General features: G+C 63.2%; 56 protein-coding genes and 4 pseudogenes (1 of these 60 only partly in view). 25 read left to right on the top strand and 35 right to left on the bottom strand.

From position 1 onward, the window contains the following. Window position 1: 1 nt before the first annotated feature. The 5 genes and pseudogenes from ACU4E7_RS22440 to ACU4E7_RS22460 form a co-directional block, all read left to right on the top strand. A pseudogene (locus tag ACU4E7_RS22440) lies at window positions 2-217 on the top strand (zincin-like metallopeptidase domain-containing protein); the annotation flags it as partial. A gap of 173 nt (window positions 218-390) precedes the next feature. Further along, the gene (locus ACU4E7_RS22445) at window positions 391-696 is read left to right on the top strand and encodes a type II toxin-antitoxin system RelB/DinJ family antitoxin (protein WP_447021775.1); all 306 of its coding nucleotides are present in this window, start codon (window positions 391-393) and stop codon (window positions 694-696) included. A 6-nt stretch (window positions 697-702) separates the two neighbouring features. Beyond that, a pseudogene (locus tag ACU4E7_RS22450) lies at window positions 703-998 on the top strand (type II toxin-antitoxin system RelE/ParE family toxin). Between the two features lie 94 nt (window positions 999-1,092). Further along, complete coding sequence (locus ACU4E7_RS22455) at window positions 1,093-1,248, top strand: hypothetical protein (RefSeq protein ID WP_447021731.1); 156 nt, start codon at window positions 1,093-1,095, stop codon at window positions 1,246-1,248. A gap of 318 nt (window positions 1,249-1,566) precedes the next feature. Further along, window positions 1,567-1,881: a DUF736 domain-containing protein gene (locus ACU4E7_RS22460; RefSeq protein ID WP_447021732.1), complete on the top strand. Its 315-nt coding sequence runs from the start codon at window positions 1,567-1,569 to the stop codon at window positions 1,879-1,881. A gap of 38 nt (window positions 1,882-1,919) precedes the next feature. Here the strand turns inward: ACU4E7_RS22460 and ACU4E7_RS22465 are convergent, their stop codons facing one another. From ACU4E7_RS22465 to traC, 4 genes are all read right to left on the bottom strand, one after another. Further along, window positions 1,920-2,201, bottom strand: a complete 282-nt coding sequence (locus ACU4E7_RS22465) for a WGR domain-containing protein (protein ID WP_447021733.1) — start codon at window positions 2,199-2,201, stop codon at window positions 1,920-1,922. Between the two features lie 108 nt (window positions 2,202-2,309). Then, window positions 2,310-4,196, bottom strand: coding sequence for a Ti-type conjugative transfer system protein TraG (gene traG / locus ACU4E7_RS22470; protein WP_447021734.1), 1,887 nt, complete (start codon window positions 4,194-4,196; stop codon window positions 2,310-2,312). After that, window positions 4,183-4,398, bottom strand: coding sequence for a type IV conjugative transfer system coupling protein TraD (traD, locus tag ACU4E7_RS22475; protein ID WP_447021735.1), 216 nt, complete (start codon window positions 4,396-4,398; stop codon window positions 4,183-4,185). Before traD ends, traG begins: the two co-directional genes overlap by 14 nt. Window positions 4,399-4,402: 4 nt before the next feature. Next, window positions 4,403-4,699 carry a conjugal transfer protein TraC gene (gene traC / locus ACU4E7_RS22480; RefSeq protein ID WP_447021736.1) on the bottom strand — a complete coding sequence of 99 codons (297 nt, stop codon included), beginning with the start codon at window positions 4,697-4,699 and terminating at the stop codon, window positions 4,403-4,405. Between the two features lie 255 nt (window positions 4,700-4,954). Here traC and traA point away from each other — a divergent pair, with 255 nt between their 5' ends. The 5 genes from traA (at window position 4,955) to traR (ending at window position 11,649) form a co-directional block, all read left to right on the top strand. Beyond that, window positions 4,955-8,263 carry a Ti-type conjugative transfer relaxase TraA gene (traA, locus tag ACU4E7_RS22485; RefSeq protein ID WP_447021737.1) on the top strand — a complete coding sequence of 1,103 codons (3,309 nt, stop codon included), beginning with the start codon at window positions 4,955-4,957 and terminating at the stop codon, window positions 8,261-8,263. Next, window positions 8,263-8,844 (top strand): conjugative transfer signal peptidase TraF, encoded by a 582-nt coding sequence (traF, locus tag ACU4E7_RS22490; RefSeq protein ID WP_447021770.1) that lies wholly within the window; start codon window positions 8,263-8,265, stop codon window positions 8,842-8,844. Before traA ends, traF begins: the two co-directional genes overlap by 1 nt. A gap of 28 nt (window positions 8,845-8,872) precedes the next feature. Continuing rightward, window positions 8,873-10,000: a conjugal transfer protein TraB gene (locus ACU4E7_RS22495; protein WP_447021738.1), complete on the top strand. Its 1,128-nt coding sequence runs from the start codon at window positions 8,873-8,875 to the stop codon at window positions 9,998-10,000. A gap of 18 nt (window positions 10,001-10,018) precedes the next feature. Then, the gene (locus ACU4E7_RS22500; protein ID WP_447021739.1) at window positions 10,019-10,621 is read left to right on the top strand and encodes a TraH family protein; all 603 of its coding nucleotides are present in this window, start codon (window positions 10,019-10,021) and stop codon (window positions 10,619-10,621) included. Between the two features lie 323 nt (window positions 10,622-10,944). After that, window positions 10,945-11,649, top strand: a complete 705-nt coding sequence (gene traR, locus ACU4E7_RS22505) for an autoinducer-binding transcriptional regulator TraR (protein WP_447021740.1) — start codon at window positions 10,945-10,947, stop codon at window positions 11,647-11,649. 3 nt (window positions 11,650-11,652) lie between these two features. Here traR and ACU4E7_RS22510 read toward each other — a convergent pair whose 3' ends face one another. The 13 genes from ACU4E7_RS22510 to traI form a co-directional block, all read right to left on the bottom strand. Continuing rightward, window positions 11,653-11,961, bottom strand: a complete 309-nt coding sequence (locus ACU4E7_RS22510; protein ID WP_447021741.1) for a transcriptional repressor TraM — start codon at window positions 11,959-11,961, stop codon at window positions 11,653-11,655. A gap of 339 nt (window positions 11,962-12,300) precedes the next feature. Continuing rightward, window positions 12,301-13,611: an IncP-type conjugal transfer protein TrbI gene (gene trbI, locus ACU4E7_RS22515; protein WP_447021742.1), complete on the bottom strand. Its 1,311-nt coding sequence runs from the start codon at window positions 13,609-13,611 to the stop codon at window positions 12,301-12,303. Between the two features lie 10 nt (window positions 13,612-13,621). Then, window positions 13,622-14,077, bottom strand: a complete 456-nt coding sequence (gene trbH / locus ACU4E7_RS22520; RefSeq protein WP_447021743.1) for a conjugal transfer protein TrbH — start codon at window positions 14,075-14,077, stop codon at window positions 13,622-13,624. Further along, window positions 14,077-14,862 (bottom strand): P-type conjugative transfer protein TrbG, encoded by a 786-nt coding sequence (trbG, locus tag ACU4E7_RS22525; RefSeq protein WP_447021771.1) that lies wholly within the window; start codon window positions 14,860-14,862, stop codon window positions 14,077-14,079. The genes trbH and trbG overlap by 1 nt, the downstream gene beginning before the upstream one ends. A gap of 77 nt (window positions 14,863-14,939) precedes the next feature. Continuing rightward, complete coding sequence (locus ACU4E7_RS22530; RefSeq protein ID WP_394094681.1) at window positions 14,940-15,602, bottom strand: conjugal transfer protein TrbF; 663 nt, start codon at window positions 15,600-15,602, stop codon at window positions 14,940-14,942. A 15-nt stretch (window positions 15,603-15,617) separates the two neighbouring features. Then, window positions 15,618-16,817: a P-type conjugative transfer protein TrbL gene (gene trbL, locus ACU4E7_RS22535; protein WP_394094682.1), complete on the bottom strand. Its 1,200-nt coding sequence runs from the start codon at window positions 16,815-16,817 to the stop codon at window positions 15,618-15,620. Continuing rightward, window positions 16,811-17,041: an entry exclusion protein TrbK gene (trbK, locus tag ACU4E7_RS22540; RefSeq protein WP_394094683.1), complete on the bottom strand. Its 231-nt coding sequence runs from the start codon at window positions 17,039-17,041 to the stop codon at window positions 16,811-16,813. Before trbK ends, trbL begins: the two co-directional genes overlap by 7 nt. Then, complete coding sequence (gene trbJ, locus ACU4E7_RS22545; protein WP_394094716.1) at window positions 17,038-17,790, bottom strand: P-type conjugative transfer protein TrbJ; 753 nt, start codon at window positions 17,788-17,790, stop codon at window positions 17,038-17,040. Before trbJ ends, trbK begins: the two co-directional genes overlap by 4 nt. A gap of 28 nt (window positions 17,791-17,818) precedes the next feature. After that, window positions 17,819-20,281: a conjugal transfer protein TrbE gene (locus ACU4E7_RS22550; RefSeq protein ID WP_394094684.1), complete on the bottom strand. Its 2,463-nt coding sequence runs from the start codon at window positions 20,279-20,281 to the stop codon at window positions 17,819-17,821. 8 nt (window positions 20,282-20,289) lie between these two features. Further along, entirely contained in the window at window positions 20,290-20,586 is a 297-nt protein-coding gene (locus ACU4E7_RS22555) for a conjugal transfer protein TrbD (protein WP_394094685.1), read from the bottom strand. After that, a complete protein-coding gene (locus ACU4E7_RS22560) occupies window positions 20,579-20,977 on the bottom strand; it encodes a TrbC/VirB2 family protein (RefSeq protein ID WP_394094686.1) in 399 nt (132 codons plus the stop codon). The genes ACU4E7_RS22555 and ACU4E7_RS22560 overlap by 8 nt, the downstream gene beginning before the upstream one ends. Next, entirely contained in the window at window positions 20,967-21,938 is a 972-nt protein-coding gene (gene trbB / locus ACU4E7_RS22565; RefSeq protein WP_447021744.1) for a P-type conjugative transfer ATPase TrbB, read from the bottom strand. Before trbB ends, ACU4E7_RS22560 begins: the two co-directional genes overlap by 11 nt. Further along, the gene (gene traI / locus ACU4E7_RS22570) at window positions 21,935-22,573 is read right to left on the bottom strand and encodes an acyl-homoserine-lactone synthase (protein ID WP_447021745.1); all 639 of its coding nucleotides are present in this window, start codon (window positions 22,571-22,573) and stop codon (window positions 21,935-21,937) included. The genes trbB and traI overlap by 4 nt, the downstream gene beginning before the upstream one ends. Before the next feature lie 336 nt (window positions 22,574-22,909). On the opposite strand from traI, the gene repA reads away from it, so the two are divergent. From repA to ACU4E7_RS22595, 5 genes are all read left to right on the top strand, one after another. Next, entirely contained in the window at window positions 22,910-24,148 is a 1,239-nt protein-coding gene (gene repA, locus ACU4E7_RS22575; RefSeq protein ID WP_447021746.1) for a plasmid partitioning protein RepA, read from the top strand. Between the two features lie 199 nt (window positions 24,149-24,347). After that, entirely contained in the window at window positions 24,348-25,361 is a 1,014-nt protein-coding gene (repB, locus tag ACU4E7_RS22580; RefSeq protein WP_447021747.1) for a plasmid partitioning protein RepB, read from the top strand. A 190-nt stretch (window positions 25,362-25,551) separates the two neighbouring features. Continuing rightward, window positions 25,552-26,868, top strand: coding sequence for a plasmid replication protein RepC (gene repC / locus ACU4E7_RS22585; RefSeq protein ID WP_447021748.1), 1,317 nt, complete (start codon window positions 25,552-25,554; stop codon window positions 26,866-26,868). A gap of 10 nt (window positions 26,869-26,878) precedes the next feature. Further along, complete coding sequence (locus ACU4E7_RS22590) at window positions 26,879-27,196, top strand: hypothetical protein (protein WP_447021749.1); 318 nt, start codon at window positions 26,879-26,881, stop codon at window positions 27,194-27,196. Beyond that, window positions 27,196-27,891, top strand: a complete 696-nt coding sequence (locus tag ACU4E7_RS22595) for a nucleotidyl transferase AbiEii/AbiGii toxin family protein (RefSeq protein WP_447021750.1) — start codon at window positions 27,196-27,198, stop codon at window positions 27,889-27,891. Before ACU4E7_RS22590 ends, ACU4E7_RS22595 begins: the two co-directional genes overlap by 1 nt. A gap of 88 nt (window positions 27,892-27,979) precedes the next feature. Here ACU4E7_RS22595 and ACU4E7_RS22600 read toward each other — a convergent pair whose 3' ends face one another. Genes ACU4E7_RS22600 through ACU4E7_RS22610 form a run of 3 tightly spaced genes read right to left on the bottom strand, consistent with a single transcriptional unit; the run spans window position 27,980 to window position 29,720 of the window. Then, window positions 27,980-29,062 (bottom strand): site-specific integrase, encoded by a 1,083-nt coding sequence (locus ACU4E7_RS22600; RefSeq protein WP_447021751.1) that lies wholly within the window; start codon window positions 29,060-29,062, stop codon window positions 27,980-27,982. Beyond that, window positions 29,059-29,466, bottom strand: coding sequence for a PIN domain-containing protein (locus ACU4E7_RS22605; RefSeq protein ID WP_447021752.1), 408 nt, complete (start codon window positions 29,464-29,466; stop codon window positions 29,059-29,061). Before ACU4E7_RS22605 ends, ACU4E7_RS22600 begins: the two co-directional genes overlap by 4 nt. After that, complete coding sequence (locus tag ACU4E7_RS22610) at window positions 29,466-29,720, bottom strand: type II toxin-antitoxin system Phd/YefM family antitoxin (protein WP_447021753.1); 255 nt, start codon at window positions 29,718-29,720, stop codon at window positions 29,466-29,468. Before ACU4E7_RS22610 ends, ACU4E7_RS22605 begins: the two co-directional genes overlap by 1 nt. Before the next feature lie 246 nt (window positions 29,721-29,966). Here ACU4E7_RS22610 and ACU4E7_RS22615 point away from each other — a divergent pair, with 246 nt between their 5' ends. From ACU4E7_RS22615 to scpB, 5 genes are all read left to right on the top strand, one after another. Continuing rightward, complete coding sequence (locus ACU4E7_RS22615) at window positions 29,967-31,565, top strand: Mu transposase C-terminal domain-containing protein (protein ID WP_394092599.1); 1,599 nt, start codon at window positions 29,967-29,969, stop codon at window positions 31,563-31,565. Beyond that, window positions 31,562-32,440, top strand: a complete 879-nt coding sequence (locus ACU4E7_RS22620; protein ID WP_394092600.1) for a TniB family NTP-binding protein — start codon at window positions 31,562-31,564, stop codon at window positions 32,438-32,440. Before ACU4E7_RS22615 ends, ACU4E7_RS22620 begins: the two co-directional genes overlap by 4 nt. Window positions 32,441-32,476: 36 nt before the next feature. After that, complete coding sequence (locus ACU4E7_RS22625) at window positions 32,477-33,421, top strand: TniQ family protein (RefSeq protein WP_394092601.1); 945 nt, start codon at window positions 32,477-32,479, stop codon at window positions 33,419-33,421. A 494-nt stretch (window positions 33,422-33,915) separates the two neighbouring features. Beyond that, entirely contained in the window at window positions 33,916-34,869 is a 954-nt protein-coding gene (locus tag ACU4E7_RS22630) for a DUF1403 family protein (protein ID WP_447021754.1), read from the top strand. Window position 34,870: 1 nt separating this feature from the next. Beyond that, entirely contained in the window at window positions 34,871-35,563 is a 693-nt protein-coding gene (gene scpB / locus ACU4E7_RS22635) for an SMC-Scp complex subunit ScpB (RefSeq protein WP_447021755.1), read from the top strand. A 26-nt stretch (window positions 35,564-35,589) separates the two neighbouring features. On the opposite strand, the gene ACU4E7_RS22640 is transcribed toward scpB, so the two are convergent. Beyond that, window positions 35,590-36,114: an RES family NAD+ phosphorylase gene (locus ACU4E7_RS22640; RefSeq protein ID WP_447021756.1), complete on the bottom strand. Its 525-nt coding sequence runs from the start codon at window positions 36,112-36,114 to the stop codon at window positions 35,590-35,592. Further along, window positions 36,111-36,497 (bottom strand): hypothetical protein, encoded by a 387-nt coding sequence (locus tag ACU4E7_RS22645; protein ID WP_447021757.1) that lies wholly within the window; start codon window positions 36,495-36,497, stop codon window positions 36,111-36,113. The genes ACU4E7_RS22640 and ACU4E7_RS22645 overlap by 4 nt, the downstream gene beginning before the upstream one ends. Window positions 36,498-36,840: 343 nt before the next feature. Here ACU4E7_RS22645 and ACU4E7_RS22650 point away from each other — a divergent pair, with 343 nt between their 5' ends. After that, on the top strand, window positions 36,841-39,216 hold the full coding sequence (locus ACU4E7_RS22650; protein ID WP_447021758.1) for a P-loop ATPase, Sll1717 family: 2,376 nt from the start codon (window positions 36,841-36,843) through the stop codon (window positions 39,214-39,216). A gap of 253 nt (window positions 39,217-39,469) precedes the next feature. Here the strand turns inward: ACU4E7_RS22650 and hxsA are convergent, their stop codons facing one another. From hxsA to ACU4E7_RS22715, 13 genes and pseudogenes are all read right to left on the bottom strand, one after another. Continuing rightward, window positions 39,470-40,123 (bottom strand): His-Xaa-Ser repeat protein HxsA, encoded by a 654-nt coding sequence (hxsA, locus tag ACU4E7_RS22655; RefSeq protein WP_447021759.1) that lies wholly within the window; start codon window positions 40,121-40,123, stop codon window positions 39,470-39,472. Beyond that, window positions 40,120-41,223, bottom strand: coding sequence for a His-Xaa-Ser system radical SAM maturase HxsC (hxsC, locus tag ACU4E7_RS22660; RefSeq protein ID WP_447021760.1), 1,104 nt, complete (start codon window positions 41,221-41,223; stop codon window positions 40,120-40,122). The genes hxsA and hxsC overlap by 4 nt, the downstream gene beginning before the upstream one ends. Further along, window positions 41,220-42,629, bottom strand: a complete 1,410-nt coding sequence (gene hxsB, locus ACU4E7_RS22665) for a His-Xaa-Ser system radical SAM maturase HxsB (protein WP_447021761.1) — start codon at window positions 42,627-42,629, stop codon at window positions 41,220-41,222. Before hxsB ends, hxsC begins: the two co-directional genes overlap by 4 nt. After that, window positions 42,626-42,865 (bottom strand): hypothetical protein, encoded by a 240-nt coding sequence (locus ACU4E7_RS22670; protein WP_247029126.1) that lies wholly within the window; start codon window positions 42,863-42,865, stop codon window positions 42,626-42,628. The genes hxsB and ACU4E7_RS22670 overlap by 4 nt, the downstream gene beginning before the upstream one ends. A 258-nt stretch (window positions 42,866-43,123) precedes the next feature. Further along, window positions 43,124-43,570: a hypothetical protein gene (locus ACU4E7_RS22675; protein ID WP_447021762.1), complete on the bottom strand. Its 447-nt coding sequence runs from the start codon at window positions 43,568-43,570 to the stop codon at window positions 43,124-43,126. A gap of 79 nt (window positions 43,571-43,649) precedes the next feature. Continuing rightward, a protein-coding gene (locus ACU4E7_RS22680; protein ID WP_447021763.1) for an IS3 family transposase occupies window positions 43,650-44,749 on the bottom strand; the annotation gives its coding sequence in 2 pieces (ribosomal slippage) (window positions 43,650-44,500 and window positions 44,500-44,749; 1,101 coding nt in all). Between the two features lie 61 nt (window positions 44,750-44,810). Next, window positions 44,811-45,494, bottom strand: a pseudogene (locus ACU4E7_RS22685) (Tn3 family transposase); the annotation flags it as partial. A 52-nt stretch (window positions 45,495-45,546) separates the two neighbouring features. After that, window positions 45,547-46,264, bottom strand: a pseudogene (locus tag ACU4E7_RS22690) (IS6 family transposase). Window positions 46,265-46,344: 80 nt separating this feature from the next. After that, a complete protein-coding gene (locus tag ACU4E7_RS22695; RefSeq protein WP_003603269.1) occupies window positions 46,345-46,938 on the bottom strand; it encodes a recombinase family protein in 594 nt (197 codons plus the stop codon). Between the two features lie 482 nt (window positions 46,939-47,420). After that, the gene (locus tag ACU4E7_RS22700; RefSeq protein ID WP_447021764.1) at window positions 47,421-47,912 is read right to left on the bottom strand and encodes a phosphate-starvation-inducible PsiE family protein; all 492 of its coding nucleotides are present in this window, start codon (window positions 47,910-47,912) and stop codon (window positions 47,421-47,423) included. A gap of 115 nt (window positions 47,913-48,027) precedes the next feature. Then, window positions 48,028-48,519 carry an Hsp20/alpha crystallin family protein gene (locus ACU4E7_RS22705; RefSeq protein WP_447021765.1) on the bottom strand — a complete coding sequence of 164 codons (492 nt, stop codon included), beginning with the start codon at window positions 48,517-48,519 and terminating at the stop codon, window positions 48,028-48,030. Window positions 48,520-48,539: 20 nt separating this feature from the next. Then, window positions 48,540-48,938, bottom strand: a complete 399-nt coding sequence (locus tag ACU4E7_RS22710) for an Hsp20/alpha crystallin family protein (protein ID WP_447021766.1) — start codon at window positions 48,936-48,938, stop codon at window positions 48,540-48,542. A 14-nt stretch (window positions 48,939-48,952) separates the two neighbouring features. Beyond that, the gene (locus ACU4E7_RS22715) at window positions 48,953-49,378 is read right to left on the bottom strand and encodes an Hsp20/alpha crystallin family protein (RefSeq protein WP_447021767.1); all 426 of its coding nucleotides are present in this window, start codon (window positions 49,376-49,378) and stop codon (window positions 48,953-48,955) included. 203 nt (window positions 49,379-49,581) lie between these two features. Between ACU4E7_RS22715 and ACU4E7_RS22720 the strand changes: the two genes are divergently transcribed. From ACU4E7_RS22720 to ACU4E7_RS22735, 4 genes are all read left to right on the top strand, one after another. After that, complete coding sequence (locus ACU4E7_RS22720) at window positions 49,582-50,019, top strand: MarR family winged helix-turn-helix transcriptional regulator (RefSeq protein ID WP_447021768.1); 438 nt, start codon at window positions 49,582-49,584, stop codon at window positions 50,017-50,019. Between the two features lie 5 nt (window positions 50,020-50,024). Then, entirely contained in the window at window positions 50,025-51,857 is a 1,833-nt protein-coding gene (gene ftsH / locus ACU4E7_RS22725) for an ATP-dependent zinc metalloprotease FtsH (protein ID WP_447021769.1), read from the top strand. 63 nt (window positions 51,858-51,920) lie between these two features. Next, on the top strand, window positions 51,921-54,827 hold the full coding sequence (locus tag ACU4E7_RS22730; protein ID WP_447021705.1) for an ATP-dependent Clp protease ATP-binding subunit: 2,907 nt from the start codon (window positions 51,921-51,923) through the stop codon (window positions 54,825-54,827). 77 nt (window positions 54,828-54,904) lie between these two features. Further along, window positions 54,905-55,566, top strand: the 5' portion of a protein-coding gene (locus ACU4E7_RS22735) for an RNA polymerase sigma factor (protein WP_447021706.1). The gene runs 511 nt beyond the window's last position; the window shows 662 of its 1,173 coding nt (coding positions 1-662); its start codon is at window positions 54,905-54,907; its stop codon lies off the right edge, out of view.

Below are 55,566 nucleotides of genomic sequence, written 5' to 3' on the forward strand. Positions count from 1 at the left end.
TATCGCCGAACTCGGGAGCTGCTTCCTCTGCGCCGATCTCGGCATCGTGCCGGAGCTCGAGCCGAGGCCGGACCATGCCAGCTATCTCGATTCCTGGCTCAAGGTGCTGGCCGAGGACAGGCGGGCGATCTTCTTGGCGGCGGCTCATGCGCAGCGCGCCGTCGCCTTCCTGCACGGGCTCCAGCCGGCGGCTTCCGAAGAGCGCAGGGTCGCCTGAGGCATCAGGCGGCGCATATCGTCGGGGCGGGCATCGCGCCCTCCCCGATCCGGATGGCCGCCATTCTGACGGCCGATCATCGCGTTCGCCGGCGCATGCAAGGGATGCGTGGCCAGGAGAAAGTTGGCAATCGTCATTCAATCGCATTACATTGGCCGACAGAGGAGGCGCCGATGGCCGCAAATGCTCTCGTTCAAACCCGCATCGATGCCGACATCCGGGACCGCGCGTCGGCCGTGCTCGAAAGCATGGGCCTGACGGTGTCCGATGCCGTGCGCATTTTGCTCACCCGGACCGCCAATGAGGGGGCGCTTCCGCTGGAACTGGTGGCGAACAGCGAGGCGCATGACGTCTGGTTTCGGGCCAAGGTGCTGGAAGCGCTGAACGATACCCGGCCCGATATTTCCGACGATGAGGCCGAGGGGCATTTCGCGGCCCGGCGGGCGACGGTACGGCGCCGCACGGCGCCGCGCGGGTAACGTCCAATCGGGAAGCTCGTCTGGTCAGCCTGGGCGCTCTCCGATCGCGACGGCATATTCTCTCATATCGAGGCGGTTAGCCCGTCCGCCGCTGTTTCCATCGATGAACGAATAGCCGGTGCGGCGCGCACCTGCGCGATTTTCCCGAAAGCGGCCGTCCCGGAAGGGTCGACGGGACGCGCGAACTGGTGATCCCCGGCACGCCTTATGTCGCGGCCTATGTCGTAACGGAAACGACGGTCCGTATTCTTCGCGTCCTGCATGGCGCGCAGCGATGGCCGGAGACATTGCCCGAGGGCTGACGTTCTCGCCACGGGCCTCGACGAGGCGGGACTGGCTCGGATGTCGGCGACGGGCCCCATCTGTGCGAACCTCGTGGGAGAAGGAGCCGCCGCCATGAGCGTGCTGTCCGCCCCAGGCGTCCATTCTCATGTGGCCGTGACGATGGTTCGTGATGCGCCGGCCTGGAGGGGTATTCGTCAGAACCCGCCGGTGCTCGAATTCGGTGAGGCGTCGCGGCCTGATCGATCTTCCGCGCGGTGGCGAGAATGAGAGTGCCGAGGTTCTGGTTCAGCCACGGCCTGTCCTTTCTCTCTTGTACCGGCCGACCCTCCTGCGGGCTCGATGGGGCATGTCTGACCGGAGACCGGCTTCGCCTCGATCGTCTTCCCGCAACGGCATCAGGCGATTTTCTGACCCCTGGCGGACCCTGCGGGCGCCGCCATTCCTCGCCGACTAACAAAATTGCCTGACGCCGCCCTCCACTTCGTTCCGGCCTCTGCGAGGTGCGGTCCGATCGTCCCCGGTCTTGTCGACAACCATCGAGGCCGCGGAGGGCGCGGCCCGAGAATCTGGAAAAGGATCAGCACCATGGCGACCATCGGCACCTTCACCTCCACCTCGAACGGCGTCACCGGCTCAGTCAGGACTCTCACCCTCAACGTCAAGGCCCGCTTCGAGCGGATAGAGAACCCTTCCGACAAGGGCCCGCACTTCCGCATCTTCGCGAGCGGCTCGGTTGAGATGGGTGCGGCGTGGCAGAAGCACTCCGAGCAGAGCGGCCGCGACTACCTCTCGGTCAAGCTGGACGACCCGAGCTTCCCGGCTCCGATCTACGCCACCCTGGTCGAGGTCGAAGGCGAGGACGGCCTCTCGCTGATCTGGTCCCGCCCCAATCGAGACTGACCCCGAGCCGGCCCCGCCGACGAGGCGGGGCCAACCTCTTACCCCTCATGAGTTGAGCTGTCGGACGAGATCGGTTTTCCCTTCGGCCGATAGCCGCGATTGCGCTTCTGCCGCAGCAGGTCGAGGAAAAGCTGCACGGCTTCGTCCTCGCGGTCGAAGGAATGCTGCATGGTCTGCCCATAGGCGCCGATGCGTCCCCAGCGCCGGATGAGGCAGGCCTGTCCGAACAGGGTCTGCTCGATCGACATGGCGTAGAACCGGGCCATGTTCCTGGAGGCATCCCGGCGTTCGACATAGAGCTGGTAGGGCTGAACGAGCATGACGCCAGAATCCCATTGGCGGGATTCGGCGTCCAACGACACTTATGAATCGGTCCGGCGTCATCGATTCATTTCCGTGAAGGGGTCGCATGGCCCGACATCGCGGGCTCAGCTTTTCTCCGGCTGGAACCTGTTCGCCTTCACGCAGGCCTTCATGTCCTCGCGCCGGAACCAGATGGCGCGGCCGCAGCGCAGCGGCGCGTTGCCGGCGGTGAAGACGATCTGCTCGTCGGCGCGCATGCGCAGGACCTCGTGCGGCTGGATCAGCGGGCGGGAGGCGAGCTGTTTCGATCGCGTCCGTGAGGATCCGGAGGATTGCGACGAGCGGCTGACCTGGTCGATCTCGACCGTGGTCATGCCGCAGCGACGGGATATGTAGTCCGCGGTCTCGGGATCGTTGACGGCGGCGAAGCTGATCCAGGATGCCGACTCGAACCATTTGCTCGCGGCGTCGCGGCCGCCCCAGGTCTCGCGCATCTGGCCGATGGATTGGAACAGCAGCAGCAGCGTGATGCCGTATTTGCGGCCGGCGTCGCGCGCGGTTTCGAGGATCCGCATGAAGCCGAGCCGCGCCACCTCGTCGAGCAGGAACAGCGCCCTCCCCGTCATCTCGCCGTTCCGGTTGTAGATCGCGTTCATGAACGCGCCGATGACGACGCGTGCGAGACCGGCATGGGTCTCCAGCGTCTTCAGGTCGAGATTGATGAAGACGTCAGTCTCGCCCCCGGCGAGATCGTCGGTGACGAAGGAGTTGCCCGATACGAGCGCGGCATAGCTCGGGTAGCTCAGCCAGTGGGTTTCCTTGACGGCGTTGGCGTAGACGCCCGAGAAGGTCTCGGGCGTCATGTTGACGAAGACGGCGACGTTCTCCTTCACGAATGGCGATTGCGAGCCGTCATAGATCTCCTGCAAACGCGACCGCAGCTTCGGTTCCGGCTCGGAGAGATTGGCGCGCACCTGGCGCAGCGTCTGGTCCTTCTCCTCTGTATGCCCGGACAGGCAGACATCGGCGATGAGCGCGGTGAGGAGCTGCAAGGCCGAGGCGCGGAAGAAGTCGTCGCGCACACCGCGTGTCCCGCCGCTGTCGCTCATGATCCAGGAGGCGACCGCCGCGATGTCTTCCTCCTTCGTGCCGCCGAAGCGTCCGATCCAGTCGAGGGCGTTGAAGCCGGTGGCGGGCGCCTTCGGGTCGAGAACATGGACGGTGCGTCCGGCCGCGCGGCGGTGGTCGATCACCATGGGCGCGACCTCGTTCGAGGGGTCGAGCACGACGAGCGTGCCGCCCCATTTGAGGGCGGTGGGGATCGTCACCGAGGTCGTCTTGTAGCCACCGGAGCCGGCGAAGACGACGCCGTGCGACGAGCCGAAGGAGGCGTCGAAGCAGAGCAGCGGTGAGCGTCCGCCCGCTCCCCAGCTCTGCCGATCCGTCGCACGAAACGCCGCCGCCGCCGAGCTGTCTTTGTCGACACGGTAGCGCTCGCCGATGACGATGCCGCCGGTATCGGGAAAGAGCTTCCCGGCCTCGGCCATCGTCATCCAGTCGGCATCGCCATGCAGGGCACGCCTGCCATGCACGCGCTTCGGCACCGGCGCGGCGAAGGCGGCGTTGCCTTTCACGGCGACGCGCAGGGCGAAGCAGCCGACGATCAGCAGGGCGCTTCCGCCTATCAGGTATGCCGGATCGATCTGGGCGAATGCCGGAGACTGTGACGTCGCGCGCAGCACGGCGATGGTGATCGCCATCGCGCATCCCGCGATGACGCCCCATCCGGCCGCGCGGATATTAGCGGCACCGGCGGCGGCGAAGAGGAAGATCACGCCGGTCGCAGCGGCGGCAAGGAACGGCAATGCAAGCCCGGCACGTCCGAACATAAGGCGCTGTGCGTCGGTCTTACCGAGCGTGGCAAGCGCTTGCTCGAAACGGGAGAGGCCAATCAGCGTTCCGATCATCAAGGCGATCGGCGCTATGCCAAGCAGGAGCCTATTCGCCGTCATGACCGAAGGCCTTCGCGCCGATCGCGGCGAGGCGCATTCGCTCGGCATCGTCGGCCTTCAGCCGCTGGCCGAGTTCGAGAAGCGCGCCGAGCAGGACGGCGCGCTTCTCGTAGCGCAGCCCCGACTTGGCGATCAGGCCGCCGAGCTCGATCTTCTCGCGCGCATCCTTCTTGCGGGCTTCGGATGATGAGGCCTGACGCATGCGCTCACACCTCGCCAGCGCCATCCGCAGCCGGGCCAGCCGCGACCTTCGTGGCCGAGGCCGTGGGCTCCTCCACGGCGCCGCCATCTCTTTTTCCGGTCGCCTTTCCGCACTTCCCACGAAACCGGCCGGCAATTTCCTCGAACGCGACCTGTAGTTCGCCTTCGTCGATCTCGATCTCACCGAGCCCGGCCTTCAGGGCCACGCGTCCGATCCGCTCGGCCTCGCGCGTTTCGGCGAGCTTGAGCTGGGCCTGGAGCTGGACGATTTCCTCGCGGATTTTCGACGATGGCTTCTTCATTCCGGTGGGACCTCCTGTTGCGCCCGGTGCGGATCGCATCGGGTAAGGCATCCTCCGGATGCCCCGTGATCGAAAGGTGCAGATTTGCACGTCGGCGCAGCCGACACTTTGGCGGATGATCCCGGCCGTTCCGAAGGAATGGTCCAAGGGCGCAGTAATACGTCGCTATCGCGACGCCCTGCTTCACCCCCAGTCAGCGGCCGCCGCTCCCGACGAACATGCCTGTCTTGTCGTCGTTTGGGAGCCCACACTGCCTTGGCCATCACGCATTTCACGCCCCAGCTCATCTCGCGCGGTTCCGGCCGCAGCGCCGTGCTGTCGGCGGCGTACCGTCACTGTGCGCGGATGGAGCACGAGGCGGAGGGCCGTACCGTCGACTATTCCGCCAAGCGCGGGCTCCGGCATGAGGAGTTCCTGCTGCCGGCCGGTGCGCCGGAATGGGCGCGAGCGCTGATTGCCGATCGTTCGGTCGCGGGGGCCGCGGAAGCGTTCTGGAATGCGGTCGAAGCCTTCGAGAAGCGCTCCGACGCGCAGCTCGCCAGGGAATTCATCATCGCGTTGCCGGTCGAGCTGTCGGTGGACCAGAACATCGCTTTGGTGCGAGAGTTCATCGAGACGCAGCTGCTCGCCCGCGGGCAGGTCGCCGACTGGGTGTTCCACGACGAACCGGGCAATCCGCATATCCACCTGATGACCACCTTGCGACCCCTCGTCGATGGCGGGTTCGGATCGAAGAAGGTCCAGGTTCTCGGCGACGACGGTGCGCCGCTGCGCAACGACGTCGGCAAGATCGTCTATCGGCTGTGGTCCGGTGAGAAGACCGAGTTCCTCGAGCAGCGCAAGGGCTGGCTCGATCTCCAGAACAAGCATCTGGCGCTTGCCGGCCTCGATATCCGCGTCGATGGCCGGTCCTACGCCGAGCGCGGCATCGACCTCATGCCGACCACGCATGTCGGCGTGGCGGCGAAGGCGATCGACCGGAAGGAAGGAGCGGCCGGGTGGTCGCCCAGGCTGGAGCGTGTTGCGCTCCATGAGGAGAGACGGGCGGAGAACCGCGAGCGTATCCTGCGCCGCCCGGAGATCGTGCTCGACCTCGTCACGCGCGAGATGAGCGTCTTCACCGAGCGCGACATCGCCAAGGTGCTGCATCGCTATGTCGACGATGTTGGCATGTTCCAGCAGCTTCTCGCGCGGATCATGCAGAATCCCGACGTGCTCCGTCTGGAAGGCGAGCGGATCGGCTTTGCGAGCGGCGTCCGCGAGCCCGCCAAGTACACGACGCGTGAGCTGATCACGCTCGAAGCCGAGATGGCCCATCGCGCGATCTGGCTCGCTGCGCGGTCCTCGCATGGTGTTCGCGAGACCGTGCTCGAGACGGTGTTCCAGCATCATGCCCGGCTCTCGGAAGAGCAGCGCGTGGCGATTGCCCATGTCGCCGGCGACGGACGGCTGGCCGCTGTCGTCGGGCGCGCTGGCGCCGGCAAGACCACGATGATGAAGGCCGCGCGGGAAGTCTGGGAAGCGGCCGGTTATCGCGTCGTCGGCGCCGCGCTCGCCGGTAAGGCGGCGGAGGGCCTTTCGAGCGAGGCCGGCATCGCCTCGCGCACGCTCGCCTCCTGGGAGCTCGCCTGGTCAAAGGGCCGTGACCCGATCGACGATAGATGCGTGTTTGTGCTCGACGAGGCCGGCATGGTGTCATCCCGGCAGATGGCGCTGTTCGTCGAGACGGTGGTGAAGGCCGGTGCCAAGCTGGTGCTGGTCGGTGATCCCGATCAGCTCCAGCCGATCGAGGCGGGGGCGGCGTTCCGCGCCATCGTCGAGCGCACCGGCTATGCCGAACTCGAGACCATCTATCGCCAGCGTGAACCATGGATGCGCGACGCCTCGCTCGATCTCGCGCGTGGCAATGTCGCCGCGGCACTGGAGAGCTATGAGGCGAACGGTAAGCTCCAGCCGCGCACATTCAAGGCCGAGGCGGTTGCAGCACTCATCGAGGATTGGAACTGCGACTATGATACGGCGAAATCGACGCTGATCCTCGCCCATCTCCGCCGCGACGTGCGCGTACTCAATGACATGGCGCGGAGCAAGCTGATCGAGCGCGGCCTCATTGAGGAAGGCCATGCCTTCCGCACTGAGGACGGACCCCGCCGCTTCGCTGCCGGCGACCAGATCGTGTTCCTGAAGAACGACGCGGCGCTCGGCGTGAAGAACGGCATGATCGCCCATGTCGTCGAGGCACGGCCGGGTGGGTTCAGGGCCATGGTCGGCGAGGGCGAACACCGTCGCCATGTCGACGTCGACCAGCGCTTCTACGCCAATCTCGATCATGGCTATGCGACGACGATCCACAAAAGCCAGGGCGCGACCGTCGACCGGGTCAAGGTGCTCGCCACGCTCTCGCTCGACCGTCACCTGTCCTATGTGGCGCTGACCCGCCATCGCGAGGATGTCGACCTCTATTACGGGGCGCTGTCCTTCCGGAAGGCTGGTGGCCTGACGAAGATCCTGTCGCAGCGGCGCGCCAAGGAAACCACGCTCGACTATGAGCGCGCCGGCTCCTATCGCGCCGCTCTGCGCTTCACTGAGGCGCGCGGCCTGCATCTTGTTCGCGTCGCCCGCACGCTCGTCGCTGACCGGCTGCGCTGGACTATCCGGCAGAAGGACAAGCTCGCCGATCTCGGCACGCGGCTTCTGGCCTTCGGTTTGAGGCTCGGCCTCGGGGTGGTCCCGAAACACACCGTTCCGGAAACGCAGAAGGAGGCCAGGCCGATGGTCGCCGGCATAACCGCATTCCCCAAATCCGTCGATCAGGCGGTCGAGGACAGGCTCGCCGCCGATCCCGTGCTATCGAGGCAATGGGCGGAGGTGTCGACCCGCTTCCGCTTCGTCTTCGCCGAGCCGGAGAGCACGTTCCGCAAGGTCGACGTCGACGGCATGATCAGAAACACCGACACCGCCAAATCCACCCTGTCGACGATCGCGGCAACGCCTGAGAGCTTCGGTGCGCTGAAGGGCAAGACCGGCCTACTCGCCAGCCGCGCCGACAGGGATGACCGCGAACGGGCTACGCTGAACGTGCCGGCGCTCGCCCGAGACCTGGAGCGTTATCTGCGACTACGCGCCGAGGCTGAGCATAAGTTTGAGGCCGAGGAACGCGCGGCCCGCGTCAAGGTCGCGGTCGATATCCCGGCCCTGTCGCCAGCAGCGAAGAATGTGCTCGAGCGTGTGCGTGACGCGATCGACCGAAACGACCTACCCGCCGCGCTCGCCTTCTCCCTTGAGGACAAGATGGTGAAGGCAGAGCTCGAGGGGGTCGCCCGGGCCGTCAATGAGCGGTTCGGCGAGCGGTCCATGCTTGCCAACAGCGCGAAGTCGCCGGACGGACCCACCTTCGAGAAACTCGCCGCCGGCATGAATGCCGGCCAACGCGATGAGCTGAAATCGGCCTGGCCAACGATGCGAACGGCGCAGCAGCTCGCCGCCCAGCAGTGCACCGCGGAAGGGTTGAAGCAGGTCGAGGCGATGCGCCAGTCGCAGCGGCAGGGATTGTCGCTCAAATGATGGTCGGAGCACGTGCGGATATCACTAAGGCAGCCGGAAGGAGGAAGTGCGAAACGCGGCGTCGTGTGCTCGCGATCCTGGTCGGCGGTGTGATCGCGATTGCCGCGATTGCCGGCCTTGGTTGGCTGGGCGGGCTCCGGATCAATCTCACGCCGAGCGAACCGCTGGGGCTATGGCGGATCGTGCCGCTCGATCGCCCTGTCGCGGTCGGGGATCTCGTTTTCGTCTGTCCGCCGCCGGGGTCGGTCTCGGCGTTCGGTCGCGAGCGTGGGTACTTCCGCTGGGGATCGTGCACCGGCGGCGCAGCGCCGCTCATCAAGACCGTCGCGGCGCTCGCCGGCAGCCGCATCGAGGTCGGCGCCAGCGTCACGATCGATGGTGCCGCCCTGCCCCGCTCCGAACTGATCGCTCGCGATGGCGCCGGCCGTCCGCTTACTCCCTGGGTCGGCGGCATCGTTCCGGCGGGCCAGATCTTCGTTCACTCTCCCTTCGCAGGTTCCTATGACTCCCGCTACTTCGGGCCGATCCCCGCCGCCGGCCTTCTCGGCCTTGCGCGGCCGGTCCTTACTGTCCATCCCTGATCGCTGGCGCCCTGCCCTGCTCATCACTGTGGCCGTCGCCATCGGCTGGGCGGGCTGGAGCGGCCATGCGCTCACCCTTCCGTTCGCCATGTTGTTCCCGGCGCTCTGGGCGTGGGCGCCGAACCGCGTCACGGCGGCGGCAGTCTCGATGGGGTATTTCCTCGCAGCCTCGCGGGGCCTGCCACAGGGTGTCGCCGCCTTCTACGCTGCCGATATCTGGCCCGGACTGGGGCTATGGATCGGCGCGTCGTGCCTCTTTGTCGGGGTGCACGCTGCGCTGTGGTTGAGACAACCGGGATGGACGCGCGCGGTGCGTTATCTGGTGGCTGCTGTCCTGATGGCGTTTCCCCCGTTTGGGATCACGGGGTGGGCGCATCCCGTGACGGCTGCCGGTGTTCTCTTCCCCGGTTGGGGCTGGTGGGGCCTCACGGCTGCCGTCGCGATGTTGCTTGTCATGACGACGCGCGCCTGGCCGGTCATGATGATCGTCCTCGCTGGGCTATGGCTATGGTCGGCGGCGAACACGGCTAAACAGGCGCCGCCCGCGGGATGGAGGGGCGTTGACCTCTCTCTCGGTCGGAGCCTCGGCCGCGAGCATTCCCTTGCCTATCAGGACGCGCTCGCCGCCCTGGTCCGCGAGCAGGTCATCAGCGGTGCCCGCGTCGTGATCTTGCCGGAAAGTGCGCTCGGGTTCTGGACCCCGACCGTTGAGGATTTCTGGATCAACGCGTTGCGCGACTCGAACGTCACGCTCCTCGTCGGCGCCACCGTGCTCGAACGGCATGGCTATGACAACGTGATGGTGGCGATTTCTGCCCGTAAGGCGAGTGTCCTCTACCGCGAGCGAATGCCGGTACCCGTGTCCATGTGGCAGCCCTGGGCAACATGGACCGGAGCGGGTGGCGGTGCCCGCGCCTACTTCTTTGCGAACCCGGTGGAGGAAGTCGCGGGCATCCGGGTCGCGCCGCTCATCTGCTACGAACAGCTCATCGTCTGGCCCATTCTTCAGTCGATGTGGTTTGGCGCGGAGACGATCGTCGCGACGGGCAATGGCTGGTGGACTCAAGGCTCCTCGATCATTGCCATCCAGAAGGCGAGCGTGACCGCGTGGGCACGGCTGTTCGCGGTTCCATTGGCGATGTCGTTCAACGCCTGAACCAACGGAGAGACGGGAATGGTGGATGCCGCCCTTATCCAGCAATGCGCCGACCCCAACCTGAAACCGGCGATCGTCGAGAAGTTCATCGAGCAGGTGGGAATGCGGGATCCTCTTGCCGTGACGGTCCGCGCGGGCGATCGGATAGTATTGGTACCGAAGCCGGGCTCGCCCGTCGAAGCGCTGGCTCTGATCCGCGAGCACGTTGGCCGCCACGTCGTGCGCGTCGGCGTTACCCAGTTCCCCGCAGGCCTTGGGGCGCAGGATGTTGCGGAACTCACATCCGACCTGGTCGATCCGTGCGCGAACATCCGCATGGGCAGCGCTCTGTTCCGAAAGGTCTACGCCATGGTGGTCAGGTGGTACGGTCGGGAGACGGACGAGGCGCTTGAGGATGCCATCCTCGCTTGGAAAAGCGGGTACTTCGAGGGTGATTTCGTGTTCACGGCGACGGAACTGCCGCCCGATGGCTCGATGCCGCACACGTCACCGGAAACCACGGCTGAGGAAGCAGACAGGGAGGGCAGCCCATCGGAGCCTCCGGCCGGAGATCCCAACGGTGCTGACATCCGGATCGATCTATCGAGGATTGGCGTGAAGCCGTCCACGGATCGGAAATAGAAAGACCATTCCGGGGGGCCGTGCGATTGCGTAAGGCGGTTTCTTGATCGCCCGGCAAGTGAGTGCAAAAGTCCTCGTGCGCTGTCCGCGGTGACCTGCGGCGGAACAGCGATAATCGCGGTGCTTCATGGATTGCATCGTGAGCGGATACGGGCGCCCGGAACGATCGAGGTGCCCGTAGCGGAGGAGGTGCTGGAGTGCGGAAACGCCCCACAGGATACCGCCGTCATGCAAGGTGTGTGGAGAAAGCGCAATTTTGAGTTGACCAATCCGAAGGTCAAAACTCAGCTGCATGAAACTGAAACGTTGAGCGGAGGAACCTGGTGAAGCATTGGGTTGACAGGCTTACCGACCTGGCGGCAGTTGGATTGGACGAAACCGGTCTCAAATCGGCTTTGACGGACCTTTCTGAATCCTTTGGCTTTGGTGGATACGCCTACCTGCATATGCAAATGAACAATACCTTCGCGATTTCAAATTATCGTCCTGAATGGCAACGTGTTTATTTCGATGAGTGCTACTCCGTGATCGATCCCGTCGTGGAGCGGGCAAGGAGACTCAGGCGGGCCTTTTCCTGGGATGGGGAGTCTGACCGCTCGCACCTGTCCAGAGAACAGCGATCCTTCTTCTCGCATGCTGCCGACTTCGCGATCCGGTCAGGCTTTACGATCCCGGTGAATACAGCGAACGGCTTCATGTCGATGTTCACGCTGGCATCCGACAAACGCAGGATCGATCCCGAAAAGGATATAGATGCCATCGCGGCCGCTGCTGCCGTGGGGCAGCTTCATGCGCGCATTGCGCATCTGCAGGCGACGCCGACGATCGAGGAACACGCATGGCTCGATGCGAAGGAGGCCGCTTATCTACGCTGGATTGCCCTGGGCAAGACGGTGGAGGAAGTCGCCGATCTCCACAACGTCAAATATAACAGCGTGCGGGTGAAACTCGCTGAAACAAAAAAGCGGTTTAACGTCTATACAATTACACAGCTTGTTGCCGTGGCGATCCGCCGGAAGCTGATCTGACGATTAGTTCACTGAAACACTCGGCGTATATCCGAGAAGCGCGATAAGAGTCGCAACGGCAGCCATTTGAGAGTGCATCTCGATGGCTGCCTCAATATATCGGACATGCTGTTCGCCTCCATGCGTCTTCCCGGCCTTGCAGGTGTCGGGAAGTTCGTGGAACAGCTCATCGGCGCGATCGACCAGCTGCCTGTGGATGCGGATCGCATTGACCGTGATGGCCTCGAGATCCGACTGAGGCAGCCCCCGCGTCAGTCCGATGAGGGGACGGAGCTCGAATTTGGTCTCCGCTGTGGACTCGTTGGTTTCCATCTCCTGCTCGCCTGAAGTTGTCCGCGGTACGCCCCCGCCGACGATAATCCCATGAGCCCTAAGCCGGGGGTTAGAATCCGAGATGAATCGGCCCTGAGACCTTTAGCACCGAAGCGCCTGGACATGCGTCACAGGCCCCCGGCCGTAAGGTCAGAGGATTCTGGTGCCATTCCGGTCGGCACCAACCGTTCATCAGGGGATTCTAAGCCCCAGGACAGCGCGTACTGCCCCAACCTCCTTATACGGAGCATGGGGCCGCCGCGCCAGTGGCGGGCCGCGGCAAGAAGGCCTGCATCCTAAGAAATCTGTCAGGGGAACAGTGCCTTGGGTGGCGACCCCCTATCCCCGATAGGCGCCGGGGAACACGATGTCCTGGTCCACCAGCACGTTGAACTGGTAGCCTGGACGGATCTCGAGCGTCGGCTGGACGTCCATGTTGCGCTGGATGGTCTGTTCCGCCGTCCGACCGAAGGTCTCGGCAAAATTGATCCGCGCGGCATCCTCGGGGCTGTTGGAATTGAACGGGTCATTGTTCTGGGGAATCGCCATGTCGATCCCGGTGCCGATCATGGCGATCAGTATGGCGGAGCCGAAGGTTTCCAGCCATTTGCGATCGACCTTGTCGCGGAAGCCGCCATAGCCCTCAGCGTCCGTTCCCGCCATGCCGCCGATCTGCAATGTCGAGCCGTTCGGGTAGATGATATCGGTCCAGACGACGAGGACACGGCTCTGCCCGAACGACACCTTGCTGTCGTAGCGACCGAGGAGCTTCGTGCCCTGCGGAATGAGCAGGCGATGGCCGGTCGCGCTGTCATAGACATTCTGGCTCACCTGCGCGGTGATGCGCCCCGGCAGGTCGGAGTTGATGCCGGTGATCAGGGTGGCGGGGATCACCGAGCCGCGCTTCAGCTCAAAGGGCGAGATCTGCGGCACCTCCCGGTTCGACAGGTAGCCGAGGCTTTTGAGATCGGCATTGAAGAAGTCTTCCTTGGCACGCTGACCGTTGGGATCCGGATTTATGCCGCCGGCTCCCGCGCGCAAGGCGGCGGCGAGAAGATCCGGGGCGCCGCTCGTCCCCGACCCGGCCGGCAGAGTCGGTTCGCCCGGACGGGACGTCGAGCTGACGCTTCGCCCATCGAGCTTGCTGCGATCGATCGCGATGGGAGCATCATAAGCCGCGTCACTTGCCTGCATCCGCGCCATGTCCTGACGATGACGCTCACGCAGATACTGTTCCTCCTGCTCGCGTTGTAGCCGCGCCCGCCAGACCCTGTCCGGCTCCAGCGCGGGTTCCGGTCGTCCGCCGGCTTGCGGCGTCGGCGGGGTCCTGAAGGGGTTGGCTGCCGGCTCCTCCCTGGTCGTGACCGGGACAGGCGGGAGCGGTGTCGCCTGTTGGGGTTCGCCAATGATCGCGTCGCCGACGCCGCGTTTGAGCTGGTCGGCAAAGGTGGATGCCGGGTTACCGGTACTCTCCCCGGGCCCGCCTGCTTCCCCCAAGCGCAGGCCGCGCGAGGCCAGGCCGTAGAAGATCACACCCAGGAAGGTGACGACCAGCACGATGACGATGATGACGGGCAGCCGGTTGATCCGGCGCATGCCGGCTTCGGTCCCGTCATTCGAAGCACCGCCGAGCTTGAGGGATTGCGTCATGATACCCTTCCTATCCGCGCCGCATGACGGAGACCGGGCTCACCGGTGTAGCGCCGGCTGCCGTGACGCTATAGGCCCGCCCGAGTTCAACATCGGCTGTCGAGAGCCGGGCCAGAACCTGGCCCTCGAAGGGAACGATCATGTAGGCAAGCGGGACAATGCTCGTTTCGCCATCGGTCTTCTGATCCGTGACGACGGCATAGCCCCAGCCCTTCAGGGCGGTTTCGAGAGCCTCTCCGAAAGGCGAACCGTCCTGCTTGAGTGCGATCGTGGCGGTTCCCGGCCCGACCTGTTCGGCCAGCCGGCTCACCATTTCACCGGCGATGGCGCTTGCGGCAGGACCGGACACGTCAGTGGGTGCGTCGCTGGCAATGAGGCTGCCCTGTCCGGCGGTCTGACATCCGGCAAGGACAAGCGCGAGCGCTGCCGCGCCGGCCAGGGAACGCAATCTGGGAGAAAGGAGCATCAGCCGCCCCTCCGGATCGTAACCTTCTCCCGATTCCAGCCGACGCCTGACACGAGCACGGCCCTGTCGACATGATAGTCGACGATCATCATGTCGCCCTTCATGCGGTAATTGACGATGCGGCTCTGTCCGCCCGAGGTCACGAAGAGGACCGGCGCATCCTGGCCGGTGATCGAGCGCGGAAACTGGATGTAGGTCTTCTGTCCGTCGCTATAGACCCGGCTCGGCCGCCAGCCGGCCCGACCGGAGACCGAATATTCGAACTGGAGCTGCTCGGCCGGCACGCCGGCGCCGGGGATGGTGCTGGCCTCGATCCGGGCATTGATGTCCGCCATTCTGGCGGAAACATCCTCGGGATAGGCGAAGCCGACGCGGGCCATGTACTGGCTCTGATGCGATTTCAGCTGGATGTGGTAGGTGCGGCGTGAGGTCGTTACCACCATCGAGGTGACGAGCCCCGGCTCCGACGGCTTGACGATCAGGTGGATCGCCTGGCCATCGGCTGCTCCCGACGTCGCCGGCTCGACCTTCCAGCGGACAGTGTCGCCGACGAGTACGTCGCGGACCACTTCGCCCGGCTGGAGTTCGATGTCGCAGACCTGCAGTGGGGAGCAGACGACGGAGGGCTGGATCTCGCCATAGAGAAAGACGACCTTCCCGTCGGGGCCTCGCGTGACTACGCCGGGGCTGCCCCGCCAGCGCCCCGAAATGCCGGTGCCCTTGGCCTCGTTGGCACTGAGGCCCTGCGCTTTCACGCAGGTGGTGGATGCCAGGAGGGAGGCCATGATGGCGAAGGCGATGGTGGTCGGCAAAAAAGGCCGGATTGCTGCGTGGTGTTCGTGCATGCGCGCGTGCGAGCCTTTCAAAGCTGGGCCGTCCAATCGAAGTCACGCAGATAGAGGCCGATCGGGTTGAGGCGGATGCTCGCCTCGTCCTGAGGCGGCGTCAGCGTGACGGTGGCGATCCCACGGAACCGGCGTGTCGCGGTCTCGTTGCCCTTGCGGTCACGCTCGAACTCGGTCCAGTCGATCTGGTAGCTCTGGTTCGACAGCGCGACGATGTTGTTCACCTCGATGGCAACCGTCGCGTTCCTCGCCTTGTCGAAGGGAGACGAGGAACGGAACCAGGCATTGACCTTTTCGGTCGCCGGATCGGAGGTGCGCAGATGCGCATAGGTGCGGTCGATATACTGCTTCTGCACCACGGCATCGGGCGTCACGCTGCGGAAGTTCGAGACGAAGCTTCCGAGTGTCGCGCGCACGACGCGCGGATCGGCATATTCGATCTGCTGCGGAAAGCCGGCGCTTGAGGCGGTGCCGAGCTTGTCGACTTCGACGACGTAGGGAATGAGCTTGACCTGCGTGCTCTGGAACAGGGCATAGGAGAAGCCGATCACCGCCATGACCATGCCGGTGATGCCGACGACGCGCCAGCCGGCGGCCGCTTTCACATAAGAGCCATAGCGCTCGTTCCATTCCTGTCGAGCGGCGATGTAGGGGTTCTCGGGTGGGGTGCCGGAGGCCATGGTCGGACCGTGTCCTTATTTGCTGTCGTCGATCGGCGGCGGGACGGGGCGGGACGAGCGTGTGCCGCCCGATTGGCGGCTCTGGTCGAGCTTGGCATTGGCGAGGCCGAGCAGTGAGCCGGCATAGGCGCCGGGTGCGGCGGTCGCTTTTTCCTTTGCTGCCGCGCCTGTCGCTCCCGCGGCGCTGCCAATGCCTGACGCCATGCCGCGCAGGGCGGCACCGGCCAATGAGGAGCCGCTGGCCCGGGCGTCGCTCGCAGTCTGCGCGCCCTTTCCGGCCGCGCTTGCACCAAGAAAGGCGCCGCCGGCCGCGAAGGTCGCGACCTGTGCGCCGTGCCGGATCGCCTCCATGCCGCCGGAGATCGAAGCACCTTGGACAACGCCCTGCATGATGGGCGGCACATACATGGCGATGACGAAGACGACGACCGAGATGCCGGCGATGGCCAGCGTGGTGATGAACTGGTCCGAGGTCGCTGTCGGGGCTTCGGCAAGGCCGAGCAGGATGTCCGAGCCGATCCTGGCGATCATCACCAGCGCCATCAGTTTCATGCCGACCGAGAAGGCATAGACGAGGTAGCGGACTGCGAAGTCTTTGGTGAAGGACGATCCACCGAGGCCGAGCATGATCATGCCGGCGAGCAGGCCGACATACATCTCCACCATCACCGCGACGAAGATCGCGGCGACCAGCGAGAAGGAGATGACGACCACCACCATGGCGAAGACGGCGGCAATCGCCAGTGCATTGTCCTCGAACAGGCCGAACTTGGCCTGTTCCGACATCTTGGACGCAACGCGGATACCGGCATCGAAGATGTCGGCGGGCGAAGCGCTTCCTCCGCTGCCGCCCATCTGGAAGAGGCTGTCGACGACGGCCTTCGCGAAGTCCGGTCCCTGGTCTAGAATGAAGGCGAACAGGCCGATGAACATGATGCGGCGCACGAGTTCGGCGAACCAGGCGTCGAGCGAGGCGGCATTGATCGCGAGCCACACGGCCGCGATGCCGATCTCGATCCCTGCGAGGATCCAGAACAACGACCGGGCGGCATCCATGACTGTGGTTTCCCAGCCGCGGGCCGCGGTCACGACGGAGTTCTCCAGCGTGGTGAGAACGGAACCCTCCTGCGCCAGCGCGGGAGCGCTCGCGAGCAGGACGACTGCTGTAACCACGATGACGAGTTCGAGCGGACGGCAAGGGCGCGGGATCACCATCGCGGCTTCATCTCCTGGCCGCTGCGAACATCCCTGTTCGGATCGCCACCGAAAAAGCGCTCAATATGTTCACGACGTGCAGCATTGGATGCCGGAGGTGGCGATGGCTCGATTGTCGCGTGGGCAGGTTCGGTGGACGATGGCCCGACCATCCGGATGGCGAGCGTCGCGCACAGGCCAAGGGCTCCGGCGAGCAGGATGAGAACGACAAGACGGGAGCTCACCAGCGCGGCTCCATGGTCTGCCCGCCGCGAATGTCGCGGGTGGGAGCGTTGAAGAACTGCTCGCGGCGGGCCTGCGCGAGATCCTTCTGCGCCTGGTCGGACTGATACCAGGTGCCCATCATGGTCACCTGCTGGGATACGAGGCCGCGCAGCTTCTGCATCTGCGCAACCTGCTGGGTCGCGATCTGGTGTCCGACCTGCAGCGCCTTCATCTGGCCATCGGCGCTTTCCGACATCGTGCGCAAGGACGACATGGTGGTCTCTTCGCTGCCGAACTGCTCCGCAGTCAGGTTGGCGGCCTTCAGCGTGCCGGCGATGGTGTCGCGATTGGTGGTCGACCAGCCCTGATAGGTGGAGGAAAAGGAAGCTCCATCGGGCAGGCTGCTCTTCATCTCGGCGAAGCTCTGGAAGCGTTGCCGCAGCACGTCATCGGCATTGCCCATGGAGAAGGCGATGCCCTGGCCCTGCGAGACCACGTTCTGCAGGCTCTTCAGGTCGCTCTCGACCTGGCCCCAGACATGGTTCGGCAGCTGCGCCGTGTTCTGCAGCATATTGTTGTAGATGTTCAGCTGGTTCTGGATCTGCTCGGCAAGCTGGGAGATCTGCTTGATCTGGTTGTTCACCTGTTCGGCGGACTGGCCGACAAGGCTCACCAGCTCGGCATTGTTGGCGAGCTGCGTCCACTCGGTCGCACCGCCCGTTGCACCGCCGGCGAATGCCCCCCGAGGCAGGCTCGCCATGAACAGCATGATTGCGCTCGTGAGCACGAACCGGGATCTATGGAGTGGCAAGGATGGTTTCGGCATGGGCGATCCCCCTCTGCTGGAGCCAGGAGAGGGGCCAGCCGGCCCCCTGTTCGCAGTGCAGCGCGCGAATGCGCTTGAGGTCCTCCTTGCCGGACGCCCCCACGAAGGAGAGGGCGAGCGGCCCGAGCGCCATGTCGAAGAGCCGCCGTCCGTCCGGGGAGGCGACGTAATATTCGCGTTTGGGCAGCGCGCTCGCGACGATCTCGATCTGGCGTTCGTTGAAGCCGAGGCGCTCGTAGAATTCGCGGGTGCCCGGCTCGCGTGCCGATCCGTTCGGCAGGCAGATCTTTGTCGGGCAGCTTTCCTTGAGCACGTCGATGATGCCGGAGCGCTCGGCGTCCGAGATCGATTGGGTGGCGAGGACGACCGCGCAATTGGCCTTGCGCAGAACCTTCAGCCATTCCCGGATTCTGGCGCGGAAGGTCGGGTGGCCGAGCATCAGCCAGGCCTCGTCGAGGATGATCAGGCTCGGCGCGCCGGTCAGGCGCTTTTCGATGCGACGGAAGAGGTAGGTGAGCACGGGGACGAGATTGCGCTCGCCCATGTTCATGAGCTCCTCGATCTCGAAGCATTGGAAGGTGCCGAGCGACAGACCGTCCTGTTCGGCATCGAGCAGCTGCCCCATCGGACCGTCGACGGTGTAGTGGTGGAGCGCGTCCTTGATCTCGCGCATCTGGACGCCCGACACGAAATCCGAGAGCGAGCGCCCACGCGAGCCGGCCATCAGGCTGATCTGCCGGGAGATGGCATTGCGATGGTCGGGCGAGATCGTCACGCCCTGCAGCGCGACGAGGGTCTCGATCCATTCGCTCGCAAAGGCCCTGTCGCCTTCCGTCGTCAGCTCGGCGAGAGGGCAGAAGGCGAGCGCAGCCCCCTCCCCTGCCCCGGTGCTCTCGCCGCCGATCTCGTAGTGCGAGCCGCCGATCGCCAGCGTTAGCGGCAGCATGGAGCGGCCTTTGTCGAAGGCGAAGACCTGGGCATCGGCGTAGCGGCGGAACTGCGCGGCGATGAGCGCCAGCAGGGTCGACTTGCCGGAGCCGGTCGGCCCGAAGACCAGCGTGTGGCCGACATCGTCGACATGGAGATTCAGGCGGAACGGCGTGCTGCCGCTCGCCACCTGCATCAGCGGCGGCGATCCGGGCGGATAGAACGGACACGGCGCATCGACGCTGCCCGACCAGACCGAGTTGAGCGGGATGAGGTCGGCGAGGTTGCGGGTGTTGATCAGCGGTTCGCGGATATTGGCGTAGGAGACGCCGGGCAGGCTGCCGATGAAGGCGTCGGTGGCGTTGAGCGTCTCGATCCGGGCCCCGAAACCCTCGGCCTGGATCAACCGGCGCACCGCTTCGCATTTTTCCCGCAGGCGGATCTGTTCCGTGTCGAACAGAACGATGACCGGCGTGTAATAGCCATAGGCGACGAGCTGCGAGGAGGCTTCGGCAATGGCATCCTCGGTTTCCGCCACCATCATCATGGCGTCCTGGTCGACCGATCGGCTCTGGGTCTGGAACAGCTGGTCGAAGAAGGGCCGCACCTTCTGCTGCCATTTCTTGCGCGTGCGCTCGAGCTTCTGACGGGCCTCCTGCTCGTCGAGGAAGACAAAACGCGACGACCAGCGATAGGTCAGCGGCATCAGGTCGAGCGCGTTGAGAATACCGGGCCAGCTCTCGGCCGGCAGCCCATCGATGGCGACGACGCCGAGATGGCGGTTTTCGACGAGAGGCGTGAGGCCGTGCCGGAGTTCGGCCGTGGCCAGCCAGTCGAGATACATCGGAACGTCCGGCAGCCGGACGGGATGGTTCTCGCCGGTGATGCAGAAGCGGATGAACTGAAACAGTTCGTCATACCGGGCTGTACGAAAGCCGCCGACCTCTTCCGTCTCGCGCGTCACCATCCGACGGATCGAGACGACATTGGCGAGATATTGCTCGATCTCCCGGATCGAGGTCCGGAAAGCATCGAGTGTCACTGATGCGTAGGAGGCGGTGCGGCTTGCCTCGTCGGAATAGATATAACGTGTGAGCCCGGAGCGCCGCGGCTCCGGCGCGCGCCAGGTGAGGATGAGCGCGTGGCGGCTTTCATAGTGGCCGCGCTCGCGCTGGAAATGTGACCGGCGCTCGGCGTCGATGGCGCGGGTCACCGGGTCGGGGAAATGGCAGTCCTGCTCGTCGGGATAATCCGAGGTCGGCACACGAACGGCCTCGACCTGGATCATCCAGCCGGAACCGAGCCGCGCCAGTATGGTGTTGATCTGGCGCGACACCTCGTTGCGCTCGGTCGGCGTCGAGCTCTCGCTGTCGGGCCCGGCGAAATACCAGCCGGCCATCAACGAGCCGTCCTTGAGCAGGAGCACGCCATTGTCGACGAGGCCGGCATAGGGCACGAGGTCGGCGAAGGACGGACCGGCATGACGAAAGGATCTGAGCGCGACCATGGGCGACCTCAGAACCGCCGCCAGGGCGTCGAGGTCGCCCGGTACTGCGACTGGTAGGTGATGTGGCGCACATAGACGCGCCGCATCAGCGGGTCGGATTTGGCCATCATGCGCAGTGTCGCCACCACGACCAGCCAGATCGCGACGCCGAACAGTGTCGCGTACCAGGTGAGCACGACGAAGATCAGGATCGCGGAGGCAAGGCCGGTCAGCAGCACCAGTTCCCGGTCGGCGCCCATCAGCAGGTTCGGGCGGGACAGGGCACGGTGGATGCGCGATCGTGCGAGGCTGGACGTGTCAGCCATCGGTCCCCTCCCCTGCCCCACCATGGGAGGACACGGGAGTCGCCGCCTGCGCAGGTGCGAGCGGCGTGCCGATGGAGGCGCCGGTCGATCCGAACAGGGCGACGATCTGGGTGGCCCCTAACAGGATGCCGCCAACGAGGGCCACATACGTCAGCCGCCGCGCGAAATCGTTCAGCTCGCCGCCGAAGATCAACATGCCGCCGGCGACCGCGACGGCCGCGAGTGCGATGAAGCCGGCTACTGGTCCGGTGATCGATTGCTGGATCTGCTCGAGTGGGCTTTCCCAGGGAAGGCTGCCGCCTGACGAGGCGAAGGCCGGCCCGATGAGCGCGGTTGCGGCGAGGGCTGCAAGGCCGGCGCCGGCGAGAGCAAGGTGAAGGCTACGCGACATGGCTGTCCCCGTCGGATTTCCCATAATGTTCGGTCTGATACCGGGAGGCGCTGAAACCCTCGACGTGAAGGATCTCGTGCACCCGCCTCCCCCGGCCCGAGCGCTCGATCGAGACGATGAGGTCGACCGCCTCCCCGATGACTTCCTGCATCGGCTGCTGGCTGACCTCGGCGGTGAGTTGTTCGAGGCGGCGCAAGGCCGACATCGCGGTGTTGGAATGGATCGTGGTGACGCCGCCGGGATGGCCGGTGTTCCAGGCCTTGAGCAGTGTCAGCGCCGCGCCGTCGCGGACTTCGCCGACGATAATGCGGTCGGGGCGCAGGCGCATCGTGCTCTTGAGCAGGCGCGCCATGTCGACGGTGTCGCTGGTGTGAAGGCAGACGGCGTTCTCCGCCGGACAGCGGATCTCGGCGGTGTCCTCGAGGATGAGAAGGCGATCGTCGGGAGCCTCCGCGACGATCTCGGCGATGACGGCATTGGCCAGCGTGGTCTTGCCGGAGCCGGTGCCGCCGGAGATGACGATGTTCATCCGCGAGGCGATCGCGCTACGCAGGACGGAGGCCTGCGCCTCGCTCATCACCTTCGCCTTCACATAGTCGTCGAGCGGGATCAGCCGGGAGGCGCGCCGCCGGATGGTGAAGGTGGGGGCGGCCACGACCGGGGGCAGCAGCCCCTCGAAACGGTGACCGCCGATCGGCAGCTCGCCGGAGATGATGGGCTGCTCGTCGTCGGCCTCCGATTGCAGGGCATGGGCGACACTGCCGATCACGACCTCGGCGGCGGCCGGGTTCATGGCTCCCACCTCGGCGACTCCCTGGCCGAGCCGTTCGATGAACAGCTTGCCATCGGGATTGAGCATGATCTCGACGACGGTCGCGTCGTCGAGAGCGACGCAGAGCTGGTCGCCCAAGGCCTCCTGGAGCTTGCGGACCAGCCGGGAATGGGAGCGGAGCTGGGTCACGCCGCGCTCCTCAGCGTTGCGAGGGCGTCTGCGCTGAGTTCCGAGCGATAGTGAGCCGGGCACACGTTCCGGAAGCTGGCCGCGTCGATGGGCAGCGTGCCCGCGATCGCCGTGGTGTTGCCGATCCGGACCGGTTCGCCCAGCCGCTGCATCGGCCAGCCCGCGCGCTTGAGGATCCGCTCGAAGCGCAGGTCGGTGGCGGTGACGAGTTCATTGTAGCCATTGGCCATCGACCATTCGATGATCCCGGCGAACATGGACAGCGTGGTCCCATGCAGAAGGCTCCCTGCCCTGTCGGAAGCCAGGGTCGTGTCGACGCAGAAGCGCGAACTCTCGATCATCGCCACGTGGGCTTGGAGCGAACCGCTCTCGAGCAGTTGTGGGAACGTCCGCTCCAGCATGGTCGGTCCGGACGCGGGGAGCAGACGACAACATCCGGCCACCTGTCCCGAGGCGGTCACCGCCAGGACGTAGGATGGCTGCAGGTCGTCATACTGATCCCGCTCCTCGCCGTTCTCGATGGTGACGTCCCATTCGAGACGTCCCGAGAAGATCGCGGCGCGCAGGCGTCGCATCTGGGCGAGAAGGTCGGCGTACGTCTCATATTGGGCGGGGACTACAACCTGAATCCGCATCTACGTCTCCACATGAACGGGCTGTGTGGAGACAGATCACCGGTGGCGCGGGCCGGCTATGTGCAGATTTGCAGCGGGTGATTCTGCGGCCGAGGTGGTCGAGGGACGACCCGGGAGGCACGCATCGACCTGCACGCGGGTGCAAATTTGCACTTCCCGTGAGGCATCCATTTTCGACCGACTCACAGTAAGCCTTGGAAAACATGGCGAAATGAGCTGCACACGAGGGACGTGTGGATTTGAGCGTTAAGGTCTCGTTAACCACTAAACGCTTGCTTCGAATCGTTATGTCATCAATGGTCACGGTTAAATCGCCGAACGGGCAAGAAAACCGTGATGAAGGCTTTCAACGTGAACTCCGCCGCTGAACACGCGCGAAAAGTGATGACTGGGGTCGACGAGACCATCGGGGCACAGGCCGAGCTGCTGAGTTCTCAGCTGCAGGCGATGAGCGAGGCTCTGTTCCCGCCGTCGTCGAAGAAAATTCTCCGCCGCTTTACCTCGGGAGAGGCGGCGCGCCTAATTGGGATTTCAGATTCGACTCTCAGGAAAATGACACTTGCCGGTGAAGGTCCGATGCCGGACATGGCAAGCAATGGGCGGCGTCTCTATACACTTGGCCAAATCAATGAGGTTCGCCGCCTTTTGGCTGGCTCTACGCGTGGCCGGGAGAGCGTTGAGTTCGTCCCACACCGCCGCGCGAGTGAACATCTTCAGGTCCTCGCGGTAACGAACTTCAAGGGCGGGTCGGGCAAAACCACGACGTCGGCGCACCTCGCGCAGTATCTGGCGCTGCAGGGGTATCGCGTGCTTGCCGTCGACCTCGATCCGCAGGCGAGCCTTTCAGCTCTTCTGGGCGTGCTGCCTGAGACCGATGTCGTGGCAAACGAGACGCTTTACGCCGCCATTCGATATGACGCGGCGCGCCGGCCGCTGCGGGAGGTGATCCGGACCACTTATTTCGAGGGCCTCGATCTGGTGCCGGGTAATCTCGAACTGATGGAGTTCGAGCATACGACGCCCAAGGCACTAGCGGCGAGCGACAGATCGCGAGGGGATCTCTTCTTCACCCGTGTAGCGTCGGCATTCGATGAGGTCGCTGACCGGTACGACGTCATCGTCATCGACTGTCCACCCCAGCTCGGCTTTCTTACCTTGAGCGGCCTGTGTGCGGCGACGGCGATGATCGTCACGGTGCATCCGCAGATGCTGGATATCGCCTCGATGAGCCAGTTCCTTCTCATGACACGTGATCTTCTCGGGGTGGTCAGGGAGGCGGGTGGCGAGCTGAAATATGATTTCATTCGCTATCTATTTACCCGCTTCGAGCCGCAGGACGCGCCGCAGACCAAGGTGGCGGCTCTACTGCGCAACCTGTTCGACGATTACGTCTTGACCAATCCGATGCTGAAGTCGGCTGCGGTTTCCGATGCCGGGTTGACCAAGCAGACCCTCTACGAAATCGGCCGCGAGAACCTCACGCGCTCTACTTACGACCGAGCCATGGAAGCCCTGGACGCGGTTAATGCTGAGATCGAAGGATTGATCAAGGCTTCATGGGGGCGGGGACTATGAGGGCGAGCCGCGCGGCGGCGCGCGTCTCGGCGAATGGCTATTTACCAATGTTGGGAGCTCCCAACACCTTTGATAAACATGCGGGTGCTCTGCTTGGTTGGGCGCTGCATTCCGTGCCCTTGATCTATCTGTTGGGAGCTCCCAACGGGCTCAAATGGCTGGGAGCGAATGGAGCGACTCTTGGACGAAGGGGCCAGTCATGAGCCGGAAGGATGCGATCAATTCACTTTTCTTGAAGAAACCTGACGCTGTGGCCCCCTCCCCTGCCCGCTCGGCTGATCGCGTACGTACGGGGGCCGTCGCGGCGATGGGGGCATCGTTACAGGAGCTCTCCGAGACCGCGAAAGTCGGTGAACGGTTGAAGCAACAGCTCGCGGCGAGCGATGTCGTCGTTTCACTAGACGCTGGGCAGATTGACGGTTCGACGATCGCGGACCGGATTTCGATCGAGATCGACCCTGGCTTCGAGCAGTTGGTAGCGAGTATCGCAGAGAATGGGCAGCAGGTGCCTATCCTCGTTCGGCCTCATCCGGAGACAGCCGGGCGCTTTCAGATTGCTTATGGCCGTCGTCGACTGCGCGCGGCCGAACGGCTGGGTCGCGAGGTGAAAGCGATCGTCAAGGCGCTGAGCGATGCTGAACTCGTCGTCGCGCAAGGACGTGAAAACCTTGATCGTCAGGATCTGTCCTTTATCGAGAAGGCCTTGTTCGCGAAGCGGCTCGAGGATGCAGGGTATGATCGGCAGACGATCATTGCGGCCCTCTCCACCGACAAAGCTGATCTCAGCCGTTACATCGCGGTTGCACGCCGCATTCCAGAGCCCCTTATTAGACGGATTGGACCTGCGTCGAAGTCAGGGCGAGCACGATGGCTCGGCTTGGCGGAGAAATTGGATGATCCCAAAGTGTTGTCGAACGTGGACGCGATGCTTGATGAGCCGGCGCTGCAAGAGATGGATAGCGATCATCGGTTTCAGGCCGTCCTGCTGAGGCTGGCAGACAAAGCAAGGTCGAACCCGCGAGCGGATGTATGGACGACACCGAACGGGCGTCGGGCTGGGCATGTCGAGCGTGGAAATGGGCGGACGGCGCTTGTCTTCAATGAGAAGGTCGTGCCCGCCTTCGCGGATTTCGTCGCGTCGCGGCTTCATACGCTGTTCGACGAGTTTTCCAAGACAGAGAAGGAGGAAGCCACCGACCGACTGATGGAATGAAGCCGGCACTATCGGTGCCGAATGGAGACCGGCAAAAAGAAAAAGGCCCCCGAAACGGATCCCGGAAGCCCTTCTCAACGTGTGACAGCCTGAGAATCGCACTTCCCGGAATCACAGTCAAGAGTCCCGAAAGGGATTGAGCGCCGTTTCGGCGAGCAGATTTCTTTTGCCTAGCAATAGGTGAAGGACAATGCAGACGCATGTTTCGACGACGCCCTTCGGGCGGCGGCCGATGACGCTCGGCCAGATTTCCAGCCAGATGGCGGCCAAGGCAATGAAGCCGGACGCTGTCGTGCATAAATGGCAGGTGTTCCAGGACATCCGCGAGGCGCGGGAACTTCTCGGCGCCACGGATCGCTCGCTGGCGATCCTCAACGCCCTGCTGACCTTCCACCCGGAGACGGCGCTGACCGGCGATGCCGAGCTCATCGTCTGGCCGTCCAACGAGCAGCTGGCGGCGCGGGCGAATGGCATGCCGGCGACGACGTTGCGCCGGCACATCGCCGTGCTGGTCGATTGCGGGCTGGTCATCCGGCGCGACAGTCCGAACGGCAAGCGCTTCGCCCGCAAGGGCAGGGGTGGAGAGATCGAGCAGGCCTATGGCTTCGATCTCTCGCCGCTGGTCGCGCGGGCGCACGAACTCCATGAGCTCGCCGAGGCCGTTCACGCGGAGAAAAAGGCGTTCCGCGTGGCGAAGGAGCGCCTTACGTTGCTGCGGCGAGATATCGTCAAACTGATCGACACGGGCATTGAGGAGGACGTCCCGGGCAATTGGGGGAAGGTGCTGCTGGACTATCAGGCGATCATTACCCGCCTGCCCCGTTCAGCACCGCGCCAGCTAGTGGAGGCGATTAGCGCCGAGCTGGCGGTTCTTTGCGCGGATATCCGAGAGGCTCTGGAAACGTTCATGAAAATGCAGAATCTGGATGCCAATGAGTCCCATTCTGGACGCCACATACAAAATTCAAATCCAGATCTTCATACTGAATCTGAATATAGCCTTCGAAATAGAAAAGAAGCGGGCGGTAGCGTCGCGGAAGCCGGCAACGTCCGGAGCCTGCCGAAGCGGGAGTTGCCCCTTGGGATCGTGCTCGACGCCTGCCCCGGCGTGCTTGAACTGGCGCAGGGTGGTGAAATCCGCCATTGGCGGGACTTCCTGGCCACGGCGGAACTGGTCCGGCCGATGCTGGGGATCAGTCCGAGCGCCTGGCGGGATGCGCAGGAGGCTTTGGGTGAGCAACATGCCGCGATCACGCTGGCTGCGATCTACCAGCGCGCCGATCAGATCGGATCGCCCGGCGGCTATCTGCGCAGCCTGACGGAGCGTGCAAGGGAGGGTAAGTTCTCGACCTGGCCGATGATCATGGCACTGCTGCGTGCCAAACTCGATGCGCAGAAGACGCAAGCTGGCGCGGATGGCGCAAAATCAGACGAGCCCATGCCCAGTGACGGCCTTCGGGCCTCGGAGGCGCTGCTGAAAAGTCTGACGAAGCCGAGGGGGCGGTAAAGGCAAAGGAGTGCGGTTTGATGACCTTGTCCGCAAGGAGCGAAACGATTATCTTTCAAGGGTTATGAGCACGCATCTGACCTTGATCCTGACGACGGTGAACGCACCCTATGGCGAGCAGCTTGACGGTGCGGAGCTGGCTCATTGCCTGTCGGATATCACATTGGCGAAGCAGCATCCCGGTCAGGTGAGCGCCTTTCTGGGAGAGGTGCCTGTCGCCAATCAGCTGAAGTTCGCGGACGCTTATCACATTCCGTTTGCGACGCTGAAGGCTCTGGCAAGTGATTTTGCGGCCTGGTCGGGCGAGAGCTACCCTCTCGCCGCCTGATGATCGAGCTTGCCAATCGTCGTCCTTCGGAATGGCAGCGGCTTTTTGCCATTGCTTCCGATCTCATCCGCCAGGTGAGGGTGGCGACCGGCGGATATGATTTCGAATGGTCGTTCGGCGGTGGCACGGCAATGATGATCCAGATCGGTCATCGTGAAAGCCATGACGTCGATCTGTTCATCAACGATCCGCAATTGCTCGGATTCCTGGATCCATCGAGAAGCGGGTTGAACTTCAGCGTCGTGCCTGCAGCCTATGAAGGGGATGGGGCGCGATTCCAGAAATTCGCCTTCGACCAGCTGGGCGAAATCGATTTCATCGTTGCAGGAGCGCTGACAGCTGTTCCCGTGGTGACGCAGGTAGTTGAGAGCCTGCCCGTCCAACTCGAAACCATCCCCGAGATCATTGCCAAGAAAATCGTCTACCGGGGCGCCGGTGCCAGGGCACGGGATATCTTCGATCTTGCTGCCGCGTCACGGGAGCATCGGTCGGAGGTGATCTCTGCCTTGCGGACGTTTCCCGAACAAGTAGCTGCGACACGACAGCGCCTTACTGCGTTGAACCCGGAATTCGTCGCGAAGACGATCTCGCAGCTGATGGTCAAGCCGGCCTATGAGGCTATGGCCCCAGACAGCCTTGCGATCGCTACCGATCTTCTCGACGAGGTCCTGCACGCTTCATCCGCTCCATCCTGACCAACGCTGGCGACTGCTACGGGCTGCATTTTCCTTCGCTGGCGTGGAGCTCATCGAAAGGAAGTCGATCGGGCAGGGGCCTTCCGACCTACAACCCCGCTGCCTTTGTGAGATTGACGCGGAATCTGTCGCGGCGGCGCTGATAGCGGCGGGTCATTTCGGCGGAGGCGTGACCGAGCTGTTTTTGCACATGGCGCTCGTCGACCTCGGCCGAGGAAGCAAGGCCAGCGCGCAGCGAATGGCCGGCGAATTTTTCCTCCCGTTCGCCCTCGTTAAGGTCGCCTCGCACCCCGGCGGCGAGCGCGGTGCGCTTGACGAGGCGGGCGACCTCGCGGTCGTTGAGCCGATCCGGGCCGACATCCTTGCCCCGGCCCGTCACCCGGCGGAACAGTGGGCCATGGCCGATCCTCGCCAGCGTGAGCCAGGTTTGCAGCGCCACCACCGGGCAGGTGGCGTCTGCCGAGCCCCGGCCGATCTCGACCTCGCGCCAGCCGGTTTTGCCACGCAGCGTGACCAATAGTCCCTTGTCGAGGATTTCCACCCAGCCGCGCCCGTCCTGGGTCTGGTCGCGCCCGACATCGAGCCCGACGATTTCCGAACGACGCAACCCGCCGGCGAAGCCGATGAGCAGCATGGCGCGATCCCGCAGGCCGCGCAGCGTGCCGCGCTCCAGCGTCTCGAGCATGGCGATCAGGTCATCGGGCAGCACCGCCTCCTTCTGGCGGGGCGGGGCGGCATGGGTGTTGCGGATGCCGGCGAGAACGGTGGCGATGTGCCGGTCTTTCCGGTCCAGCGGGGTACCGCGCTGGGCATAGTTCCAGGCGAGAGCCGAAAGCCGGCGCTCGATGGTGGAGACGGAGTTCGCCTTGCCGCCGGGAATGGCGGCGCCGGAGGCGCAGGCGGTGATGTAGAGGCCGACGACCTGTGGGGAGGGGGGCAGAAGTTCCAACCCCTGACGCCGGCACCAGCTTGAGAAATGCGCCCAGTCGCTGGCATAGGCGCGTCGGGTATTCGCGGAACTCGACGCCTCGACATAGTCGCGGGCGCGACCGGCGAGACGCGCGAGATGCGCCGGCACGGCAGACGATGCCGGATTTACCGGCTCCGGCAGGGTTGGGGAGGGGGGATTGACCGGGACCGTTTCGTGGGCCGGATCCGACTCGATCGTCATCCTTCAAGATCCCACGGATTGATCACCGATGCGCCGGTGTCCTCGAAATCCTTTACATTGCGGGTGATGAGGATCAGGTCGTGGACGATCGCGGTGGCGGCGATTAGCCCGTCGATGTCGCCGCGGGGGCGGATTGCGGCGATGCGGCCCCATTCGACCGAGATCTGGTCGGTCACCGGCAGGATGCGGTCGGCGTGATCGTGGCGGAGCCTGCGCAGCCACTCGGCGAGGTGGCCGGCGGCCTTCGGATCGGATTTCTGCTTCAGCGCGATGCCGCGCATGATCTCGCCGACAGTCAGGGTGCTGAGATGCACGCTGCCGGGATCGACCGCGCGAAGCCAGGCGAGGGCCTGCGCCGAGCCACGGCGGGCCTCGGAGATGACGTTGGTGTCGACGAGGTACATCAGAGCGCGACGTCGCGGCTCGGCGTCTTCGCCCGAGTGCTGACCACCTCGGCGAGTTCGTCGTCCCAGGCTGGGCCGGCGAGGAGGTCGTCGACCAGGCTCGGCCGGCCGGCGCGCATCGCGTCGTAGTCGGCTGCCGAGAGCACGACGGCGGCGCGCTCGCCGCGCAGGGTGACGATCTGTGGGCCCTCGCTCCGGGCTTTCTGGACGACCCGGGAGAACTGGTTCTTGGCGTCCTGTAGCGGCCATTCCATGTTTGGCAAGCTCCTGTCTAGACTGTCTAGCTATATAAGTGTGATAGCTGACACGTCAATGACACCAATTCCAACGATCTAGGGCGATTGTCAGCCGACCGTTTTTCATGAGACTGGCGATCGCTTATTTTCAATGGGTTAGCCGATTCAGAAATTTGTGAGACCGAGTCGTCTCTGCTGAGACGGAACCGTCACGCGATTCAGTTATGGTGAGACTAGATTGATCGACAATCCGCGTGAAGAGGCATGGAACGCGACCAGCTCGACGAACAGGAATGGCAAAGCGCGCTCAGGCATGCAGATGTTCTGCGACGGATGCCACAACGCCCGAGTGCAGCCGATGTCGCGGACGCTATGGCGGAGCTTGCCGTCAGTCGCGCGACCTTATTTCGGTGGCTGAAGCGGTATCGGGTGGAGGAGCGCGCCACTGCGCTCATTAGTCGAAAGCCAGGGCGCCGTGCCGGAATCGACGCCTTTGATCCTACCCTGAAGGCGATCGTCGACCGCAACATCACGACATTCTACGCCACACCCGAGAAGCCCACGTTGACGCGCCTGTGGAAGCGAATCTCGGCCGATTGCCGGGTGAGCGAGTTGGCGCCGCCCTCAATCAGACGCCTGAAAGGATACCTTGCGACGTTCGATACGGAAGCTATGACGCGCCGTCGCGAGGGAAAGGCTCGGGCCGACGCGCAGTTCCTGGCATTACCCGGCGAGCTTTCAGCGCAGCATCCGCTGCAGATCGTCCAGATCGATCATACGAAGGTCGACGTGACAGTCGTCGACCCGATCGAGAGGCAGCCGATCGGTCGACCGATCCTCACCATCGCGATCGATGTCTACACCCGGATGGTGCTGGGCTTTTACCTGTCTCTGGAGGCGCCGTCGGTGACGTCGGTGGCGCTTTGTTTGACGCACGCGATCGTCGACAAGACCCGCTGGCTGCAGGATCGGGGGATTTCGCTGGATTGGCCGACGAGCGGCCTGCCCGAGTGCATTCATGTCGATAATGGCGCCGAATTCCATGCGCGCGCCTTCAAACGCGGCTGCGATGATCACAATATCGCCGTCTCCTACCGTCCGCCGGGAACCCCCAGGTTCGGCGGGCATGTCGAGCGCTTGATCGGCACGATGATGGGGGCGGTCCATATGCTGCCCGGCACGCATTTTTCCAATGTGCTGGACAAGGGCGACTATGATCCCGAGGCGCGCGCCGTGATGACCATGCGCGAGCTTGAGGCCTGGCTGGCGCTGGAAATCATCGCCTACCATTCCGATCTGCACCGCGGTATCGGCCGGCCGCCCGGCGCGGCCTGGAACGAGGCCATATCCGGGCGCCCTCCGCGGCAGGTGCGCGAGCCGCTCGCCTTCCTGATCGATTTTCTGCCATTTGAGCCGCGTGTACTGCGGCGAACCGGCATCCACATCAACAACATCTGCTACTGGTCGGACGGCTTTGCGCCCTGGATCGGCCGGTGCAGCGACAAGGTTCTCGTCAAGTACGATCCGCGAGATTTGCATCGGGTCTTCGTTAAGCTGGGCGAGAACTACATCATGGTGCCCACGCGCAATTCCGGGCGCCCGGCCATCACGCTGTGGGAGCAGAAGGCGGCGTTGCGCGTGCAGCGGGCGCGCGGCCGCCGGGAGATCGATGAGGAAACGATCTTCCAGACGATCGCCGCTCAGCGTGCGCTGGTGGATCAGGCGATCCAGGAGACCACGCAAGCCCGCAGGCTGCGCGCGAGGCGCGCTCATCTGCAAGAAATACCAGCGCTTCCAGCCAGCGCGCCGGCGGACGAGCCGGTGATCGCCTTGCCGCATTTTCCGGTGGAGGTATGGGAATGACGGCTTATCCGCATCTCGATCCCGCCGTTCAGGCCTATGCCGATCTGCCCGCGCGGGAGCGCATCGAGCACATCCGGGTGGATCGATGGATCGACTATCCGCGTGCCCGCCAGGCGCTCGACAAGCTCGAAGAGCTGCTGTTGTTTCCCAAGCGCGCCCGCATGCCCAACCTGCTGATCTTCGGCGCCTCGGGCATGGGCAAGACGATGATTATCGAGAAGTTCGTGCGCGCTCATCCGCCTCGGTTCGATCAGCGCAGCGGAATCCATCACCGGCCTGTCATCGTCGTGCAGATGGTCCCCTCCCCGGATGAGGGGCGGTTTTATCATCGCCTTCTGTCGGTGATTGGCGCGCCGCCGCCAACCCGCGCCACACTCGGGCAGCTCGAAACGCAGGCGCTGCGGCTGCTTCAGGAGACCGCGCCACGCATGCTGATCATTGACGAGGTGCAGAACTTGATCGCTGGCACCTACCGGGAACAGCGCCGAATGCTCAATCTGCTGCGCTTCCTCGGTAACGAACTGCGGATTCCCCTGATCTGCCTTGGCTCGCACGAGGCGCGTGATGCGATCCGCGGCGATGCCCATCTCAACAGCCGCTTCGAGCCGTACGGCTTGCCGCCGTGGCGGCACGATGCCGACTTCCATGGCCTGATCGGAGGTCTCCTCTACTCCTTGCCTCTGCGCCTGCCGTCCGAGATGACGGACAGCGCGCTCAAGCGGCTTGTCGAGGCCAATGGCGGCATCACAGCATCGATCTTCCGGATGGTGATCGAGCTCGCCACGGATGCCATCCTCTCGGGAACCGAGCGGATCACGCCGACTGCGATCCTCGATCATCGTGTCGCCGCGCCGGCGACCTTCGCCGCGGCCTAAACCGTGACGGGGCAGGGAAGGGCGCCGCTGCCTATCGTGCCGCCGCCCTTTCGAGACGAGCGGCTGAGTTCCTGGCTGGAGCGGATCGCCGACGTCTATCTGGTGTCCCTGGACGAGCTGCAAGCGCATATTGGTTGCGTTCGTCCGGCATTGCAGCTTGAGTTCGAGCCTGTTCAGGCCGACATGGAGCGCATCGCAGTCGCGACGAACCGTTCGGCCGAACGTCTGTTCGCCATGACCTTCCGTGGCGCATCGCCGCGCTATCGCAGCCTGCTTCGACCCAGCTCCAGAGAGATTTGTCCGGCCTGCTCGCGCGGCATGCAACGACCGCAGCGTCTGAGAGGCTGGTCGTTTGCCTTTGCGTTCTGGTGTGATCGTCACCGTGAGCCACTCTTCGGCGGCGAAATGAGCGGCGTCAGCGCGCTCGGCGATGAAGCATCAGGCCGTCGGGGCGCGGAAATCCTGCTTCAATGGGCAATGGAGAGGGAGATTGCCGCGATTCCTGTCGGCTCGGTGCTGTCGCTGCTGCTTTTGCCGTCTCGGAAATTGTCGCCTCCGGCACCGTGGGAACTCGCGTACTTGCCGCTCCCGCGTCAGCACGATCCTTCCGTTCTGTCGCGACCCTGCCGGCGTCCGGTTCTGAGTGTCGTGGTGCCGGAATTCAGGGCTGCGGTGCCGACTAGCGATCCGCGTCTGTCTTCAACCATCGCCGATGTGCCGAATGCGCCACGGGCAGAGCGGTACGCGCTTGCCATCGGCGTTGCCCGGGTTCTGAAGAATCCGGTCGGCACGATCATTCGTGTCCTGGAGGCTTCCGACGAGTTCGGCCGAAAGAAGGTGATGGATCTGATCGAAGGATGGCCGGCGGCAATCCGCCACGCTGTCGGGCGTGCTGCTCCCTGCACCCGGCAAAGAGGGAATGCCGGAAGAGCGGTGACAGGTGCCCGTCTCAGCCATCAACGGGTTCGAGCGCTCTCCTGAGCCCCAAAAAAGCTGGAGGTCCGCCAAAGCCACTCAGAAGCCCGCAGGCGGCCACTAGCCGTTTTCCGACCTTTGCCTCGTCGAAATCATTCGATCGGCCTCAGCGGGCTCCTGACGAGGTCGATAAAGTGCGGATCTGCGTCTGCATCCGGCGATGTGCACCGAACAGCAGGCCCTCTTCACGATGCGCGAACCGCGATTGGCCGGGCTTCCGTGCTGACCGGGGCGGTATTCCCGAGACAATGTTCATCCAAGCCGGAAATCGTGAGACTGCGCCTGTCTCACGAAAACCGCTTCAAAAAGCGGCTCGACGGCGGCCGAGTCTCACTAATTCCGGTCTGCTGACAAATTCGCCCGGATTCGCCGGACTCTCTCTATAAAGGTGTAGAACGTCCGATAATGCAACATTATCGGACGTTATTAATCCATGACAGAACGTGCGGATTAGGCTGATAGTTGTAGCGTAAAGCGCACGGCTCGGATAGGCTTCGCGCATGGATCTCGCGCCGATTCCGCCCACTCCGATGCCAGTCACCGTGCCCGCGATCCCCGGCTGGGCGCTGTCGCGCGGCCCGGTGACCGACCCGGTGGAGGCGGCCTTCCTCGCCGGCGTCGCGTTGAATTCGCTCGATAATCTCGTGCGCTGCGACCCGCCCTGGGCCGGCGCCTGGCGCGCGCGGTTGGCGCTCAGCTGCGCCGCCGCGGCCGCCCGTCAGTCTGGGCGTCCGGAGGACGAAGCGGCGCTGCGCGATGCCTGGATGCTGCGTCCTCCCGATGGCGATCCCGGCCCCGCCGGCCGGCTGCTGGCCGCCTGGCGGCGCCTTGCCGCGCGCTCCCCGGGCGTCGATGCCACGACCCTTCAATCGACCTGCAGACTGCTCGGCCTCGGCTGGAGCCCCGAGCTGGCCGCTCTGCCGGACGAGAGCGACCGTCACCTCAGTGAGGGGCGTCCGGCACCGCTGGTTGCCGCGGCGGTGCTGCGTGCCGCCGAGACGGCGGCGCCGAGCGCCGGCCTGCTCGGCTGGTGGCTCGCCGACCAGGTGCTGGCGCAGCGCCTGCGCTGGCCGCTGCCGGTGCCGCTATTGATGGCCGAGGCGCATGGCGCCGCCTTCCGTGGCGCCGGTCGGGGAGGGCGGCTTCGTCCGGGTGACGACGGCTTCGAGGCCGCGCTTTGCCTCGCCGTGGCCCAGGGCGCGGCGCGGGCCCTGCGCTGTGCCGCCGAGATCGCGCCGCGCGCCGCCCGGCTGCAGGCGGTCGCGCCAAAACTGCGGGCCAAGGGGGCAGGGGAGGCGATCGCCCGGCTGTTTGAGGACGACGCGGTGCCGGGCACGCTGGCGACGGCAAAGCTGTCGCGCTGGGGCGCGCGGCGGCTGTTCGAGCGGCTCGAGACGCTGGGCGCGGTACGCGAGCTCACGGGCCGCTCCAGCTTCAAGCTGTACGGGCTGTAGGATGGCCCGGCGCCCCAAAACCCCGGTGAGCTTCGATGCCGAGCTCAGCGCGCTGCCGCCGGAGCTGCGCTGGCGCGAATGGATGGGCCGGGTCGAGGCGGTGATCTTCGCCTCAAGCGAGCCGGTGGGGCGCGACGTGCTGGCCAAGGTGGTCGGGCGCGAGTGCAATCTCGATCTGATCATCGACGACATCCGTGCCGAGCTCACCGGCCGGCCCTATGAGCTGGTTTCGGTCGCCGGCGGCTGGCAGCACCGCACCCGCAAAAACTTTGCCGAAGCGATCCAGGTGGCGATCGGGCTTGGGGGCGACGATCCCAAACCGCTCTCACAGTCCGAGCAGCTGGTGCTGCTATGCATTGGCTACTTCCAGCCGATCACCCGCGGCGAGCTCGGCCAGTTCTTCGGCCGGGAGATTAGCCGCGACACGATCGGTCATTTGCGGCGGCTCGGCTTCATCGCCGCCGGGCCACGCTCGCCGCAGCCCGGCGCGCCCTACACCTATGTGACGACCAGGGAGTTCCTGTCGCACTTCGGCTTCGACACGCTGCGCGACCTGCCGGACATGGAGGCGCTTGAGGATGCCGGCCTGCTCAGCAAGGACAGGCTGCTGGCGGGAGATATCCCGCTCGGGCTCATGGCGGGCGATATGGATGACGAAGAGGCGGAGGAGGTTGAGGTCGACGAGGAGAGCTGAGCGCTGCTGCTATTTCCCGAACAAGCCTACGACCACGACGATTGGTCCCGCGGCAGCCGATGATCGGGATCGTGGACCATGACCGTGTCGTCAGCCAGCAGATTGGCGGGAAAGATCACCAGATTGGTGCCGCCGGCATGGCGAAGTGAGGGAAACAGGATGCCGCGAAGCCCGGCGGTGATCACGCGATCGGCGAGCTTCCAGGATGGCGGGACTTTTTCGTCGATGCGGGCGATGCGGCGCCACGCACAATCCCAGTCTTTCCAGGCGTCATCCCAGATGCTCGGATCGAATCCCTGAGACAGGTCCGCGACCTCGCCGAGCGCCACCGTGTAGGCGGCAAGGGTTGCCGGCGGCGTGATGCTGGCGCCTTGCCGGTATTCTTCAAGCGCCGTCTGCGGCGCGCGGGAGAGATAAAGCGCCTCGACGCCCGGCCGGTTGAACCGGCCACCATCGATCGCGGCACCCGCACCGCTGGTCGGCACGAACGCCCATTTAGGTGTCAGATAGCGATGGAATATCTCGTCCGGACCAAGGCAGGTGATCTTCACCCACGGGCTCCGTTCTCGAGATCGCGGATGAAGGCCAGCACCGCCTCCACCTGGCCATCGGCCACAAGCTCAGCTGCCGTGCGATGCCCATAGTCGGCGATCGGCTCGTTGCGGTACCAATAGATGGCCTTGTCGATATCGCCGGTGAGCTCGGCGGCCGCCGAGATCACCTTCACCATCTCGCGCATCCGTCCTTGCAGCCGCTCGGAAGAGGGGTTGCGCAAGGTGTTGCGATGAACCCCGGTAAGCTGGGCCAGGTTGGCAACGTTGACGCCGAGTGCCTTGGACAGGCGCTTCGGCGAGATATAGGGAGTGCGTGGCTCCTGAAGGCTATCGACGAAGCCGGAAACCATGGCGGTGTGGGCAATCTGAGCCTGGGTCATAACGGCACCTCTATGATGTTACGCACAATATATGCACATCCAGAAGCACATCAAGCGCAGCGTGCGTCTGCCACATGGCGATCTTAAGCCGTCCATTCTCCTGGTCCCGCGTCTCGCCGACAGCCGAAGCTGACTTCTCGGACTCTCAACGGGTCCGGCTTCTGGCTGTACAACTTGTCTGTCCCACGGGACCGCCTCTCCCACCGCGCGAGACCCGGTCCGCCTCAGGCCTACCGACGATCAGGCGATGGTGCTGAGGTTGTTTCCTCATCATGTTCGCCTCATCTTACTGCCGATGTGGGGGCTATCTCCCTGCTATCTCACGCGGGAGGCGACGAGGGGAATGCTGGAACAAAAGGTTGCGTTCGTAGCGTATTCGTCGCGTGACCCGGCCGTCGCGTCTATCATCTTAGAGGGAGTGCGGCGTGCGAACGCGGTCGCCGCTCAACCCATCCGTTACGAACCCTGGGTCTTCAACGATATCCCCGGCAACCCACTGATCTCCCCGATCCTCGCGAAGATCGAAGAGGCGCCGTTCGTCGTTGCGGACATCAGCTACCTCAACCTGAACGTCATCTACGAGGTGGGATTCACGGTCGGCCGCGGGAAACGCGCCTTCCTGATCCGACATGCCGAAACGGCCGGCGATAAGAGCGTCGCCAAGGAGGCCGGGATCTTCGACACGCTCGGCTACCACGAGTACGCCACGGCCGAAGATATCAGGAACAGGTTGACAAGCCACGTTGACGAAACCTCGCTCCCATTCAACCTGACGCTTGATCGGAAGGCGCCGGTTTATCTCATTGAACCCCCGACCCGAACAGCCGCCGCGACGATGGTAGTGTCTCGTGTAAAGAAGGCGGGCTATCGATACCGCAGTTTCATGCCCACCGAGGACACCCGTCTGGCGGCAGCCGATGCCGTGCGGCAGGTGGCCGCCTCGGCTGGGGTCGTCCTTCTACTGCAGCAAACCGACGTCGAAGGCGCGGATGTGCACAATGTGCGAGCACTCTTCGTCGCGGGCTTGGCTCATGGAATGAACAAGCCGACTCTGATTCTGTCGCCGGCTGGTTATGAAGCACCCCTCGACATTCGCGATGCCGTGAGGACCTATCGCTTCCCTGACGACATCGTCGAACGGGTCGCAGATTACTGCCCTGGGATCAACGATCACCTGCAGCAAGCGGACCCGGCGCCGATCGAGACCGGTGGCCTGCTGCAAAGTATGTCCATCGGTGACCCGACCGCCGAGAACGAGATGACGACGCTGTCACAGTATTTCTTAAAGACGAGCCAATACGACCGGGCATTGCGAGGGGACGTAAATCTCGTGGTTGGTCGAAAAGGGTCAGGAAAGACGGCGCTATTCATTCGTGTGCGCGACAAAATCCGTATGGACAAACGCAATATCGTCGTGGACCTTAAGCCCGAGGGCTATCAGCTGCTCAAACTTAAGGATGACATCCTGTCCTACCTGACCGAGGGAGCACGGCAGCACCTTATCACAGCTTTCTGGGAGTACCTCATCCTGCTGGAGGTGACATACAAGCTTCTCGAGAAAGACCGCAATACCTACAAGTTCAACCACGAGATCAATGAGCTCTATCTGGAGCTGGACGCCGCATACAGGGTGGATAACTTCTCGGCGGAAGGGGATTTCTCGGAGCGCCTCCTCACACTCTCTCAAAGGATCAGCGAGCAATACTCCGCCCGATACGGCCGCGATGACGCGCGCAAGCTCACCACGCAACAGGTCACCGAACTCCTCTATACCCACGACCTTCGCAAGCTCCGCGACCGCGTCTCGCGCTATCTCGAGAAAAAGGAGAGCGTCTGGGTGCTCTTCGACAATCTCGACAAGGGATGGTCGACCCAGGGAGTCGACGTCATCGATGCCATCGCGCTGCGCTGCCTGATTGACGCCGGCCGCAAGGTCGAACGGGAGATGCAGCGAGCAGGGCATCTGTTCCGCTGCATCGTCTTTGTTCGGAACGACGTCTACGAGCACCTGATGGCCAACTCGGCTGACTACGGCAAGGAGATGCGTGCGACCCTGGACTGGACTGATCCGGACATGCTGCGAGAGATGTTACGCCTTCGCCTCGTCTCAGGTCTTGACGGCAAGGCGGCCGAAGTGTCTTTCGAGCAGATCTGGCCTACGATCTGCACCTCTCACTATCATGGCGAGGAAAGTTCGACGTTCATCATCGACCGCTCCCTCATGAGGCCCCGCAACGTACTGAAGATTTTTAATCACGCCCGCGGCTTCGCCAGTAATTTCAATCGGGCGCGGATCAGTGAAGGCGACATCGAGAAGGGGATGCGGGCCTATTCTCAGGATCTGCTGATTGAACTCGACCGGGAGCTCGGCGACGTTTTACCCTCGGCCAAGGACTTACTCTACCACTTCATCGACGCGCCAAGCGTCCTTGACACTGAGGCCCTGCGCAACATCATACGCGAGGCTGGCATTGAGCAAGAGGTTGCTGAAGGCGTGATCGACTTTCTTCTCTACTACGGCGTTCTCGGCGTGCGCACCGATAACAGCGACTTCTTCATCTTTAACGTCGCCTATGACTTAAAGGCATTGAAGATTCGAGCCAAGCGGGGAGGCACCGATACGCTTTATCTAATCAATCCGGCGTTCGGTCCCGCACTAGGTCTGAAGGAGTTCAAACAGGAAGTCGTCGATCTCGACGAGCCGGCGCTACCGCTCTGATCTTCGAGGTGAATGCCCGATTCAGCGATATCTGCCGAGACGAGCTCGTCAGGAACTTTCTCTTGGAGCTTCACCCCGGTGATAGGAGCGGACGGGCGAACGGTTGCTGCTGCTACCGATAGCCAACGACGCCACAACTAGCCGGTTTCGAACGAAGCTCCAACGTCAGCTCTGCCGCCACCTTGATTTCACTCGTCCTAATAAAATCGGCATTTCTGTCGACGACTCAGCGCTGGCTTCCGGATGAGCGATACTATTGAGCAATAATCCTCAGCGCATTCAATGTCTCTGGTGTAATTGTTCCTGTCGGCTTCAATCCATAATCTGACTGCAGACGCGTCAGTGCCTCGCGTGTCTGCGGGCCGACCTTGCCGTCAACAGGCCCGTTGAAATATCCGAAGGCAACCATCGCGGTCTGAACCTGACGAACGATAGCCGCAAACTTGTCGGTGTTTCCAGGAAGGGGGACCGGTCCGGTGCGCGTCGGCGGAACAGGGTTTGGTCCAATCTCCACAGGCGCGGACAGAGCCGGTGCCGGCGTCGTCGCGTAGTTTCCTGTTGTTGGCGAACCGCTGATGGCGGGGGCCGGCGCGGCCGGTCGTGTTGGTACAGTTGGCGGCGGCGAATAGAGAGGCGTCGCGTAAGAGGGCGACGGGCTATAGCTTGGACTATAGTAGCTACCGCCAGTCGACGAGCGGTGGCTCGTGTGGCTGCTATGGCTTCGGTGTGAGCTATGACTGCGATGTCCGGCCAACGTATAAGCGTGGTCTAGTTTGAAGATGTCGAAGAGCGATTTGCTCTTCTGGGGGTCAAGGCTTGGCGGCGCGCTGAGCGGAAGGGTCAGGCCTTTTGACGGGAGAAGGCCGGCCGCGAGCAGCGAGGGAATGGCAAAAAGCCTGAGTTTCATATGCGAGCGAGCCTCTGGAAGCCTCGATCCTCTGGATACCACTCAAAGAACCCACCGCAAATGTCCCGCTCCTGGCAGCCGCTGCACTCCCCCAGAAAGCGTCGTTTCCAGTCTGAGATCGTCGACGGCGCGCGATCGCGATAAGGCTGTGGGACCGTGCAGCGAGGAAAGTTGAAGAGTACGGCTTCGACGTTTCGCGCTTTTGCGATGTTCAGGGCATCTGCAATCGGCGTGAACTCGGTCGAATGGTCGAAGAAAAGCCGGTCCCAATTCTGCCGGCCGAAGCCGATGCTCTCCAGCTGCATGAGAGCCCAGCGGTTGATGAACGGCAAATGCGTGGTCACGAAGCTGGCGAGGTCCGCAAGTAAGACGGCGTTTTCGCGCATGATGACCGTGCGCAGTTCGATCAACGCGCCGGCCCGCGCGAAAATGGGAAGAGTCTCCATCAGCTGCCGGAAAGCACCCGACTTGCCGACGATGCGATCATGCATGGCAGCCTCGGCCGCATAAAGCGGAATGCCCCACAGCACGCGGTCGCGCATGCCAGCCAGAGGATCCAGATCGTCTTCGTCGATATGCTGGGCGTTGCTCAGTACGTGAAATCCGAGGTCCGGTCTGTGCGTGAGGACCCTCTGCATCATCGGCAGGAGCGCCGCCTTATAGAGCAGCGGCTCTCCCCCTGAGATGCCGATTGTCATGCCGGCGGGCGCGAGCAGCGCCGCCGCCTCGAAGAACGGCAGTAAATCCGCGTGATGACGCTTCGGTGGCTGAGAGCACATCAAGCATAGCTGGTCGCAGCGCTCGGTGATCAAAAACGTGTTGTGGGGTGATGTTGCCCGGATCAGTCGCTGGGCAGCCCGTCCGCCAGGCAACGCCAGCACTACGTCGCCGTCAACCTCTTCGGCGGTCGTACCGTCGATGACGAGTGTGCCCCGGGGGCTCGAAAAGGTCAGACGCTGACCTGCCACCTCAACCAGGTCTCCATCAAATTCCGTACGCAGGCCCGTTCTATCGAGTTCGTATGCCCGCACCTCGGCGTTAAGCCGCATGACGAAGGGTTCAGGCTGTGACGATCGAGCTGCGAACCGGAGCGGGATCATTGGTGCTCTCGCACGAGATGTTCGGGCCAGCTCTCCAGGTTCGCCCAACGGCTCAGAGAGAAGCGCGTCGCCTCATCACGGCGATACAAGAGCTCGAAAACCTTATCGAACAGGCTTGTGTGGCGGCGGCAAAACCATGTGGCTTGCTTGGGGAGGTCAATGCGGCCGTATCGCGAAATGTCGTCGACCAGATCAGAGCCGCAGAACGGCTGATAGGGACAATGGATGCAGTCCGGGTCGAAATTGTTGCACGAGGCCGCGTTGAGCGTAGCGACCTTCTCGGTGTCGATGCCATGGTGGACATGGCCGACTGACAGATCGATCCGACCGATGCGCGACTGCATGCGGGCCTCATCCGTTGGATACAGCACGCCATCGTGGTCAATGACGAGGTAGTCCGACGCGAAGAAATTGGGGTTGCGCAGATCGACATGCTCGTCGGCGCCAGCGCGCAGCACACGCTTGAGACACTGACTGAAATAATACTCCTCAAGGATAGTGCCTGTACGGAAGTTCCGCTCGATCAGATGCTCGATGAAGGCCGCATGCCAGGCATTCCAGCGATCAAGACCCACATCAGGGTCCCTGCCGCGACGGGCAAAGCCTTGATGATTGATCGGACGGAGATAAATCGATCGCAAGCCGCGGTCCACGAAACTGCTGATGATTTCGTCGACCGCAGGCGGGCGTTCAATGTCGATGGTTGGCAGAGCCGAGACCTTGCTCGAACCGAACTGCTCGATGGCTCGGTCAAGGTTGCCAAAGAATGCATTAGTAAGCTCGGTTGACCGGGTACGTTGGCGCTGGTGCGTCACTGCATCGCCGTCGAGCGAAGTGCTGATGAAGGTATCCGGTGCCGCCAAATAGTCCCATGCCTCCGCGCTCACCGCTTGCAAGTTCGTGCACACGACGAACTCGGCTTTGCCGAACCGTTGGCGGCAAAAATCCCGCACGCGCTCAAGGAGGTCGAGGCGTAGTAGCGGCTCACCTCCCTGGAATTCGATCTTGATTTCCGGGGCTGCCAGTCCCCCGATAAAGGCCAGCACGGCGTCGAGGGTGTCTTCGGTCCAGTCGAAGCCACGCGCACCTTCGGGCGCCCGCGACACTTGGCAATAGCTGCAGGTCAGATTGCAACGAAGCGTCGGGACGAGGATTACATATCCCAGTTGGCGGCGGGGTGCCTGGCGCGCGCACCAGCGATAGGCGAAACCGAGATAGGAGAGATCGAGTTCTCGCTGAAAGGTATGGCCGCCTTCGTGGAGAAACGCTTGGTCCTCGTCGGTGAGAGCATCAAAGGCATAGCGATGCAGAAAGTCTTCGGTTCCCTTGAAGAATCCCCCGGCGTCATCAGCGAAAAGCAGTGAGCCGCAGCCGAGGTCGCGAAAGCGAAGAGGCCAGATGTTCACCTGAGCACCACATTCAGCAAAGCCTCGCGCAGGGGCAGCGTTTCGGTATAGATTTTTTCACGGTAGATCGCATGTAGCACGACAGATCGAAGATGTTCCGGCGCTGATTGCTTTCCGGCACTTGCCCGAATGCCATCCTGCGTCCGCTCAAAAGCGATATCGGGAAACTGGCCTTGCAGGCGAATCAGAGCTGCATCGATGAAGTTGGCGAGCGGCGATGGAATATCGATTTGCATGACGGCGCGTGCACCAAATGACCAAGATCCACCGCGTCCATATAGAAACGGCCAAGCGATCCCAATCTACAATCTCGGCAAGAATCGGCCAGTCGTTATTTCTGATATTCTGAAGTGCCGATCGGCTTCCTGACGCAACCCTGCCCAGCTACGTTGACTGCAAAGCCGTCAATGACCCGATCGCATTGCCGGTCTCCAAATCTAAGTTGATGCTCGCGAACACGGGCGATGACAGACGCCCGCGTCAGTTGCGGTAGCCTAGCCCTTTAGGCGCTTGATGAAGCGCTTCAATACCACCCGATCTTCGTCAATCAGGAAGAAGGAATCGACGGCGAGACTGGTGCCGTGGTAGCGGCTCACCCGGTCGTTCGAGAGTTGCGACGCCACGTATTCTATGCTCGGATTGAAGCGGCGCAACGTCCAGCCTGTCGCCTTAAAAAGCGCCTCGACATCGACGCTGTACTCGCACGCCAGGGCCATTTCGGCCAATGTCCTCGCGTCGACGAGCGGATCGGTGCCGAACGCGATGCCATCAAAGGTTAGGTAGAGCTCGAGATTGGGTCGAAAGGACGTCACGTCGGAACCCATCGCAGATACCTCGACAAGGCTGTCCACGCTCAATTCGGCGATGGCTTCACCAAGTTCTTGCTCAGAACTCTCGCTGAAAGCGTCGCGCAAAGTATCGCCGTCGACGGAATCTCGCATACCCTCAGCGTCCTGCTCGATGACCTGAGACCCTTTTCTCCTCCGGCTTAGGAGAGAGTCCTTGGGTTGATTTTTGGCCTTAGGCGGCCTGGGTTTCCAATGGGATTGTTGCCGCGAACTCGGCGGGGGATCGATTGCCGAGAGCTGAATGAGGGCGGTTTACATTGTAGTCCTCCTTCCACGAGGCGATTGCGGCACGGGCTTGGCCCAGGCTCGAGAATAGGGTCTCGTTCAAGCACTCGTCCCGGAACCGGCCGTTGAAGCTCTCGACGAAGCCGTTCTGCATCGGCTTGCCGGGAGCGATGTAGTGCCATTCGACGCCGCTCTGCTGGCACCATTTGAGAACGGCCATCGAGGTCAGCTCGGTGCCGTTGTCGGAAACGATGGTCGCAGGCCTGCCCCGGATGGCGAGCAGCGCATCGAGTTCGCGTGTCACCCGAAGTCCCGAGAGCGAGGTGTCGGCGACCAGCGCCAGGCACTCCCGGCTGAAGTCGTCGACCACGGCCAGTACCCGGAAGCGCCGACCGTCGGTGAAGGCATCCGACACGAAATCGAGGCTCCAGCGGACATTGATCCGATCCGGCACCAGGATAGGGCGCCTCGTGCCGAGCGCTCGCTTGCGTCCTCCGCGCCGACGCACCTGAAGCTTCTCCTCCCGGTAGAGCCGGCGCAGCTTCTTCTGGTTCATGATGATGCCCTGGCGCTTCAGCATGATGTGGAGGCGCCTATAGCCGAAGCGGCGGCGTTCGCCGGCCACAGCCCGCATGGCCTCCCGCAGACTTGCATCGTCGGGGCGCACACTTCGGTAGCGCACGCTGGTGCGATCGACGCCCAGCGCCTGACACGCCCGACGCTGGCTCACCCCGTGCACGGCACAGGCATGAACCACGGCTTTGCGCCTTGCATCGGGCGTCACCATTTTTTTGAGCTGACATCCCTCAGAATCGCGTTGTCGAGCATCTGCTCGGCCAGCAGCTTCTTCAGCCGCGCGTTCTCCTCCTCGAGCGCCTTCAGCCGCCGGGCATCGGACACATCCATGCCCCCGTACTTGGCCTTGAACTTGTAAAAGGTCGCCGAGGAGATGCCGTGCTTGCGGCAGACGTCAGCGGTCTTCGCGCCCGCCTCCTGCTCCTTAAGCATCCCGATAATCTGTTCCTCTGAGAACCGTGAGGCTCGCATCGTCCGTCTCCATGATCGACGGACTCTACCTAAATCTGGAGGAGGATCAGGGTCTCAGGTCATAGATGCCTGTCAGATTGATATGCTCCCAGCTCAGCGGGGAGATGTGCTTGAGCAGATGATCCGGAATCTCGCGACGCACGCTGCGCAAGTGGGAGACGGCTCGTTCGATATAGACCGTATTCCAGTGTACGATCGCGCTGACGACGAGGTTGAGGCCGGACGCGCGGAAGGCTTGGCTTTCGAACGATCGGTCCCGGATCTCTCCGCGCTCGTGGAAGAAGACGGCGCGCTTCAGCTTATGCGCTGCCTCGCCCTTGTTGAGGCCGGCCTGGCAGCGCCGGCGCAGCGCTGGACTCAAATACCATTCGATCATGAACAGCGATCGCTCGATCCGGCCAAGTTCCCGCAGCGCCTTTGCGAGCTGGCTTCCCTTCGAGGATACTGACAGCTTCTTCAGGATCGTGGACGGCACCACGGCGCGCGTCGTGATCGACGCTGCCAGATGGAGCAGATCGTCCCAATGGTCGAGAATCAGAGTGGCGTCGATAGGTGCCCCGATGTGGTTCGACAGCGCCGAGTATGCATCGCCTTTCTCGAATGTGTGGAATTTCCGGTCCTTGAGGTTGCGCAGCCGAGGCGCAAAGCGTTTGCCGATTAGGGCGAACAGTCCGAAGACATGGTCGCTTGCACCGCCCGTATCGGTGAAGTGTTCCTGGATATCGAGGATCGTGTCCTGATCGAACGGCGTTGTCACGTTGTTCGATTGAGGCCGGACGAAGCGCTTTCAGTTAAACTCAGGCAGTTGCGCCGGTCACGGCCTTCCAGTGCGCCATGGCGCGGATCCGATGAATGTGGGTGGCGAGGGCGGAGTGTTTTTGATGCGACGGGACAAAATGATTTCTAACCGCTGAAAATACGGGGACAAATTGTTGCAGACTGCCGACGGATCGGAAGCCCTGCATCACTCGTTCTCGTTTTCGCAGCGGCAGATGGGAATTTTCCGCACGGTTGTTAAGGCCCTTGTGTGATCTATGTTCAATGGCCGGCATCACATCTCGCTTTGCCGCCCCGTATGAACACAGTTTATCGGTGACAATCCTCTTTGGCGCGAGGCCTTGCTTCTTCAGCAGCCTGATCAGCAATCGCTTGGCAGCCTTGGTGTCTCGACGGGTCTGCACGATCTCGTCGAGAACATATCCGTCCTGGTCGACGGCTCGCCAAAGCCAATGCTTTCGCCCGCCGATCGTTACGACCACTTCGTCCAGATGCCAGATATCCTCTCGCGACGGCGTCTTTCTGCGCAGTCGCTTTGCGTAGGCCGCACCGAATTTCCGGCCCCAGCGCCGGATCGTTTCGTAGGACACGACAATGCCGCGCTCCAGCAGCATTTCTTCCACCAGCCGCAGGCTTAACGGGAACCGGAAATACAGCCAGACGGCATGGGCGATGATATGCGGTGGGAAACGGTGGTTCTTGTAGCTGATGGTCGGCGTGCTCATCACGTCCGGTTATCCGTCAACCGTTAAGCCACGAACAACGTGACAACGCCCCTGCGTCTTGGGGTCGGAACAAGCTTTGTTCCCCCAGACACGCTAAGGTCGAACGGACCGTGAACCTTCGTCGCGAACCCGCATAATGGTCTGCCTGCTGGTCGCGAACTTCCGTGCGATCGCCGAAACGCTCATCCCCGTCGTGAGATCGCCGCGCACATCTTGCTTCTGTTTATCGCTCAGCGTCGAAGGACGGCCGAGGGCCTTGCCTTCCGACTTGGCGCGCTTGAGGCCGGATTGCGTCCGCTCGATCAGCAGATCCCTTTCGAACTGGGCGACGGCGTTGAGCACGTTCATGGTCATAGTACCGGCCGAACTGGTGAGATCGGCCCCGCCGAGCGCGAGGCAATAGACCCTTACGCCCATTTCGGCCAGCGTCCTGACGGTGGTGCTGACATCGATCGCATCACGGCCGAGGCGGTCGAGCTTGGTCACGATGAGAATGTCCCCGGACTCCAGCTTGTCCATGAGCCGGGAAAAGCCACGGCGCTGCACAATGGCCGTGCTGCCGGAAACCGTCTCGGTGACGATCCGTCGCGGCTCGACGTGAAAGCCGGCGGCCTCGATTTCCTGAATCTGGTTTTCGGTGGTCTGCCCGATCGTGGAGACGCGGACATAGGCAAAGGTGCGTGGCATGAGGTCAATTTCGTCCGAATAGGCTGTCCGAAATATCTTATTTGTTCGAAATCATGTCAAGATAATTTGTGAACAGGGAGTTTTACCCCTGTACGCAATCGCTCGTTTTTGGACACGAGATGACGCCGAGTTCGAGAGCGTGTTGGTTTCAATTAGAGAGCATATGAGTGGGCCGAAAAATTGATTAGAGTTCGTCCCAAATGAACCGCGAGCCGTTCCCACGCGGACCGTCATAGGCACTCCGGGTTTAGGGATCGACTATACGCTCGGTTGACGCGATGGAGACGCACTGTCTCGAGTGGCGTTGAAAACTGTGATGGTGCTTTGTTCGAACGCCGCCAAGTCTCCGCGGGAAGCGACGGCGCGCGGCTCGGCAAACCGACCCAGCGCAACGCTCGGCATGATAAAAAATTTCTGCTAAACAATTATGATGATGAGTGCGGCAGAGGTTAATGAAACAAGTCGAACGAAAACGCTTCGGCTCATTGATCGCCTTCGGCATTTTTAGCACCGGGCTCTTCGCGCCGGTCCTGATCGCGCACCAGCCAGTGGACTGCTCCGAGCGCAAGAGCCGCGCCCGCGAGGGCGGCAATCTTGGCTGGCTCCGTCTCGCCAAGGTCGAGGATGATAAATTTGCGCGCGATCGCGAGGAGCGCGATCAGCACGATCGTGCGGACCTGGAGAATGCCGAAGCTGCGTTCTGTCGCCACAAGAAGGGAGCGCTTGAACTCGAGCGCAATTACAACGGTGAAGATCATTCCGAACACCACCTGGAAGGTGGCGTAATCGAGCGTGTCGAACGCTCCCAAGACCAACCGGTTCACGACCTCGCGCATCAGCGCCCAAACCGACGCCACGACGATAACCGCAATGATGGCGCTGAGGACGAAAATGACGACCTGTTCGAACTTCTCGTAGAGCGTCATCGCCGACCATTGTTCACGGGTTAGCCCGGATCGTTGCAAGTCTTTCATGATTGCCTCTCGAAGGCCGCCCCGGAGAGACAAGCTCCCCGGGGCTTCTCCAGACGGTGCGATATCGCAAGGAGCGGAGGGGACGCCGCAAACCGGCGACACCCAATGTGGCAAATCAGCCGTTCTTGACCTCGATGCGCTTGACCTTCGCCTGCGCCTCGGGAGTCTGGGGCAGCTTGATCGTCAGAACCCCGTTCTTGAAGGATGCCTGCGCCTTTTCGCCATCCACACCGGGAGGGAGCGGAATTGTCCGGTAGATCGCGCCGTAGCTGCGCTCGGACAGGTAATACCCCTTCTTCTCCACCTGGCGCTCGATCTTCTTCTCCCCCTTCACAGTCAACATGTCATCGTTGACCGTCACCTCGATGTCCTTCATCTCCATGCCCGGCAGCTCGATCGATACTTCGATCGCCTTGTCGGTCTCGACCACGTCGGATTTCGCTTCGCCGCTGCCAAAGGGCCATTCGAAATGACCGACACGGTTCCAGAAGTTCTCGAACACATGGTTCATTTCGCGCTGGAGCGTCGCGATCGGGTTGTCTTGGCTGCTCTTGGCATCTGGCGCGCCGTCCTTGCGCGCCCAGGGGATGAGGTCTTTGATCTGCATGATATGGTCTCCTTCGGTTTTCAGGCGCCCTTGACGGCGATCTTTTTCGGCTGCGCTTCAGGGGCTCGGGGGAGCGTCAGGGTGAGGACACCTCCACGCATCTCGGCTTCGATCCTGTTGGGGTCGAAGTCCTCGGAAAGCGTGAAGGCACGCTCGAAATCGCCCTCGCCATATTCGGCATAGGCAAGTTCGAGGTTTTCCGGCCGCACCGGGTCAATCTTGCCGCGGATCGTCAACACACGATTTTCGAGCGTGATCTCGACCGCATCGGCGGCGACCCCAGGCATTTCAAGCATCATGGAGACACCCTGATCGGTCTCGACGATATCGGTCAACGGGCGGTAGATGCGTCCGCCGCCGGTGGTCTCGGGCGAGTCGGTCGGCGTCTTTTCGGCGGCTTGCGTGATGTCGGTGCTCATCGTTCCAGCTCCTCTCAGGCTGCCTTGATCTCGATTTTCTTCGGCTTTTCTTCCTCGGGCCGGGAGATGACGATCCGCAATACGCCGTTCGTCATCCTCGCCTCGACCTTGTCATCCGAGGCCGCGAACGGCAGGCGGATAGTGCGGGAAAACCTGCCGTAAACGCGTTCGTTGCGGTGCCAGCGCGCACCGTCGGGAACCTCGGGCGCCTTGCGTTCGCCCGAAAGCGTCAGGACGTTGTCCTCGACCGAAATTTCAATGTCGCCCGGTTCGATGCCGGGAAGTTCAGCGGTGACTGCAACGGCCTCAGGGCCTTGCCAGACATTTACCGCCGGGAACGCCGCGCGGGACGGCGGCCAGAAACCGCGGTCGAGATCGCGCATCATGGAGCGCATCAGCGCAAAGGGATCGCTGCGGCGCAGATATGTCGGGTAGAGCATTGCTGGCCTCCTGTTGCTGATCGATACCCCCCGAACCGTCGGCATGGAGGGACCGGGCAACGGTGCCGGCCGGATGTGGGTTCGGAGAACGCCTATCAAGATAGGCCGTTCCATTTATTATGCAAGCATGTATGATGGGTGCATTGCGTTTTGGATGGGGGGCGGTTTCTCCTGTATACCATGCAATCGGCGGAAGGATAACCATGATCTCTTCGGACATCGCGCTGATCGGGACGGCGATCCACCGGGTCGCGCAGCTCATCCAGCAGCGGATCGACCAAGACATCCGCGGCAGCGGCCTGACCCGCCTGTCCTGGATGGCGGCGGCGCATGTCGAGGATTCGCCCGGGCTGACCATCGGCGATCTGGCCGGGCGGCTGGAGGTAGGCCGAGCCACTACGGGCCAGCTCGTCGATCGCATGGTCAAGGGCGGTTGGGTCGAGCGGTCGCCGTCACCCGACGACAGGCGGTTACAGATCGTCACGGCAACCCCAAAGGCCAGGGCGATGCTGGATGAACTCGCGCCCCGGCAATCGGCGCTCGAAGATGAAATCCTGCAGGATTTGTCCCCGGACGAACGGCACGTCCTGCTTGTGCTGCTCGAGCGGATCCGGATGCGGCTGATGCAGAGGCAAGGCTGATCGGCATGGAGAAGAGAACCGAATACAACATCTGGTACTGGATCGTCGCCTTCTTTGCGATCCTCCTCATCCAGAACCTGATCGCCGGCTGGCAGTCGGTCGCCCCCATCACCTACAGCCAGTTCGAGACCTACCTAACCGATGGCAAGATCGCCTCGGTTGCGGTCGGATCAGACGCGATCACCGGCACGTTCAAAGAGCCGATTGGCGGCAAGCGACAGTTTATCACCACAATCGTAAATCCCGCGATCCTGGCGCGGATCGACCGCTCGGGGGTGGAGATCACCGGGGTTCCGCAGAATACGCTGATCGGCACGATTCTGTCCTGGGTGGCGCCCGCGCTCATCTTCTTCGGAGTCTGGATGCTGCTGTTCCGAAAGTTCGCCGAGCGGCAAGGCTTTGGCGGCTTCATGCAGGTCGGCCGCAGCAAGGCCAAGGTTTACATGGAAAAGGAAACCGGCGTCAGTTTCGCTCACGTGGCCGGCGTGGACGACGCCAAGGCCGAGCTGGAGGAGGTGGTGGAGTTCCTCAAGAACCCGGCCGAATACGGAAAGCTGGGCGCACATATCCCCAAAGGCATATTGCTCGTTGGGCCGCCGGGCACCGGCAAGACGCTGCTGGCGCGCGCGGTGGCGGGTGAGGCCGGCGTGACCTTCTTTTCGATCTCGGGCTCCGAGTTCGTGGAGATGTTCGTGGGCGTCGCCGCCGCGCGGGTGCGCGACCTCTTCGAGCAGGCTCGGAAATCCGCGCCGGCGATTATCTTCATCGACGAACTCGACGCTCTCGGGCGGGCGCGCTCCTCCGGCCAGGTCGCTGGCGGCCACGATGAGCGTGAGCAGACGCTGAACCAGCTTCTGACCGAGCTCGACGGCTTCGACCCATCAGTCGGCATCGTGCTGCTTGCGGCCACGAATCGCCCGGAGATTCTCGATCCGGCGCTGTTGCGGGCCGGACGCTTTGACCGGCAGGTGCTGGTGGACAAGCCCGACAAGAAGGGGCGCATCCAGATTCTCGGCGTGCACATGAAGAAGGTGAAGCTCGCCCCGGACGTGGACGCCGAGAAGGTCGCAGCGCTCACGCCCGGCTTCTCGGGCGCCGATCTTGCCAATCTCGTCAACGAGGCAGCATTGCTCGCCACGCGCCGCAAGGCCGATACGGTGACGATGGACGACTTCAACAATGCCGTGGAGCGCATCATCGCCGGGTTGGAGAAGAAGAACCGCGTTCTGAACCCGCGCGAGCGCGAGATCGTGGCGCACCACGAGATGGGGCACGCGCTGGTGGCGATGGCTCTGCCGGGGGTGGACCCGGTGCACAAGGTCTCGATCATCCCGCGCGGCATCGGCGCGCTCGGCTACACTATCCAGCGCCCGACCGAGGACCGCTTCCTGATGACGCGGGAGGAGCTGGAGAACAAGATCGCAGTCCTGCTTGGCGGGCGCGCGGCCGAGAAGATCATCTACAATCATGTCTCGACCGGGGCGGCCGACGATCTGGTCAAGGCCACCGATATCGCCCGCGCCATGGTCGCGCGGTACGGGATGGACGAAGACCTCGGGCATGTCAGCTACGACACCGATCGGCCCGGCTTTCTCGGCACCGGCGATCAGGCGTCCTGGCTCAACCGCCGCTACAGCGACGCCACTGCCGAGCGGATGGACGCGAAGGTGCGCGACATCGTGGATGGCGTGTTCAAGCGCACCCTCTCGCTTCTCGAAGCCAACCGGGCGCTGCTCGAGCAATCGGCGCAGGATCTCCTGCAACGCGAGACACTGGACGAGCCCGATCTGGTGGCAATTGGGTCCAAGGTGAAAAGAACGGAAGCGGTCGCTGCGTGACATCGTCACTGACGCAGATGATCGGCGGACAACCCTGACTGGATAAAGAAACGGAGAGGAAAAATGGCAAACGGAGCTTGCGATATTTGCGGTCGCCCGGCGACGGCGCGCGTGCGCGCCTCGGTGAACGGCAGAATTCAGAACATGGAGCTTTGCGACCAGCATTACCGCGAGATGGTGCGCCGGTCGGGCCGCAGCGCCTCGCCGCTGGAGTCCCTGTTCGGACGGCATTCCCTTCTTGACGAGTTCTTCGGCGACAGCGGTTTCGGCAGCCTCTTTGGCGACAGCCCGTTGCGGGGCGGCACGCTGGGCTCCATGGGCGACGGTGATGACGGGGTCGTCGACGCCACTTTCGGCGAGGGCGCGCCGCGGCGTGGATCGCGGCGCGGCGGCGGACGCACCATCGCCGACCGGCTGAGCGAACAGGGCAACAAGCTGCTGCAGGATGCCGCACAGAAGGCCGGGGAATTCGGGCGCAGCGAGGTCGATACCGAACATCTGCTTCTGGCATTGACCTCGTCTGACGTCGTCAAGACGATCCTGGAACAGTTCAAGGTCGATGTGGACGATCTGCGGCGCCAGGTCGAGAAGGAAGCGAAGCGTGGAGACGCCAAGACCGAAGGCGAAATCGGCGTAAGTCCGCGCCTGAAGGACGCGCTGAACCGGGCCTTCATCGCCTCGAACGAACTCGGCCATTCCTATGTCGGTCCCGAGCACCTTCTGATCGGCCTTGCCGAGGAAGGTGACGGCTTGGCCGCGTCGATCCTGCGCAAATACGGATTGACGCCGCAGGCGCTGCGTCAGCAGGTGACGAAGGTGGTCGGCAAGGGAGCCGAGGAAGGCCGCGTCGAGACTCCGTCGAACACCCCCGATCTCGACCAGTTCAGCCGTGACCTGACGAAGCTCGCCCGCGATGGCAAGCTCGATCCCGTCATCGGCCGCGCCCGCGAGATCGAGACGACGATCGAAGTGCTGGCCCGCCGGAAAAAGAACAACCCGGTGCTGATCGGCGAGCCCGGCGTGGGCAAGACCGCCATCGTCGAGGGACTTGCACAACGGATCGTCGCGGGCGAAGTGCCCGAGGCGCTGCGCGACAAGCGGCTGGTCGAGCTCAACATCAACTCGATGGTGGCCGGGTCGAAGTATCGCGGCGAGTTCGAGGAGCGAGTCCAGAAGATCCTCAAGGAGATCACCGAGGAGAAGGACAGCCTGATCCTGTTCATCGACGAGATCCACACCATCGTCGGCGCCGGCCAGGGCGGTGGCGAAGGTGGTCTCGACATCGCCAACACCTTCAAGCCGGCGCTGGCGCGGGGCGAGCTGAACCTGATCGGCGCGACGACGCTCAACGAGTACCAGAAATACATCGAGAAGGACGCGGCGCTCGAGCGACGCTTCCAGCCGGTTTATGTGGACGAGCCCACGGTCGCACAGACCATCATGATTCTGCGCGGGCTGCGCGACACGCTCGAAAGCCACCACAAGGTGACGATCACCGACGAGGCGATCATCGCCGCCGCGGAGCTTTCGGATCGCTATATCACCGGTCGCTTCATGCCCGACAAGGCGATCGACCTGATCGACCAGGCCGCGGCGCGGGTGAAGATCTCGGCCACTGCGCGGCCCGTGGACGTGCAGGAGCTCGAAGCCGAGGTCGCGCAGATCAAGCGCGAACAGGACTATGCCGCAGCCCGCAAGCAATTCGACCGGGCAGCGGAATTGAAGAAGGAACTCGAGCGGAAGCAGAAGGAGCTGGACGAGCTTCTGGAAATCTGGAAGCGCGACCAGGCCTCCGCCACCGCCGAGGTGCGCGCCGATCACGTCGCGCAGATCGTCTCCAAGATCACCGGCGTTCCGGTCACCGAGCTGACCACCGAGGAGAAGGACAAGCTCCTCAAGCTCGAGGAGAAGCTGCACGAGCGCGTCATCGGCCAGGAAGAGGCGATCCGCGCGGTGGCCGATGCCGTGCGGCTGGCGCGTGCGGGCCTGCGCGAGGGACGCGGCCCCACAGCGACCTTCCTCTTCCTCGGGCCCACGGGCGTAGGCAAGACGGAACTGGCCAAGACGCTCGCCGAGGTGATCTTCGGCGACCAGGATGCGATGATCCGTATCGACATGTCGGAGTATGGCGAGCGCCACTCGGTTGCCCGGTTGGTTGGCGCACCTCCCGGCTACGTCGGATACGACGAAGGCGGGCAGCTGACGGAGAAGGTGCGCCGTCGGCCCTACTCGGTCGTGCTCCTCGACGAGATCGAAAAGGCGCATCCGGATGTCTACAACATCCTGCTTCAGGTGTTCGACGATGGCCGGCTGACCGACGGCAAGGGCCGCGTCGTTGACTTCACCAACACCATCATCATCGCCACATCGAACCTCGGTTCGGACATCATCCAGCGCAACCTCAAGAAGCGCGGCACCAAGGAGTTCGACGAGGCAAAGCAGAAGTCCGAGCTGATGGAAGTGTTGCGCGGTCATTTCCGGCCAGAGTTCATCAACCGGATCGACGAAATCATCGTCTTCCACTCGCTGAACCAGTCGGAAATCCGCCAGATCGTCGAGTTGCAGCTGAACCGGGTGAAACGGACCGCCCTCGGCCACGGCGTCGAACTCGAATTCGACGTGAGCGTCGTGGATCACTTCGGCGCGGTCGGCTTCCGCCCCGAATTCGGCGCCCGCGAGCTGCGCCGGCTGATCCGGTCGGAGTTGGAGACCGAGTTGGCCCGCGAGATGCTCTCCGGGCGGATCGAGGATGGTGACAAGGTCCGCGTCGCCTGGTCGGAAGACGAACAGAGGGTCGTGTTCGAAAAGATCGCAAAAAACACCGGTGACGACAACCCGGACAATCAGGCCAAGGCAGGGATCGACGAGTCCAGCAAAGTTGCCGAAGACAAGGCGGACGCTCCGACGCCCGACGTCCCGGTCAAGGCCAAGGATGAGGTGCAGTCCAAGGACGATAAATCCGCCGGGTGACGTTGCGAGGGACTGGCCCGGCGCGATGACGGTCGCGCCGGACCATCTCTTCGGAGAGTTATAGGAAGGTCCACGGCATGAACGTCATTAGATCATTCCGCAATCTCGACCGGCACGGCCAACAGCGCGCGCCTGAGGTCATCGAGGAAGAGGTGCGGCAACTTGAACCGCACCTTGCGCGCTTTCGCGAGGATCTGGTCCGGCTCGAAGTCGTTGCCTCGCAGACGAGGGGCAAGACGCGCATCAAAGTCAGCCTGCGCCTGCAACTGCCGTCGGGCGTGATCGCGGCGCGGGAAGATGGATTCGAGATCGAGCCTGTCCTGCGCAAGGCCTTTACCGACCTGCGCCACCAGGTCGATCGGCATGTGGCGCGCCTCAAGCACGAGCCTGAATACAAGCGTCCCGCCCGCCGGCGCCGGATCGGCGCCCCGCTGCCGCCCGCGCGGGATGCGGCGGAAGCGGACCGGCGCCAGCTCTTCTTTGACCTGATCGAGGATCATCTCGATACGATCTATGACACCGTCAGGCGCGAGTTGACCTATCTCGAATGCAGCGGATCGGTACCGGAGGGATATCTGAGCGTTCGCGGTCTCTTCGATGCGACGATCCTCAAGGGGCTGGCCCGCTTCGAGGATCGGCCTTCGGAGTTTTCCGTCGGCGACTGGCTGAAACGGCTGGCTTTTGAGACCATCGAGGAAGAATCCCGCGCCGCCCGCCGCGCCGTGCCTGAGGATGCCGC

The organism is Xanthobacter sp. ZOL 2024 (genome assembly GCF_052932325.1).

Coding starts and splice junctions, on each gene's coding strand:
- ACU4E7_RS22445 (WP_447021775.1), top strand. CDS start 391: ATGGCCGCAAATGCTCTCGTTCAAACCCGCATCGATGCCGACATCCGG.
- ACU4E7_RS22455 (WP_447021731.1), top strand. CDS start 1,093: ATGAGCGTGCTGTCCGCCCCAGGCGTCCATTCTCATGTGGCCGTGACG.
- ACU4E7_RS22460 (WP_447021732.1), top strand. CDS start 1,567: ATGGCGACCATCGGCACCTTCACCTCCACCTCGAACGGCGTCACCGGC.
- ACU4E7_RS22465 (WP_447021733.1), bottom strand. CDS start 2,201: ATGCTCGTTCAGCCCTACCAGCTCTATGTCGAACGCCGGGATGCCTCC.
- traG (WP_447021734.1), bottom strand. CDS start 4,196: ATGACGGCGAATAGGCTCCTGCTTGGCATAGCGCCGATCGCCTTGATG.
- traD (WP_447021735.1), bottom strand. CDS start 4,398: ATGCGTCAGGCCTCATCATCCGAAGCCCGCAAGAAGGATGCGCGCGAG.
- traC (WP_447021736.1), bottom strand. CDS start 4,699: ATGAAGAAGCCATCGTCGAAAATCCGCGAGGAAATCGTCCAGCTCCAG.
- traF (WP_447021770.1), top strand. CDS start 8,263: ATGGTCGGAGCACGTGCGGATATCACTAAGGCAGCCGGAAGGAGGAAG.
- ACU4E7_RS22500 (WP_447021739.1), top strand. CDS start 10,019: ATGGTGGATGCCGCCCTTATCCAGCAATGCGCCGACCCCAACCTGAAA.
- ACU4E7_RS22510 (WP_447021741.1), bottom strand. CDS start 11,961: ATGGAAACCAACGAGTCCACAGCGGAGACCAAATTCGAGCTCCGTCCC.
- trbI (WP_447021742.1), bottom strand. CDS start 13,611: ATGACGCAATCCCTCAAGCTCGGCGGTGCTTCGAATGACGGGACCGAA.
- trbH (WP_447021743.1), bottom strand. CDS start 14,077: ATGCTCCTTTCTCCCAGATTGCGTTCCCTGGCCGGCGCGGCAGCGCTC.
- trbG (WP_447021771.1), bottom strand. CDS start 14,862: ATGGCCTCCCTCCTGGCATCCACCACCTGCGTGAAAGCGCAGGGCCTC.
- ACU4E7_RS22530 (WP_394094681.1), bottom strand. CDS start 15,602: ATGGCCTCCGGCACCCCACCCGAGAACCCCTACATCGCCGCTCGACAG.
- trbL (WP_394094682.1), bottom strand. CDS start 16,817: ATGGTGATCCCGCGCCCTTGCCGTCCGCTCGAACTCGTCATCGTGGTT.
- trbJ (WP_394094716.1), bottom strand. CDS start 17,790: ATGCTGTTCATGGCGAGCCTGCCTCGGGGGGCATTCGCCGGCGGTGCA.
- ACU4E7_RS22550 (WP_394094684.1), bottom strand. CDS start 20,281: ATGGTCGCGCTCAGATCCTTTCGTCATGCCGGTCCGTCCTTCGCCGAC.
- ACU4E7_RS22555 (WP_394094685.1), bottom strand. CDS start 20,586: ATGGCTGACACGTCCAGCCTCGCACGATCGCGCATCCACCGTGCCCTG.
- ACU4E7_RS22560 (WP_394094686.1), bottom strand. CDS start 20,977: ATGTCGCGTAGCCTTCACCTTGCTCTCGCCGGCGCCGGCCTTGCAGCC.
- traI (WP_447021745.1), bottom strand. CDS start 22,573: ATGCGGATTCAGGTTGTAGTCCCCGCCCAATATGAGACGTACGCCGAC.
- repA (WP_447021746.1), top strand. CDS start 22,910: ATGAAGGCTTTCAACGTGAACTCCGCCGCTGAACACGCGCGAAAAGTG.
- repB (WP_447021747.1), top strand. CDS start 24,348: ATGAGCCGGAAGGATGCGATCAATTCACTTTTCTTGAAGAAACCTGAC.
- repC (WP_447021748.1), top strand. CDS start 25,552: ATGCAGACGCATGTTTCGACGACGCCCTTCGGGCGGCGGCCGATGACG.
- ACU4E7_RS22595 (WP_447021750.1), top strand. CDS start 27,196: ATGATCGAGCTTGCCAATCGTCGTCCTTCGGAATGGCAGCGGCTTTTT.
- ACU4E7_RS22600 (WP_447021751.1), bottom strand. CDS start 29,062: ATGACGATCGAGTCGGATCCGGCCCACGAAACGGTCCCGGTCAATCCC.
- ACU4E7_RS22605 (WP_447021752.1), bottom strand. CDS start 29,466: ATGTACCTCGTCGACACCAACGTCATCTCCGAGGCCCGCCGTGGCTCG.
- ACU4E7_RS22610 (WP_447021753.1), bottom strand. CDS start 29,720: ATGGAATGGCCGCTACAGGACGCCAAGAACCAGTTCTCCCGGGTCGTC.
- ACU4E7_RS22615 (WP_394092599.1), top strand. CDS start 29,967: ATGGAACGCGACCAGCTCGACGAACAGGAATGGCAAAGCGCGCTCAGG.
- ACU4E7_RS22620 (WP_394092600.1), top strand. CDS start 31,562: ATGACGGCTTATCCGCATCTCGATCCCGCCGTTCAGGCCTATGCCGAT.
- ACU4E7_RS22630 (WP_447021754.1), top strand. CDS start 33,916: ATGGATCTCGCGCCGATTCCGCCCACTCCGATGCCAGTCACCGTGCCC.
- scpB (WP_447021755.1), top strand. CDS start 34,871: ATGGCCCGGCGCCCCAAAACCCCGGTGAGCTTCGATGCCGAGCTCAGC.
- ACU4E7_RS22645 (WP_447021757.1), bottom strand. CDS start 36,497: ATGACCCAGGCTCAGATTGCCCACACCGCCATGGTTTCCGGCTTCGTC.
- ACU4E7_RS22650 (WP_447021758.1), top strand. CDS start 36,841: ATGCTGGAACAAAAGGTTGCGTTCGTAGCGTATTCGTCGCGTGACCCG.
- hxsA (WP_447021759.1), bottom strand. CDS start 40,123: ATGAAACTCAGGCTTTTTGCCATTCCCTCGCTGCTCGCGGCCGGCCTT.
- hxsC (WP_447021760.1), bottom strand. CDS start 41,223: ATGATCCCGCTCCGGTTCGCAGCTCGATCGTCACAGCCTGAACCCTTC.
- ACU4E7_RS22670 (WP_247029126.1), bottom strand. CDS start 42,865: ATGCAAATCGATATTCCATCGCCGCTCGCCAACTTCATCGATGCAGCT.
- ACU4E7_RS22675 (WP_447021762.1), bottom strand. CDS start 43,570: ATGCGAGATTCCGTCGACGGCGATACTTTGCGCGACGCTTTCAGCGAG.
- ACU4E7_RS22695 (WP_003603269.1), bottom strand. CDS start 46,938: ATGCCACGCACCTTTGCCTATGTCCGCGTCTCCACGATCGGGCAGACC.
- ACU4E7_RS22700 (WP_447021764.1), bottom strand. CDS start 47,912: ATGAAAGACTTGCAACGATCCGGGCTAACCCGTGAACAATGGTCGGCG.
- ACU4E7_RS22705 (WP_447021765.1), bottom strand. CDS start 48,519: ATGCAGATCAAAGACCTCATCCCCTGGGCGCGCAAGGACGGCGCGCCA.
- ACU4E7_RS22710 (WP_447021766.1), bottom strand. CDS start 48,938: ATGAGCACCGACATCACGCAAGCCGCCGAAAAGACGCCGACCGACTCG.
- ACU4E7_RS22715 (WP_447021767.1), bottom strand. CDS start 49,378: ATGCTCTACCCGACATATCTGCGCCGCAGCGATCCCTTTGCGCTGATG.
- ACU4E7_RS22720 (WP_447021768.1), top strand. CDS start 49,582: ATGATCTCTTCGGACATCGCGCTGATCGGGACGGCGATCCACCGGGTC.
- ftsH (WP_447021769.1), top strand. CDS start 50,025: ATGGAGAAGAGAACCGAATACAACATCTGGTACTGGATCGTCGCCTTC.
- ACU4E7_RS22730 (WP_447021705.1), top strand. CDS start 51,921: ATGGCAAACGGAGCTTGCGATATTTGCGGTCGCCCGGCGACGGCGCGC.